Annotated in this window: 48 protein-coding genes, 7 pseudogenes and 2 riboswitches; of the genes and pseudogenes, 27 read left to right on the forward strand and 28 right to left on the reverse strand. The window is 64.2% G+C overall.

The window, feature by feature from the left end:
* Positions 1 to 78 precede the first annotated feature (78 nt).
* The 6 genes and pseudogenes from PV772_RS14860 to PV772_RS14885 form a co-directional block, all read right to left on the reverse strand.
* Positions 79 to 360, reverse strand: a pseudogene (locus PV772_RS14860) (four-helix bundle copper-binding protein); the annotation flags it as partial.
* Between the two features lie 113 nt (positions 361 to 473).
* A complete protein-coding gene (locus PV772_RS14865) occupies positions 474 to 956 on the reverse strand; it encodes a hypothetical protein (protein ID WP_109864157.1) in 483 nt (160 codons plus the stop codon).
* A 77-nt stretch (positions 957 to 1,033) separates the two neighbouring features.
* Positions 1,034 to 1,525, reverse strand: a complete 492-nt coding sequence (locus PV772_RS14870) for a hypothetical protein (RefSeq protein WP_240617872.1) — start codon at positions 1,523 to 1,525, stop codon at positions 1,034 to 1,036.
* A 55-nt stretch (positions 1,526 to 1,580) separates the two neighbouring features.
* Complete coding sequence (locus PV772_RS14875; RefSeq protein WP_141160731.1) at positions 1,581 to 2,213, reverse strand: DUF3105 domain-containing protein; 633 nt, start codon at positions 2,211 to 2,213, stop codon at positions 1,581 to 1,583.
* Positions 2,214 to 2,344: 131 nt separating this feature from the next.
* The gene (locus PV772_RS14880; RefSeq protein ID WP_347886650.1) at positions 2,345 to 2,536 is read right to left on the reverse strand and encodes a multicopper oxidase domain-containing protein; all 192 of its coding nucleotides are present in this window, start codon (positions 2,534 to 2,536) and stop codon (positions 2,345 to 2,347) included.
* 805 nt (positions 2,537 to 3,341) lie between these two features.
* A complete protein-coding gene (locus PV772_RS14885) occupies positions 3,342 to 3,755 on the reverse strand; it encodes a four-helix bundle copper-binding protein (protein ID WP_109864155.1) in 414 nt (137 codons plus the stop codon).
* Between the two features lie 895 nt (positions 3,756 to 4,650).
* Positions 4,651 to 4,854: riboswitch (cyclic di-AMP (ydaO/yuaA leader) on the forward strand.
* Positions 4,855 to 4,859: 5 nt separating this feature from the next.
* Between PV772_RS14885 and PV772_RS14890 the strand changes: the two genes are divergently transcribed.
* A complete protein-coding gene (locus PV772_RS14890) occupies positions 4,860 to 5,630 on the forward strand; it encodes a M23 family metallopeptidase (RefSeq protein ID WP_240617870.1) in 771 nt (256 codons plus the stop codon).
* 674 nt (positions 5,631 to 6,304) lie between these two features.
* Here PV772_RS14890 and PV772_RS14895 read toward each other — a convergent pair.
* The 3 genes and pseudogenes from PV772_RS14895 to PV772_RS14905 form a co-directional block, all read right to left on the reverse strand.
* A complete protein-coding gene (locus PV772_RS14895; protein ID WP_168225759.1) occupies positions 6,305 to 7,201 on the reverse strand; it encodes a prolipoprotein diacylglyceryl transferase family protein in 897 nt (298 codons plus the stop codon).
* Positions 7,202 to 7,652: 451 nt separating this feature from the next.
* Positions 7,653 to 8,783, reverse strand: coding sequence for a hypothetical protein (locus PV772_RS14900; RefSeq protein WP_109863962.1), 1,131 nt, complete (start codon positions 8,781 to 8,783; stop codon positions 7,653 to 7,655).
* Between the two features lie 358 nt (positions 8,784 to 9,141).
* Positions 9,142 to 9,792, reverse strand: a pseudogene (locus PV772_RS14905) (penicillin-binding transpeptidase domain-containing protein); the annotation flags it as partial.
* Positions 9,793 to 9,828: 36 nt separating this feature from the next.
* On the opposite strand from PV772_RS14905, the gene PV772_RS14910 reads away from it, so the two are divergent.
* The 3 genes from PV772_RS14910 (at position 9,829) to PV772_RS14920 (ending at position 12,683) form a co-directional block, all read left to right on the forward strand.
* Complete coding sequence (locus PV772_RS14910; protein ID WP_347886679.1) at positions 9,829 to 10,191, forward strand: hypothetical protein; 363 nt, start codon at positions 9,829 to 9,831, stop codon at positions 10,189 to 10,191.
* A 232-nt stretch (positions 10,192 to 10,423) separates the two neighbouring features.
* Positions 10,424 to 11,791 carry a YibE/F family protein gene (locus PV772_RS14915; RefSeq protein ID WP_109863960.1) on the forward strand — a complete coding sequence of 456 codons (1,368 nt, stop codon included), beginning with the start codon at positions 10,424 to 10,426 and terminating at the stop codon, positions 11,789 to 11,791.
* Positions 11,792 to 12,341: 550 nt separating this feature from the next.
* A complete protein-coding gene (locus PV772_RS14920) occupies positions 12,342 to 12,683 on the forward strand; it encodes a hypothetical protein (protein ID WP_347886651.1) in 342 nt (113 codons plus the stop codon).
* 436 nt (positions 12,684 to 13,119) lie between these two features.
* Here the strand turns inward: PV772_RS14920 and PV772_RS14925 are convergent, their stop codons facing one another.
* Positions 13,120 to 13,638, reverse strand: a complete 519-nt coding sequence (locus PV772_RS14925; RefSeq protein ID WP_133247107.1) for a hypothetical protein — start codon at positions 13,636 to 13,638, stop codon at positions 13,120 to 13,122.
* A 473-nt stretch (positions 13,639 to 14,111) separates the two neighbouring features.
* Here PV772_RS14925 and PV772_RS14930 point away from each other — a divergent pair, with 473 nt between their 5' ends.
* Positions 14,112 to 14,525: a four-helix bundle copper-binding protein gene (locus tag PV772_RS14930; protein ID WP_165838076.1), complete on the forward strand. Its 414-nt coding sequence runs from the start codon at positions 14,112 to 14,114 to the stop codon at positions 14,523 to 14,525.
* A 306-nt stretch (positions 14,526 to 14,831) separates the two neighbouring features.
* On the opposite strand, the gene PV772_RS14935 is transcribed toward PV772_RS14930, so the two are convergent.
* Both PV772_RS14935 and PV772_RS14940 read right to left on the reverse strand, forming a co-directional pair.
* Complete coding sequence (locus tag PV772_RS14935; RefSeq protein ID WP_347886652.1) at positions 14,832 to 17,537, reverse strand: AMP-binding protein; 2,706 nt, start codon at positions 17,535 to 17,537, stop codon at positions 14,832 to 14,834.
* Positions 17,538 to 18,613: 1,076 nt separating this feature from the next.
* Positions 18,614 to 18,913, reverse strand: coding sequence for a zf-HC2 domain-containing protein (locus PV772_RS14940; RefSeq protein ID WP_141160728.1), 300 nt, complete (start codon positions 18,911 to 18,913; stop codon positions 18,614 to 18,616).
* 203 nt (positions 18,914 to 19,116) lie between these two features.
* Here PV772_RS14940 and PV772_RS14945 point away from each other — a divergent pair.
* Positions 19,117 to 19,200: pseudogene (locus tag PV772_RS14945) on the forward strand (four-helix bundle copper-binding protein); the annotation flags it as partial.
* A 226-nt stretch (positions 19,201 to 19,426) separates the two neighbouring features.
* Here the strand turns inward: PV772_RS14945 and ccsB are convergent.
* The 10 genes from ccsB to PV772_RS14995 form a co-directional block, all read right to left on the reverse strand.
* The gene (ccsB, locus tag PV772_RS14950) at positions 19,427 to 20,485 is read right to left on the reverse strand and encodes a c-type cytochrome biogenesis protein CcsB (protein ID WP_347886653.1); all 1,059 of its coding nucleotides are present in this window, start codon (positions 20,483 to 20,485) and stop codon (positions 19,427 to 19,429) included.
* A complete protein-coding gene (locus PV772_RS14955) occupies positions 20,485 to 22,146 on the reverse strand; it encodes a cytochrome c biogenesis protein ResB (protein ID WP_347886654.1) in 1,662 nt (553 codons plus the stop codon). Before PV772_RS14955 ends, ccsB begins: the two co-directional genes overlap by 1 nt.
* Positions 22,147 to 22,214: 68 nt before the next feature.
* A complete protein-coding gene (locus tag PV772_RS14960) occupies positions 22,215 to 22,889 on the reverse strand; it encodes a TlpA disulfide reductase family protein (RefSeq protein ID WP_141160726.1) in 675 nt (224 codons plus the stop codon).
* 202 nt (positions 22,890 to 23,091) lie between these two features.
* A complete protein-coding gene (locus PV772_RS14965; protein ID WP_141160725.1) occupies positions 23,092 to 24,000 on the reverse strand; it encodes a cytochrome c oxidase assembly protein in 909 nt (302 codons plus the stop codon).
* Between the two features lie 2 nt (positions 24,001 to 24,002).
* Positions 24,003 to 24,257: a hypothetical protein gene (locus PV772_RS14970; RefSeq protein WP_109863953.1), complete on the reverse strand. Its 255-nt coding sequence runs from the start codon at positions 24,255 to 24,257 to the stop codon at positions 24,003 to 24,005.
* A gap of 48 nt (positions 24,258 to 24,305) precedes the next feature.
* Entirely contained in the window at positions 24,306 to 24,941 is a 636-nt protein-coding gene (locus PV772_RS14975) for a DUF3105 domain-containing protein (RefSeq protein WP_109863952.1), read from the reverse strand.
* Positions 24,938 to 25,846 carry a prolipoprotein diacylglyceryl transferase gene (gene lgt, locus PV772_RS14980; RefSeq protein WP_109863951.1) on the reverse strand — a complete coding sequence of 303 codons (909 nt, stop codon included), beginning with the start codon at positions 25,844 to 25,846 and terminating at the stop codon, positions 24,938 to 24,940. Before lgt ends, PV772_RS14975 begins: the two co-directional genes overlap by 4 nt.
* Before the next feature lie 8 nt (positions 25,847 to 25,854).
* Positions 25,855 to 27,411, reverse strand: coding sequence for a multicopper oxidase family protein (locus PV772_RS14985; RefSeq protein ID WP_141160723.1), 1,557 nt, complete (start codon positions 27,409 to 27,411; stop codon positions 25,855 to 25,857).
* 43 nt (positions 27,412 to 27,454) lie between these two features.
* A complete protein-coding gene (locus tag PV772_RS14990; protein WP_109863949.1) occupies positions 27,455 to 28,204 on the reverse strand; it encodes a cytochrome c biogenesis protein CcdA in 750 nt (249 codons plus the stop codon).
* Positions 28,201 to 28,578 carry a DUF305 domain-containing protein gene (locus tag PV772_RS14995; RefSeq protein WP_168225758.1) on the reverse strand — a complete coding sequence of 126 codons (378 nt, stop codon included), beginning with the start codon at positions 28,576 to 28,578 and terminating at the stop codon, positions 28,201 to 28,203. Before PV772_RS14995 ends, PV772_RS14990 begins: the two co-directional genes overlap by 4 nt.
* 1,081 nt (positions 28,579 to 29,659) lie before the next feature.
* Between PV772_RS14995 and PV772_RS15000 the strand changes: the two genes are divergently transcribed.
* Positions 29,660 to 30,973, forward strand: a complete 1,314-nt coding sequence (locus tag PV772_RS15000; RefSeq protein ID WP_240617851.1) for a type II restriction endonuclease — start codon at positions 29,660 to 29,662, stop codon at positions 30,971 to 30,973.
* Between the two features lie 642 nt (positions 30,974 to 31,615).
* On the opposite strand, the gene PV772_RS15005 is transcribed toward PV772_RS15000, so the two are convergent.
* A complete protein-coding gene (locus PV772_RS15005; protein WP_347886655.1) occupies positions 31,616 to 32,320 on the reverse strand; it encodes a DedA family protein in 705 nt (234 codons plus the stop codon).
* A gap of 303 nt (positions 32,321 to 32,623) precedes the next feature.
* Positions 32,624 to 32,797: a hypothetical protein gene (locus PV772_RS15010; RefSeq protein ID WP_165838072.1), complete on the reverse strand. Its 174-nt coding sequence runs from the start codon at positions 32,795 to 32,797 to the stop codon at positions 32,624 to 32,626.
* Between the two features lie 195 nt (positions 32,798 to 32,992).
* Here PV772_RS15010 and PV772_RS15015 point away from each other — a divergent pair, with 195 nt between their 5' ends.
* The 11 genes and pseudogenes from PV772_RS15015 (at position 32,993) to PV772_RS15065 (ending at position 43,435) form a co-directional block, all read left to right on the forward strand.
* Positions 32,993 to 33,445: a hypothetical protein gene (locus tag PV772_RS15015; RefSeq protein ID WP_109863945.1), complete on the forward strand. Its 453-nt coding sequence runs from the start codon at positions 32,993 to 32,995 to the stop codon at positions 33,443 to 33,445.
* 554 nt (positions 33,446 to 33,999) lie between these two features.
* Entirely contained in the window at positions 34,000 to 34,494 is a 495-nt protein-coding gene (locus PV772_RS15020) for a DUF3515 domain-containing protein (RefSeq protein WP_109863944.1), read from the forward strand.
* Between the two features lie 803 nt (positions 34,495 to 35,297).
* Positions 35,298 to 36,227, forward strand: a complete 930-nt coding sequence (locus PV772_RS15025) for a TIGR01906 family membrane protein (RefSeq protein ID WP_109863943.1) — start codon at positions 35,298 to 35,300, stop codon at positions 36,225 to 36,227.
* 286 nt (positions 36,228 to 36,513) lie between these two features.
* Positions 36,514 to 36,822: a hypothetical protein gene (locus PV772_RS15030; RefSeq protein ID WP_109863942.1), complete on the forward strand. Its 309-nt coding sequence runs from the start codon at positions 36,514 to 36,516 to the stop codon at positions 36,820 to 36,822.
* A gap of 489 nt (positions 36,823 to 37,311) precedes the next feature.
* Positions 37,312 to 38,409 (forward strand): hypothetical protein, encoded by a 1,098-nt coding sequence (locus tag PV772_RS15035; RefSeq protein WP_109863940.1) that lies wholly within the window; start codon positions 37,312 to 37,314, stop codon positions 38,407 to 38,409.
* Between the two features lie 144 nt (positions 38,410 to 38,553).
* A complete protein-coding gene (locus PV772_RS15040; RefSeq protein ID WP_165838071.1) occupies positions 38,554 to 39,009 on the forward strand; it encodes a hypothetical protein in 456 nt (151 codons plus the stop codon).
* A 201-nt stretch (positions 39,010 to 39,210) separates the two neighbouring features.
* Positions 39,211 to 39,381, forward strand: coding sequence for a hypothetical protein (locus PV772_RS15045; RefSeq protein WP_347886656.1), 171 nt, complete (start codon positions 39,211 to 39,213; stop codon positions 39,379 to 39,381).
* A gap of 148 nt (positions 39,382 to 39,529) precedes the next feature.
* Positions 39,530 to 40,167, forward strand: a pseudogene (locus PV772_RS15050) (hypothetical protein).
* 442 nt (positions 40,168 to 40,609) lie between these two features.
* A riboswitch (cyclic di-AMP (ydaO/yuaA leader) is annotated at positions 40,610 to 40,825 on the forward strand.
* 4 nt (positions 40,826 to 40,829) lie between these two features.
* Complete coding sequence (locus tag PV772_RS15055; protein ID WP_347886657.1) at positions 40,830 to 41,654, forward strand: peptidoglycan DD-metalloendopeptidase family protein; 825 nt, start codon at positions 40,830 to 40,832, stop codon at positions 41,652 to 41,654.
* A 985-nt stretch (positions 41,655 to 42,639) separates the two neighbouring features.
* Positions 42,640 to 43,263 (forward strand): isoprenylcysteine carboxylmethyltransferase family protein, encoded by a 624-nt coding sequence (locus PV772_RS15060; protein WP_347886658.1) that lies wholly within the window; start codon positions 42,640 to 42,642, stop codon positions 43,261 to 43,263.
* Positions 43,253 to 43,435, forward strand: coding sequence for a hypothetical protein (locus PV772_RS15065; protein ID WP_347886659.1), 183 nt, complete (start codon positions 43,253 to 43,255; stop codon positions 43,433 to 43,435). The genes PV772_RS15060 and PV772_RS15065 overlap by 11 nt, the downstream gene beginning before the upstream one ends.
* Before the next feature lie 277 nt (positions 43,436 to 43,712).
* On the opposite strand, the pseudogene PV772_RS15070 reads toward PV772_RS15065, so the two are convergent.
* Positions 43,713 to 43,913: pseudogene (locus tag PV772_RS15070) on the reverse strand (DDE-type integrase/transposase/recombinase); the annotation flags it as partial.
* A 227-nt stretch (positions 43,914 to 44,140) separates the two neighbouring features.
* Between PV772_RS15070 and PV772_RS15075 the strand changes: the two are divergent.
* Positions 44,141 to 44,539: a hypothetical protein gene (locus tag PV772_RS15075; protein WP_347886660.1), complete on the forward strand. Its 399-nt coding sequence runs from the start codon at positions 44,141 to 44,143 to the stop codon at positions 44,537 to 44,539.
* A 129-nt stretch (positions 44,540 to 44,668) separates the two neighbouring features.
* Here PV772_RS15075 and PV772_RS15080 read toward each other — a convergent pair whose 3' ends face one another.
* A complete protein-coding gene (locus tag PV772_RS15080) occupies positions 44,669 to 44,971 on the reverse strand; it encodes a DUF4193 domain-containing protein (protein WP_347886661.1) in 303 nt (100 codons plus the stop codon).
* 1,149 nt (positions 44,972 to 46,120) lie between these two features.
* Between PV772_RS15080 and PV772_RS15085 the strand changes: the two genes are divergently transcribed.
* The 6 genes from PV772_RS15085 (at position 46,121) to PV772_RS15110 (ending at position 49,825) form a co-directional block, all read left to right on the forward strand.
* Positions 46,121 to 46,351, forward strand: coding sequence for a hypothetical protein (locus tag PV772_RS15085; RefSeq protein WP_141160717.1), 231 nt, complete (start codon positions 46,121 to 46,123; stop codon positions 46,349 to 46,351).
* The gene (locus PV772_RS15090) at positions 46,348 to 46,539 is read left to right on the forward strand and encodes a hypothetical protein (RefSeq protein WP_347886662.1); all 192 of its coding nucleotides are present in this window, start codon (positions 46,348 to 46,350) and stop codon (positions 46,537 to 46,539) included. Before PV772_RS15085 ends, PV772_RS15090 begins: the two co-directional genes overlap by 4 nt.
* Positions 46,540 to 46,718: 179 nt before the next feature.
* A complete protein-coding gene (locus PV772_RS15095) occupies positions 46,719 to 47,642 on the forward strand; it encodes a sialidase family protein (RefSeq protein WP_347886663.1) in 924 nt (307 codons plus the stop codon).
* A 178-nt stretch (positions 47,643 to 47,820) separates the two neighbouring features.
* Positions 47,821 to 48,201 carry a BlaI/MecI/CopY family transcriptional regulator gene (locus PV772_RS15100; protein ID WP_347886664.1) on the forward strand — a complete coding sequence of 127 codons (381 nt, stop codon included), beginning with the start codon at positions 47,821 to 47,823 and terminating at the stop codon, positions 48,199 to 48,201.
* An 11-nt stretch (positions 48,202 to 48,212) separates the two neighbouring features.
* Positions 48,213 to 49,166 carry a M56 family metallopeptidase gene (locus PV772_RS15105; RefSeq protein WP_347886665.1) on the forward strand — a complete coding sequence of 318 codons (954 nt, stop codon included), beginning with the start codon at positions 48,213 to 48,215 and terminating at the stop codon, positions 49,164 to 49,166.
* A 395-nt stretch (positions 49,167 to 49,561) separates the two neighbouring features.
* Complete coding sequence (locus PV772_RS15110; protein WP_109863928.1) at positions 49,562 to 49,825, forward strand: hypothetical protein; 264 nt, start codon at positions 49,562 to 49,564, stop codon at positions 49,823 to 49,825.
* 574 nt (positions 49,826 to 50,399) lie between these two features.
* On the opposite strand, the pseudogene PV772_RS15115 reads toward PV772_RS15110, so the two are convergent.
* Positions 50,400 to 52,622: pseudogene (locus PV772_RS15115) on the reverse strand (transglycosylase domain-containing protein).
* A 1,157-nt stretch (positions 52,623 to 53,779) separates the two neighbouring features.
* Here PV772_RS15115 and PV772_RS15120 point away from each other — a divergent pair.
* Positions 53,780 to 54,272 (forward strand): annotated as a pseudogene (locus PV772_RS15120) (DUF3515 domain-containing protein).
* 1,262 nt (positions 54,273 to 55,534) lie between these two features.
* Here the strand turns inward: PV772_RS15120 and PV772_RS15125 are convergent.
* Positions 55,535 to 56,398 (reverse strand): SURF1 family protein, encoded by an 864-nt coding sequence (locus PV772_RS15125; RefSeq protein ID WP_109045795.1) that lies wholly within the window; start codon positions 56,396 to 56,398, stop codon positions 55,535 to 55,537.
* A 315-nt stretch (positions 56,399 to 56,713) separates the two neighbouring features.
* On the opposite strand from PV772_RS15125, the gene PV772_RS15130 reads away from it, so the two are divergent.
* Positions 56,714 to 57,091, forward strand: a complete 378-nt coding sequence (locus PV772_RS15130) for a hypothetical protein (RefSeq protein WP_347886666.1) — start codon at positions 56,714 to 56,716, stop codon at positions 57,089 to 57,091.
* Positions 57,092 to 57,268: the final 177 nt, after the last annotated feature.

Raw genomic sequence — 57,268 nt, forward strand, 5'->3', positions numbered from 1 at the left:
AACATCATCCCCGGACGTCCGACGGGTGGGTACCGTTCGGGCCGTCCTAGTGGGCTCCGATCACGTTGACACAATCACCCGGCAGGCTTCAAGCAACGCACTCGTAATGGCTGTATTGGTGGAGGTTTGGCGGGTCAGGATGTTGCCGGTAGCGGCGCAAATGTCGGAGCAGTCCAGATCCATGCGGATACAGGCTGCAAGGTCGGCGACCATCTTTTCGCCCAGGCAGGCGTCAGCGCAGGCCGTGCAGGCCTGCGCACATTCAAAGCAGGCTCCGATGCACTCGGCCAGCTTGTCCTGATCAAGAGTGCCGACCCCCTTAGGGTGGGCACCGAGCATCGCACTGATGTGATGAGTCATGATGCAGCTCCTGTCACTGCGGCCGGGCCATTGCCGGCCGTCACGCCCCACCCTAGACCCGCCGCGGTCACGCCGTCAGCCTCTCTCGCTGGCACCACCAGGCGACAGGCGTTCTAGCGAAGGATCAACTTGGCCAGCACGACGAAGAGTCCAGGCAGGAAGAGCACCAGGCGAAGGAACGATCCGACTGCTTCGGCGGCCCTGACCTGTTCCGGCTCTGCCGGCACCGCGGTGTCGTACAGTGCTGCTGCGATCCGAAGCTGGTAGCTCAGGACCTCCTGGCGGAAGATGAACCACACGACGGCGAGGACCATCATGGCAAAGCCGAGTTCCACGGTGATGCCGGACACCGCGGAGGGCGAGGTGCCGATTCCGTAGACCACGGCGATGTAAAGACCGGCCGCGGCCACGGCCACGCAGCTTGCAAGTCCCCAGCGGTGGCGCACCCCTTTAGCTGCTGTCTGGTCCTGCCGGTTCGCCCCGGCGCGCGGTCGGTCGGCCGCGGTCCGGATGCCGCCTCTGGTCAGGGCAATCCCCGCTGCGATGGCGGCCGCAACGATGGCCACACCGAACAGGAGCAGGAACGGGTCACGCATGGTCAGGCCCTCCTGTCCCGGCTGCCCTGGGGCCGGGCATCGGACGGCTTCCTGGGAGGCAGCTAGGATCTGCGCTTTCAGTGCCATGTGGTGCGCCCATGCTCGTAGACATCGCGGCTGCGCAGCGCTGCCTGGCGGGAGACTTCGGCGAGGCGGACGCGTCCCGCCGCCCGGTACAGGTCACTGGCCCATTCGAACTCGGCGGCGGCATCCCCGTACCGTGCCTCGTCGAAAAGGCGTCTGCCGATGTGGTGGCGGACCAGAGCCTCTCTGGTGCCCGTGGCCGCCAACCGCAGCGCTTCCTCCTGCAGTCGGGCGACGTCTCCCCACCGGTACCGGCGTTGGTGGGCATGGGCGAGGACCAGCAGCGGTTTAAAGCAGTCTTCAGAGCTCTCCAGCAGCTGGTGGCCCTCTTCCAGGGCCTCCTCGTGCCGGTCCAGCAGTGACAGAATCCACACACGCTCCAGCATGGGGCAGTCCCCGAGCCGGGCTTCCACAGCGTCCCGGTCCACGATGACATCGCGCAACGTGGCGGGATCTGTGCGCCAAATATCGCCGCCCGCCGTCACTCCACCATGCCTACGGTCCCGGGAGCGGCCGGACTCTGGGCTGTCCGGTGCCACATCATCCGTTGGCCCCTCCGGTGCAGGGAGCACCGGGTTCCGGTGCCTTGGGTGACTGGGCATAGGCGGCGATGAAGGCCGTAAGGCGGGAGTCGCTGGCTTCCTGCACCGCCAGTTGCGCGCCCCAGGCTGTCGCCGTGACGGGCGCTTTCTGTTCCTTGTCGGGGCTGAGCAGGACATAGGGCTTCCCTTGGGCCAGATCGGTGAGCTCGGTGACCTCGGCGGCCGGCAGGGCAGGGTTATAGGTCAGCCATACGGCGCCGTGTTCCAGGGAATGGACGGCGCGTTGTTCACTGATGGGTTCGGTGTAGACGCCGCAGTTCGTCCACGTGGCTGAGTGGTTCCCTCCCACGCCCGGCTGCTGGGGGTATGTGACGGCACCCTGGACATGATCGCTGGATAGCCCAGTGAAAGTCTGCAGACCTTCGATGGGTTTTTTGGCTGCCTCAGCGGCGGCCTTCCGTTCCCGAATGGAGCCGGTGACGGCAACGGCGACGACGACGATAGCAGCCAGCACCAAGCCGAAGCTGCCGTAAAGGAGGATGCTCCATCGGCGCTGTTTGGCTTTTTGCTTGGCCCGGACAGCGGCAACGATCGCCTGATGTTCTGCACGTCGTTCTCTGGCGTTGCTCATGCGGATGCTCCTTTGCGATGCTGGGCGGAATCCTCCGAATTATCGGCGTCCGCCTTGCCGACGGAAGAACGGGGACGTGACCTGAGGCGCTGGAAGAAATCTGTTGATGCCGAGGATTGCATGGGGATCCGTCATTTGATGTAGGAGAAGAGGGCCATCATGCCCCGTTCTGCGTGGTAGGCGTTGTGGCAGTGCGCGAGCCATTGGCCGGGGTTGTCGGCGTCAAAGATGACGGTGACGGTCTGCTTGGGCAGGACAATGACAGTGTCTTTACGGGCCCAGTCGAGGCCGACCTGGAAGGTATGCCCATGGAGGAGGTGCATGGGGTGCCATATGTCGCTGTCGTTAATGAATTTGACCTAAACTCCGTTCCCCCGTCCTGACGTTGAAGGGCTTGTCGAAGGGCTTTTTCATATCGAAGCGGTGCCCGTTGATATCTGCCTTCATGCCCTCGAAGCGGCCGCCGGTCTGACATCGCCGGAGGCCGTTCACCGGCTGGTCAAAGTGACCTTGGCCGGGCTCCGCCCGGTGCCCTGAGCAGGAAACGTTTCCTTGGGACCTGCGCCTGTCGGCAGCCCGGGACCGGCCGCCGCGGTCCACCCCGGGGCTGTCAGTCTGGGCTCCGATCAAAAGTGCCACAGGCGCACCGGTACATCAGCACGCCCCCAGATAGCTCAGGGGCGTGACTGACCAATGCCTCCGGGAAGAGAAGTGCAGGCATTTTGTCGGCTGGGACCAGACGCATAGGCTCACCGCAATGCATGTGGGTGATCAGCATTCGCCGCAGTTGCGGGTCGTCGACTGTGCTCCCGGACGGGGCAGCTATCCCGGCCAGGGTGCTGCCGGCGGGTGGGATGGACCCTTGACTCGGGGCTGAGGACTGCCTGGGTTTCATTTATTCCTTTCGACGGACGATGGCGCCACGGTCGAAGAGATCCGTGGCGCTGGTCGCGCCCATACGCGGATTAACGATTCGACTGGCATTTTCATCCCCTGGATGCTCCGGTGGCAGTGCTCAGGGACGCATTGGGGTTGCCTTAAGTCCGGGATGCTGCAGGGCAGGCCTTCCCGCGGGTGCCGGAAGGCGTTGGATCTCCGGTCACCGTTGGGTAGGGCCCTGGGGCAGGGTCAGCCGAGCGAGCTGAGAAGGTCGTTGCATGCCTTTTCGCAACGGCGGCATGCCTCGGCACAGAGCCGGCAGTGTTCATGCATGCCTGCGTGTTGTTCGCATTCCTCGGCGCAGGCTTTGCACGCTGTGGCACAGGCCTGGAGCACCGCGCGGGTGACGTTGGCATCAAAGGCGGTGTGGCGGGAGAGGACGTTTGCCGTGACCGCGCAGATGTCTGCACAGTCAAGATCGGTGCGGATGCATTTGGTCAACTCGGCGACCATGTCTTCGCCGAGGCAGGCATCAGCGCAGGCGGTACAGGCCTGTGAGCAGTCAAAGCACGCTGCAATGCATTCGGCGAGCATGTGCTGATCGATGCCGCCAAGATCCTTCGGGTAGGCATCGAGCATCTTGTGGGTGCTTCCGTGTGTCATTTCTTTCTCTCTTTCCAATACTGAACGGGAGGAACCTGGTGCGGAGACCGGCTGATGTTTCTGATGTGCCGGCTGTTTGGCTGATGTTCTCTCTCGGGCCTCCTTCTGATCGCTGAAGGCAGGACCCAAAGGGCGGCCGCACGCGGTGTTTACGCCAGCCTGGTCGAAGGGTGCCACTTGCAGGCCCTATGGCCTGGCGTTCGCGCGGCCGGACGTGGAGAACGTGCCCTTTTATGTCCGACTGACAGACAGTTGAGTTAGGGTTAGCGCCTGCCGGCTCAGCGGTGCTTGGGGCCTGTTAGCGATGTGGGATGCCGGGGGCCGGGCGCGCGGACCCGCGAAATCAGGGAGGAGCACTCCGGGCCTTGGCTGCGCCGCGTCGGTCACAGCAACGGGCCACGACCGTGGACTGACTGACCGGGTGTCTCCGGCCTCGTGGCACCCGCTGCGCGGGACCCCGCGGAGCACGTCGGAGGCGGATTGGGCTCCGACCGGCGTCACTCTGTCCGAACGTCCCCGAGGATTCTCCTGTCCCCCGGGGATCAAAGTCTGGCGCTGGCGCTGTGCGGCGGAGTAAGGGCTAGGGTCGGACACCCCCACCACGTGGGCCTGCCCATTACAGAAGGCAACTGGCCCGGCCACTAGGAGGACGATCACGAGGCAGGAAAGGACAGCCCGCAGCGCCGCAAGCCTGCGGACCAGCAGTGGAGGCGTCGAACGTTGAAGGGCCATCTGGTCTCTCCTGGGGGCAAGTCTCGCCCAGCGTATCCTTCCGGTGCCCCGCCAGTCACCATCCCTGCCCCCTTAAGCCCGGAGCGCCTTTGATAACGGATTTGTAACCTACGCCGACGCTTCGCTAGAGTCGCACCAACACATACCCCCAACGGGTATGGATGTGACCGCTTCGCCAAACCCCGCCGGCGGTCCGTGATCCTGATCTTTCTCAGGCGGGGGCGGAGGACCCACATACGGTGTGCCATGGTGCACCTTGGGGTGAAGCCGGCCCTGTGACCACGCGTCCCAATCGCGTCCTGCAGGGCAGCCGGACAGTCCACTCGTCCGAATCCGACAGCTAACTTCGCCGGCGCCGAGAGGACCGCTATCTTGTCTGCCCAGCCAAAACACGGCCGTCGCCGCGCACTTCCGGCCGCTGCCTCAGCACGCCGCCCGCCGTTCTTCCGTGAACCCACGTTCCGGCTCCGCAGCCAGCAGTTCGGCCTAACAGCAGCCGTCACGGGAATGATCGCCCTCACTGCCCTGTCCGCGGCGCAGGCAGACCCCGGCAGCCGCGCTGCGGCCCAGCCCCGGCCAGCCGCCGTGGCAGCCCCGGCCCCGGAAACGGCGGTCACGGCAGCAGCCGACACTGTCCTCACATTTGACCGCCCGGAGGTGACCTCCCAGCCAGCGCCTGCGCCCGCTGCGCCGGCGCAGCCCGCAGGGGCGGTCAAAGCACCCGAGGTCGCCCACGCCCCGGCATCCCCTTCCAAGGGGTTGCGTGCCCCGCTCGCGTCGATTAACGTCAGCTCCCCCTTCGGCTTCAGAACCAGCCCGATCACCGGGGCCGCCGCGGAGCTGCACACCGGAATCGATTTGACCGGTGCGTGCACGACGGCGGTCTTCGCCGCCGGTTCCGGCGCCGTCACCGAGGCCGGCTGGAGTCCGTACGGCAGCGGCAACCGGATCGTCGTCGATCACGGCAACGGACTGAAGACCACCTACAACCACCTGTCCACTATCGGTGTCTCGGTCGGGCAGTCCGTGGCTCAGGGCCAGCAGATTGCAGGGGTAGGCACAACCGGTGCCTCCACCGGCTGCCACCTTCACTTCGAGGTCATGGTCAACGGCCAGACCGTCGACCCGGCTGCCTTCATCTAAGAGGTAGATGGCTGCGCTGACTGCTGTGAAAAGCGGCAGCCGCGCAATGAAGCGGTACAGTAGCGGGTGCGTCCTGCACCCTGTTTCTCTGCGGTCCTGACGGACCGCGCTCAGCGGGCTCGGGCGGATTACGCACGAGGGCCATCTGCGGGCGCCCACACAACGAGCCGGACAAAGGACTATACAGTGCAAATCCCAATTGTTGCCGCGGGTCTTTACGCCTTGGCTACGACGCCGGCCCCGGCTCCAGGCAACGAGGGTCTGAGGCCAGGGCTGGACGCGGATCAGGTAACTCCCGGATTCCTGGGTTTCGCGATGACGGCGTTCATGGTCATCGGAGTTGTCCTGCTCATGGTTTCCATGACCAGACGAATCCGGCGTGTACGTTACCGAGCGCAGTTCGAGCAAGGAAGCGAACCCGTTTCGGAAGAAACGGATGATGCCCGCAGCCAGCCTGGGGTCAACGAAACCGAGGCGACCAACGGAAGCGGACCGGGCGGTGAGGGCCCCGGACGGGGATGAGCCCGCGGCTCCCGCGGCAGGCCGTGTCGCCCAGGTACCCGGTTGGGTGGTTCCTCGCTCAGCACATGGCCGTGAAGGCCATGGCGGGCGTAGCCCCGGCCGGGGGAACTGAGTGCCTGTTGGTGCTTGGCCTCACTTTGCCGTAGTGACGATCAGGACAAGACGGCCAGCATGATGTCTGCGCCCAGAATCAGGGTGCACACCACAATGGTCAGTGTTCGCCCCCGCCGTGTGCGGGACTCCACCCGCAACGGGAAGAGCAACTGCCGGCCCAGGGTGTAGACCATGATGGAGCCGACGAAGACCAGCCCGGGAATGCTCGGTGGCCCTGCCAGCGTCACGGCCAGCGTTCCGAGGCCGATCAGCAATGACAGAAACGCCTCATAGAGCTGGACAGGGTACCTAAGCCGTCCTACCCGACGGTCCGAGGACCATAGCCCCCATCGCGAGGCGGTGGGGCGCCCGTAACAGCACCCGCTAAAGAAACATCCGGTCCGACCCAGGGTCATGCCGAAGAAGAGTCCGACCGCCGTCGCGTCCAGGATCCGGCCCGTCGGCAATCCAACGACCAGCGACCCGACGATGATGGTGGCCAGCGCACCGGCCAGGAACCCCTGGATGCACGCACCGGTTTTGAAGAACCCGCTCAGCGGCTGGCGGTTCAGGGCAAGCGACCAGAGCCGGGCACACACCCCGCCAACCGCGTTGGCCAGTACGGTGAGCCACACAGGAACTGCCGGGTCAATGCCCTGCCTGGTCAGGAACAGGGCCTGAACGAGAATAGCCAGGACCGCGCCCAGACCCAGTAGTACAGGCCAGGACCAGGCGTGGACGCCGGGCCCCTGGGCGAGGGCGTGAAACCTGGTATGAACCGAGGCTCGCTGCGGCAGGCATCCACTAAGAGCTGCGGCGCGACGCCGAGGGTCACTGTCGTTACGGGGGACCGGCGTCGCGGTGACATTCCATACCCCGCCGGTGATTCCGGATATGCGGGAGGTGACGGCGATCCGCCCGGTTCCCGGCTTGATCGAGTCGACATCTTCATACACTTCGAATCGTTCCGGCGGCGCCCCGACGCCTCCATCGGCCCGGTTACCGAAAAACCGGACAGAGAGATCATTCGGCCCCTCCCATGCGGCGGTGTCGAGCCAATACGTGGCGACCAGCCCCTGCGGCTCAAGCGGGTCGAAGAGCTTGGTACTGCGGCCTGTTTCTTTGGTGAGTGAGTGCGCGGTCGGGGCTGGCTGCGCTGCGGCAGATGGGCGGCGCGGGCCGGGACGTGCCGGGGTATGCCTGGCCGGGGAGTGCCCGGGTCTTTTCGGGGCCGGCCTCCGCCGTTTCTTAGTCATCGTGAATATGTCCTTCTGTGATGCGACCGCAGGGGATCAGAAAAGCGGTGAGATACGGTCGGAACGATTGGACAGTTGTCCGGCGTCCACAGGGCTTTCCGTCCCTCCTGGGGACGTCGTGCCGCGGTGGGGTCGATTTGGAATGCAAGGCTCATTCGGCAGGGCTGGAGATTTCCTGTTCTGTGCTACCGGGCTCATTGACGGCACGGGAAGCGGGACCGAGCACGAAAACCGTGGCAAATGAGGCCAGGGCGGCGACAATCACAACTCCTGTCAGCATCTCCAGGGACCACAGGACGCTCCGTGCCATGTTTGTTGCCAGGAGCTGGCCCGGCCAAACCAGCAGGGGCAGCAACGAAGCCAGCACAAGCTCCTGTGGGCGAAGCGGGACGCTGAGCCGCCGCAATGCAAAAAGAACGACATCGAGGAGCGCTCCGGCCGCCAGGGCTGCGATCACCGTGCCCATGTTGCGAAAATCCCCAAGGACGGCAGCCAGCAGGGCTACCGAGGTCACCACGATCAGTGCCGTCCCCGGCCTCGCGAGCCGGAAACGAATCAAATACGCCAGGGGAACGACGAGGATCAGCGAGGTCAGCACGTAACTTGCCAGACCCGCCGACGCTAAACCTTCCGCAATGTTGTGCGCATCAGTACCCTCAGGTGCGTGCCCGACGGCGACGGTCGCTGAATCCGTGATGAATCCGGAGAGAAAGCTCAGAGCGAACGCCGCGATGCCGGCGATCCCCAACACACCCAGCGTCGGCGCCAAGCGCCCGCTCATCGACAAGGGGAGGGCCCGAAGACGGAACGCCCGGACCGGACCTGACAGCAGGAGGGCACCACCCATGAACAGCAAAAGATGCGTCGGACTCAGCAGCGCGTCGAGTCCGAATTCCACCCCGAAGATCTGATGCCAGACCATGTCCAAAACGCCGCTCACCGCGAACAGTGCGGCACCGACAGCGGCCAGTCCATAGCCGGCGGGGAGGCGGGCGGGGCGATCAAGCCTGTACCGTGTTGCGGTGCGTCTGCTGATGACAGCCAGCCACACGATGAGCAGCAGCAGCCCCCCGTACAGAAGTGCATGCCACGGGGTGAAAAAGGAGTCCGGAAGACCGAGAACGTGAGCGCGTCCATCCAGATAGACGGCCGTGACAACGGCGATGCCGAGAGCCGCCGCGATCAGGTCTTCGGCAGCGGTGCTGGCGGGCGTGTTCTTGTGCGGATCTGCTCCGGAGCGTTTCCCCGGCTGCAGAGGCTCAATTCGGGGGTTAGAAACCATACCGACCTCCGTGAGATGGATCCATGCGCTTCGCATGCGGTCGTTCCCGCCCCGACCCCGGTCGTTTGTGGAGTCTGGGCATTTGGGCTCTCGCGTCACGAAATGTGCGTTCAATAAATCAAAAATATACCCCCGGGGGGTATTTGTCAAGGGTGCAGCGGGTCTGCTCCGCGGCTGCCCGCATCCTCCGTTGTCATGGCCTTCGGAAGCCAGCCGCCACATCCGAGGCTCCGCGGCCTTCACGCCGCTTATTGCAGCCCCTGCCCTTGGTTCCGCGTCGGCCCGGCACCGTCGCTGAGGGGCTTGATTGAGGGGAACGTACTGGGTTATGGCCAGCAGGATGCCGCTGTCCTGGTCGTCCATTGGTGACGTTCTGGCCTGCCCGTTGCTGGCCTTCCAGTGCGTCCCCGAAGAACGAAGCGGTGGCCAGACCTGTGGTGTAGCCGACCACCCAGGTCGCGCCGTTGTTGTTCGATGTCCCGGTCTTCGCCGCCACGGGTATCTGGGATGGGATCTTCGGGTTGATATAGACTCCTGAGCCGCGTTTGAGCACGTCCTGGAGTACGTAGTTCATGCCCCTGGCAACGTCAGGTTTAACGGCTTCCCTGCAGGAGGCTTCCGGCACCGGAAGCTGGCTGCCGTCGGCCGCGGACACCGCCTGCAGCGCCCTCGGGGCGCAGTACTGACCGTTGTTTGCGAAGGTTGCAAACGCGCTGGCCATATTCAGCGGGGACACGCCAATGGCACCGAGCAGATTCCCGAGCTGGTGCATGTTGACGGGGGTGCCATCCAGACCGTTGCGGATTCCCACGGCGTCAACCACCTTCTGAATTCCGCAGAAGTCCAGCTGCGCCGCGGAGGCGAACGTGGCCGTATTGATCGAGTTGTAGAGGCCGTAGTTGACCGGCATCGAGCGGTAGTACCCGTCTTCAGCGTTCTGGAGGTCGTCGGTTGCGTCCAGTCCGGCGGCTTTTTGGGCCTTGCTGTATGCGCCCAGGACTTTACCGCAGGTGACGAAGTTTCCCTCACCACGCCTCCTGGAGTGGTGCCAGCTGGCAGCACGAGGATGCCGCTTCCGGCCCGACGGCTTGTCCTGATCGGCGCAGCCTGCATGCTCGTGGGGATTCTGGCAGGCCGGTTCATCTTTGGCGGCCTTGTCCTGGCTTCGGCAGGAACCGGGACCCTGGCCGTGGCGCTCTCCTACAGTGCCGGCCCCAGATGGTTCTCCCCATTGTCCTGGCTCGTCAGCAGCGCCGGTGCGATCTGGACAGCAGCAACGGCGGGGTACTGGTGGGTCATTACCGCGGCCGCTGACGCCTCTGCGGCCGCACCAGCCATCGCGCCGGCCTTGTTCTACATCGGCCTCGGGGCACTCATCACCATGGCGGCCGGCTGCTCGCAGCCATGATCCTGCGGACAGTCCGGAGCCGGGGAGCCAGTCCGGGCCTGGAGCTGACAGAGGAACCCGGGAAAGGACAAGGCTCCGCCGCTCAGCCGCAGCCTCACTAGGGCGAATGACAGTGGGCAGGACGTGCGACACGCTTGCTTAACGGGGCTGGGCACAACACAGCCCCGACAGCCGTCAGTGCGGGAAGGGATCCCTTGAGCCGTAGAGTTCACTGCGTGAGGTTGAACTACTGATGGGCCACGGACACACCCACTCTCTTACCGAGACGGATCCGTCATCGGAGGCGGTGGCCCTGAGGCGTCGGGCAAACCGGCTGCTTTTCGCCGTCCTGGTACCACTGGCTCTGCTGACGTTGGCCGCCATGATCCTGATGTGGCCCTCCGGGGGCAGAGAAGGCCTCACCCTTGCCAACCCGTACGCCGGTGCGCCCGGCGCTACCTTTGAGACCGGCAAGATCCAGCGCGTGGTTCAGGAAAGCTGTACCCAGGAAGCAGACCCGGATGCCGGCGGACAGGGTGCATCCGAATGTGTCTTTGCGTTTACCGAGCCGGATAAAGGTGGCAGCCCGGTCAAGGTGATTATTAACCCTGACGTCGCGAAGTCCCATGGGGTAAAGGCCGGAGACAACATCAGCTACGTGGATTTGACGGCATCCGTAGGTGCCGGCGCCGGGCAGCAGGCCACACCCCGGTTCATTTTTGTCGACTTCGTCCGTACCGTGCCGATTTTTCTGCTGGCCGTCCTGTATTCCGTCGTGGTCGTCGCCGTGGCTCGCTGGCGCGGGCTCCGGGCTCTGGTTGGACTGGTGGGCGCATTCGCCGTGCTGGCCGGGTTCATGCTCCCCGGCCTGGTGGAAGGCAAACCCCCGCTGCTGATCGCAGTCGTAGGGTCGACCGTGATCATGATCGGCATGCTGTATTTCGCGCACGGGTTCTCCGCGCGAACATCCACCGCACTTCTGGGCACCATGTTCGGGCTGGGCGTCACCGCGCTGCTGGCGGCCTGGACAACGGACGCGGCGAATCTGTCAGGTCGCGGAAGCTTCGAGGCCGCCACCTTGGCCAACATATCGGGCGACATCTCGATCTCCGGCATCGTTCTGTGCGGACTGATCATTTCCGGGCTTGGCGTGCTCAACGACGTCACCATCACCCAATCGTCCGCGGTATGGGAACTCTACGAACTGGCTCCGGAAACCTCCGCCCGCAAGCTCTTCAGCTCCGCAATGCGGATCGGACGCGATCACATTGCCTCCACCGTCTATACGATTGCGTTCGCCTACGCAGGCGCCGCCCTTCCCATCATGATCATAGTGATGCTCTACAGCCGCCCCCTGGGCGAGGCGCTGACCAGCACCGAGATGTCGGAGGAGGTGGTCAGAACCCTGGTCGGCTCCGTGGGGCTGGTGCTCGCCATCCCTGTCACGAGCTTCATCGCCGTCCTGGTTGTCAAAGCAACAGGGCCCCGGCGATCCTTCCCTTGGGCCCGTTCCGCAGGTGCGAACGCTTCCCGAATTACAGGTGTCGACACAATCCTTTCCAGGGGCAGGGACCAGCTGCCGACAAATGCACCGTTGAAGTCCAAACCGGATGCGAGATAGACGCAAGGGCACTTCCATTGAGAACAGATGTCGCGACGGTGCGGATAGGCTTCCCTGACGGCCCAGACCGCGGCGCTGCGAGACTAGTCTGCTGAACGCAGCAACAGCCGGGGATGTGGCTGCTGCCTAGCTTCCGCATTTTGTGTCGTATCCCTGTCCGTCTTGGCCGGGCCGGCTGCTGGCGGACCGGGATGCAGGTAATTCAGGTGAATTCGTAGCCTGGTTGGGAGCACCTGGTATGTACGCGTGATTGTCAATAGTGCGTGGGGAAGCGTTCGCGCCCAAGTGGCTGGGACCGCTTCATTTGGTGAGGGACAAGGGCCGGGTTGTCCTGGTGCTCACCCCTTGTGGGCCGGGCCTGGCAGTGTCCAGCCTGTCGTTGGCAACAGGCCGCGGCACGCAGAGACATGCGCGGGTTGGTCACCGCAGGACGATGTGTTCGACTGGAGATTACAGCCGACGTCGAGCCTGATGAGCAAAGAGGAAATGTATGAGGCCCTGCGCCATACACGCCCACTGCATCAGCGACGTTCAGTTTCCGGAGGACACGTTGGATCTGCTGCATACCAGCGGGGTGGCCGTGGCGGTCATCGGGCTGTGCCTCCTGATAGGGAGGCTCGGGGACCGGCTGGGCGCGGATCTGCTGCTGCCGCTTCGCGGCGCCGGGGCGATGACGCTGACCCTTTACACGGTGCACGTGGCCGTGGTGGCGTCGTTTCATCCCCAGCCGCTGCCGCCGGGATGGACCGAGGAAGGAATGTACTACACCCAGGCCACGCTGGTCGTGCTGATAGGAATGGTCTTTGCGCTCCTGAAGACCCGTGGTCCCCTCGAATGGCTGGGTCATGCAGCCAACCACGAGGGACGCAACGATCCGGACAGGCTCCGCTAGAAGACATGACCATGAGATTGGTTGCCGAAGGTTGCCAGTAACGTGGCAGGCTGCGCACTCCGCGGCCAGCTCCAGCGGCTGGCATTCAGCCGGGTAGCTGACCTGCACGTCCACTATCTGCCTACAGCGGCCTTAAGGAACCCGGGAAGCGATAGCCCGTTTCGGCCGAAGGCTGCACCCCATCGAGCAGCTTGCCTGCACCCTGACCTAAACGCCCACGAATGTCAGACAACTCGAACAACTGAACACTGCCTTCCTTGATACCCCACCCGACGAGGATCGCCGGGTGGGGTATCGTCGATCGATCAAAATAACGCAACTCAGGATGGGCCGATGTTGTCCTTCGCTGTCTATGGGTAGTGGAAACGTCGTCGAGCGTGCTGGCGCTCGGGGAAGGCCTTCCAGGCTTCGGCGCAGGAATCCGCTCCGGTCATCCCTAGCTGGGAGGGGAGGCCGCGGGTCGTCGGAATTCGGGGGGAAGGGCGGAATCGGCTTTGGCTGCGGACTCCGGGGCGCACCGCTCCAGGGCGTTCCTGGCCACCAGCAGCAGTCCCACGGGTCCTCCGGTTTCGTCGTCGATGGGGAAACGCGCGTCCGGGTAGCGGCGGGAGAACTCGACCATCATCTCGACGTCCTGGTCCAGCTTTTGCCGGGTCGTCTCGTCGATTCCGGCCTGGCACTGGGAGGCAAGTTCGTGCAGGGCGTCGTGGACCCGGTCTACTTCCGCAGATGGCACAGGGGAGCCGGTGGCGGGTTCGGTGATTCCGGGATTGGGGCCGGTGGAGGCCGGACGAGGCCCGGCCAGCAGCATGCCGGTCAGCAGCGCGCCGAGGATCAAGGCGGGCAGGCAGAGGACGATGATTCCGGCGAGAGCGACAGGGCGCCCTCCTGCCCGGCGAAATGAGCGGGTCCACGCCAGGAACCTGCTCATCAACGGCCCGGGATGAGTCGGCATCTGCTCAGGTCCACCTTCCACAAAAACGTCCCCCCACTTTACCCGCTCCACGGCTGCGCCGCTCACGGGAGAAACAGGAGAAGTCCGGCGATGACGTGGACGAGCGGTCCGCAGCCCCTGGATGACGTCGATGTCGAACAGCGCCTGGCGTGCAGGTCCCGCTTTCCTCCGGCGTGTTCAGTTCACGGGGTGCTCCGGGAGCCTAGCGGTCGCTGAAGGCCTTGGCTATGCTGGCCCGGAGGTGTTCGACCCGGAAGAGCCGGGATCCGGTGTATGGGCTGAGTCCCCGGTTCCGCCTGGCGGCCTCCGGGCGGTGGCGGCATCCCCCTTTGCCCGCCACTCGTTGCCGGTTCCGCGGACCCGGGTACCTTGGCCTGCAGCACGTCGCCCTTGTGGCGGACCGACGCAGCACTTGCCCCCAAAGGCCGGGGCTGCGGAGAACTCGAAGTCGAACTAATCGAAAGGCGGCAAAAGTGACCCACGCAAGCGTACACACCATGCTCGATACATACCCGAAGGACCTCGGCAACATCGACCAGCACAAGCTGGCCGAATGCATCGACACCTGCCTCGAATGCGCCCAGACCTGCACGGCCTGCGCGGACGCCTGTCTCAGCGAAGACATGGTCGCGGAACTGGCCAAATGTATCCGGACCAACCTTGACTGCGCCGACATCTGCCTCACGACCGGGAACATCCTCTTCCGCCATACCGGCTATGACGCGAACATCACCAGGGCCGTCCTGGAAGCCTGTCAGACCGTTTGCAGAGCGTGCGCGGACGAGTGCGAACGGCACGCCGGCATGCACGAGCATTGCCGGGTATGCGCCGAAGCGTGCCACCGCGGCGAGCAGGCGTGCGCGGAGCTCCTGGCCTCGCTCGGCTGAAGCATGCGGAACGGGTCCGGACTGCAGGGACAGGCGCCCTTGCCATCCGGATCCGGCGTCCGTCCCCCGGCCTTAGCAGTTCCGCAGGGTCCTGGCCCTCGCATTGTCCTCCGGGCAGTTGCTGACTCCGTGGTGCCCGTGGGGTTTGGCGGTGCTCCAACGCCGCCTCCCGTACCGCTTGTGGGGCCAGACCCGGGTCGTCGTCGATGGTGCCGGGGCTATAGCGGGATCGGGCAGGTCGGTGCTGCAACTCTGGGGGACGGTGGGCTGCCGTTGTACTCCGCGGCGTGCGGGTACTGTGGGCTTCTACGCCGGAAGTGCTTGCCGTCGGGCCTTCCAGCGCCTCCACAGCCGTGACTGGCCGCGCTCTGCGGCACCCATGATCCGCGCCGCGATGGCCCAATACGCGATGCCTGCGGCCACGGACAGCACCAGGGCCAGTTCCGGCTGGCCCTCCTTGAAGTCCGGGAACACCACCCAGTGGGTCACGTAGATGTACAGCGACGCGCTGGCAACCACTCCCACAGCACGGTGAAGAACCCTAGGCAACGGGATGGCCGGAATCCACGTGACCATTAGGATGCCCGCCAGGATGGTTGCTTCGCGCCAGGGGTCCCCGAAGTAGCCTGGCAGGGTCAGCGCCGCCAGGATGGAAAGCGCCAGGCGCTGCGGCCACGTCCGGGCCCGGGCAATCGCCCAGCCCAGGGCGAAGAGCCACAGCACGGGGCGCGTGTGCAGGATGTCCAACGGCACCAGGTTGTAGCGGAACACCAGCCCGAGGCCCACGAGTGCCAGGGGAAACGCCAGCGGGAAGCGTTTCTCCGCGCGGTGCGCCCAGGGGATGGACAACAGCGCGATCATGCCCACCAGGACGTACACCAGCACCTCGATGAACCAGAAGTGCCAGGCGTCAGTCCATCCCGCGGGCCCAATCATCGTGTTAAGCAGAAAAAGGTTGGCGATAGTGTAGTGGAACTTGTCGCCGGACAGCAGCATCACCGCGCCGATGAACGCCACCGTGGGCAGCACCACCCTGGCCAGGCTGCGGAGTTGGCGCCGGAACCGGGGAAGCCGCTCGCCGCCCAGTTGGAAGCGCGCGAAGTTGTATCCCGCCACCGCCACCAGGACATGGGCCGTGCCGGGCCAGCGGATCAGGTCGATGTGGGTGCTGATGATGGTCAGGATCGCGACCGCCCGCAGCACGATGCTGGTCTCGAGCGGCGCGATGATCCGCCTGAGCCTGCGTTTGGGCTGGCTTGGCCGGCGCGGCGTAAGGTCTTTGATGGGCGTCACGTGCCAGTTGGCCGGCAGATGGCCCAAAGCCCGCTCCAGCCGGAGCGACGCCGCCACGTAGGACAGCGAGTCGCCGCCCAGCGAGACGAACGTATCGTCGTCGCCGATGTCCTCACGCTCCAGGGCGTCGGCGAAAATCCGCTTCACGTCCCCGGGCGGGCCGCCCGCGGCAGGGTCCCTGCCGTCGCCGGCAGTTCCGCTCCCGTCCGCGACGGCGGTGCCAGCTGCCCCGGTGCCGCCCACACCGGTGCTTGACCCCGGAATGAGGGCTGCAGGCAACTTCGTGCTTCCGGGAGACGCAGCAGCGAGGGTAAGGACGGCGGGATAGTCGGTCTTGCCGGTCGCCAGGCGGGGCAGTTCGGCGACGGCGTGAACTGTGACAGCAGGGCGCGGCAGGCCCAGCTCCTGCGCGAGCATTTTGGCGAGCATCCGACCGTCGTGGGTTCCTTCGACGGCAGCCACGAGCTGGGAGTCCGTCCCGGTGCAGGCTGCACTGATGCCCAGGCCGGCGAGGACCTTTTCCACCTGGCCGAGGTCGATCCGCAGGCCCACGATTTTAACGAAGCGGCTGCGCCTGCCCACCACCTCGAACAATCCGTTGGAGTGCTGCCGGGCGAGGTCACCTGTGCGGAGCTCCCGGACGGTCCGACCCAGGGCCAGGTCCGCGGGCTCCTGGGCGTAGCCGAGCATCACGTTGGGCCCGCTGTAGACAAGCTCGCCGGGCCCTGGTCCGGGGTCAATCGGGCCTCCAAGGTCATCCGGGCCGGGGACAGGGTCGATCCGGAACTCTCCTCCGGGAACCGGGATGCCGATGGTTCCGGGGTTCTCCTCGGCCAGGTGCGGTGGCAGGTAGGCCATCCGGGCCGTGGCCTCGGTCTGTCCGTACATGATGAACAGGTCCCAGCCCTTGCTGCGGCCCAGCCGTGCGTAGCGGGTAACGGCCTCCGGCGCCAAGCGTCCGCCCGCTTGCGTGATGTAGCGCAGGGTGGGCAGGTCCCGGCTAGCGAAGCCCGCACGGTCGAGCAATTCGAAGGTGTAGGGCACGGCCGCAAAGGACGTGGCGCCGCGGTGCTGGAACAGCTGCCAGAAGCACTCATCCACCACGGACAGGCCGGTCAGCACCAACGCCGCGCCGCGAAGCAGATGGCTGTTGATGACCGAGAGCCCGTAGCAGTAGTACATGGGCAGCGTGGTCATGGCCCGGTCATCGGGGGTGATGCCCAGGTACTCGGCAATGGACTCGGCGTTGGACTGAAGGTTGCTGTGCGAGAGCCGCACCAGCTTGGGTGATCCCGTGGAGCCGGACGTGCTGATCAGCAAGGCCAGGTCCGGGTGCAGCTCGTGGATGGTCGCGGCCCGGATCTCCTCCAGCTGCAGCGCACCGGTCCCGTTCGCGCCGGGCGCAGGACGGATGACGACATCGGGATCGTAGGCGGCCACGAGCGAGGAGAGGGCGGCCGGGTTGTCCGCCGGGGCCAGGAGCAACGGATGACCGCTGGAGAGCGCGGCCAGGTAGGCCACCAGGGTGTCGATGCTGTTGTCGGCGGCGAGCACGACCAGCCGCCGGAAGGTGCCCAGACGGTGCGCGAAATCCTGCACCCGTCCGGCCAGTTCACTGTAGCTGACGGCCCGGGAACCTGTGAGGATGGCGGGTCGGTCACCATGGCGGGCAAGCCCCGCGGCAAAGGTAACCCCCGTGATTTCAAGGGGGAGAGTCACTGCGCCACCATAGAGGGAAGGCTTGCCTAACTTCAACTGGAATAATTAGGAAACGCTTGTGTGACGTATCATGTAGTTCCATCGGGGCCGCACTTCCGGTTCGCTCGAGGCACCACGGTCTGTGAACGATCGTTCAGCGAAGAACATCCCCCTGGCCGGGACGGCGGGGCGATCCTCACGGAGCGGTCCACTGCTGCGCGGTCGATGCGCTGGAGAGATACGACACCAGGACGGTGACGCCAAGAATCCACAGGTTGGGTCCGCCGCTTTGCCAGGGAACGGTCGCCAGCTATGAGGAGTCTCGCTGGGAACACAGTCAGTCACGTTACAGCGCGGCGCCGAAGGGACTGTTCGGGATTGCCGCCCGTGCTGTTCACCGTTAAGCGTGTTCTCCAACATTTCCAGGCTGTGGCCGAACGAAACCGGCGGCCCGATGCTGTACAGCGTTACACGCGTAGCTGGTTGCCGGCGGAAAACCGCGTGAGCAAGGGCGAAGAAATCTGGATCACGGATCGCGCGACGCTTCGCGACGTCGTCGGGGACCGGCAGGCTCCGAAGCAACGGCTGCGAGGACCGCGCAGCTCTGAAACGGGTCTGGGTCCTATCCCTCCTGGGGCACGAGGACGCCGCCCTCGCTGAGGGTCTCGCGCTGCTGGTCACCTCCAGTGAGAGGCTCCGGCCCTTGCTCCTACTCGCCCAGGCCTATCAGCGCCAGTACCAATGGCATGAAGCAGCCCGGCTGCAAGAGGACGCCCTTCGCCTAGCCAGGAGTGCGGCCCTGGAAGCACTAGTTCGCCACCAGATCGGCCGGCGCCTCTTTGATGAAGCCCGATATCGGGATGCAGCAACCGAATTTGAATGGGCCCACGACCTCTACCGTACGGCTGGCCGAGACCGCCTCGCAGGTGTTTCAGGGCCAGCAAGAGATCGGGCCCGGCAAGTCCTGACACAACAGCCACATCAGGGGAACGCCCATGAGGCAAACCAATAGCCGGGTTGAAATCGCGGCCACTGAATCCGGTTAAGAACACGCAGCCCCGGCCTGGCCTCTCCAGTTAAGGCGGCAACTTATGCCCTCATCGGAGGTGCCAGCGCCAGAGATCCCATAGGGCCGCGTACCAGCCCGTACTCTTGGCCGTCAGGACGACCTTCGGTTTTCCGGGAGCGTGGACTGCACCGAACTCGGTGAACATCTCTACTTCTTCCAGCGTGAGGAGAGCCAGCAGATCAGGCACCCCGGCCATCTCGGCTACCTCCAAAGTGCAGCGCGTGCACTGGGCCAAATGCAACTCATATGCAATCCGCTCCGATGGAGCCAGGGAGCCAAGAACATAAGCAGCGGCCCATCGGCCATAGTTGTCATTCTCGTTATTCATTTGTTCGGCGGCCTCCCCAAACGGAACGGAATCGGGCAGGTTTCCTGCAGGACAGGCGGCTCACCTGTTTATCTATAGACGTCAGCGCTACGGTTCTTGGTTCACATAACCTGCGTTTTCATGGGGTGTGGACCGGCACAACCTGGCCGAAATGCGCAGACACCTGCTTCGAATGCGGCGCAGACCTGCGCTGCCTGGGCCGCATGCACGAGCATTGCCGCATCTGCGCCGAAGCGTGCCGCCGCTGCGAGCAGGCGTGCGCGGAACTGCTGGCCTCGCCCGGTTAGAGCCCGTGGCAGGCCGGAATGCAGGCGTAGCCCGGCCCTCACGGACGCCCCTGCCGGGGTGCCGTGGGCCACGCAACAGAGCGCCGGGTTCGAAGCCACCTCCTTTGGAGAGCCCGAAACGTCTATTCCGGCTCGGGCGTCACCTGCCTGCGCGCTACTCTGTCCCGTGGCGGCAGTCCGGAAGAAGAACACTTCGCCTCATGCCTGAGCATCCTGCTTTTGACTTCTACAGCCCTGAATAGGAGTGAAGGCCGTTGAAGAACTGGTTGACGATGGTGAAATTGAAGACCACGCACAAGTAGCCCACGATCGACAGCCAGGCCGCGCGGGTCCCGGTCCAGCCGCGGGTGGCCCGGGCGTGCAGGTAGCCGGCGTAGACCACCCAGATCACGAACGTCCACACTTCCTTGGTATCCCAGCCCCAGAAACGGCCCCAGGCCTTCTCCGCCCAGATGGCGCCGAACATCAGCGTGAAAGTCCAGCCGATGAAGGCTATGGCGTTGATCCGGTAGGAGAGGTTTTCCAGACTCAGGGCTGACGGCACCAGGCGCATGAATCCCAGTTTGTCAGGGCCGCCGGCGGCGAGCGTCTTCTGCCGGTGCGACTGGACCAGCTGAAGCGCCGACATGGCAAAGGTGAGGGTGAACAGGGCCGAGGAGAGCACGGCGATGGAGACGTGGATGATCAGCCAGTAGCTCTGGAGCGCGGGGACCAGGTGCCCCACCGGAGTCCAGTAGGCCACGGAGGCAGCAACCAGCATGATGATGGCCAGGCCGAGCACGAAGGTGCCCAGGAAGCGCAGGTCGCGGCGGATGAGGGCCAGCAGGAACACGGCCGCCACCAGGAACGCGCCGGTTGTGAGGAATTCGTACATGTTGCCCCACGGCACACGCCCGGCACCCAGGGCCCGGGTCAGCACGCCGGCGGCGTGGATCGCGGCGCCCAGGACGGTCAGGGCGACGGCGACCCGGGCGGGTACCCGGCGTTCCGTTGCGTAGCGCATGTCCCCGGCGGCGGTGCCGTCCTCGACGGTGAAGCCTGACGTCGGGCGCTCCGCCCGCCCTTCCGGTCCGTCGGCGTCGTTCCCGCCCCGGAGCCCGGCAGCCACCGGAATCCTGACTTCGGCAGCGGCCGAATAATTCGCTTTCAGGTCCACGGCCTGCAGCATCTTGGAGCTGTTGGCGAGGTCCCAGGCGAAGGCGATGAACGCCACAGTGTAGGTGCCGGCGGCGAGCAGCATGAACAGTTCGCTGTACTGGCCCATAGTTTCGTTGAGGGGGAGCATTACTGATCCTTCCTGGTGGTTGAAGAGAGGAAGTCGGAGGTATCGGAGGCAAGCTGCCACTGGCGGGTGAGGAGTTCGTGGATCGCGGCGGCCTCGCCGGCCAGGCGGTGGTCCTCGCCGCGGGCCAGCAGCCCGTATTCGACCATGGTGCGCCCGTCTTCGTGGGTTCCCGTCCTGACCCACACGCGGCGGCGGTTCACGTAGAGCGAGGTGATGAGTCCGGCGACGGCCAGGAGCGAAAACACCAGGACCCCGGCCTGGCCGGGCGTGGACCGGACATCGAGCCCGATGTAGCGTTTGAGCCCGTCGAAGCTGATGCTGCCCTTCCCATCGGGAAGAGTGTAGGTGGCGCCGGGGGCGAGGGTGATGCCGCCCGCCGGCAGGTCCCGGCCGTTGAGTTGAGTCAGCTTTTTCACATCCAGGACGTAGACGTTCTGCGGGACGCCGGTATCCAGGCCGAGGTCCCCGTAGTAGGAGTTCAGGCTCAGCTGCGGGTTCAACGGGTCGGGGTCAAAGCTGTAGGAGACGCCCTGGTCGTTCTTGATCGCCGAGGGCAGGAAGAACCCGACGAAGCCCAGCTGGGACGGTGCGGCGTCGGGGACCTTGATCACCACCGAGGAGGTATAGACCCCGTCGCTCGGGACAGACACCACGGGGCCGCTGAAGGCGGTCTTACCGGTCCCGTCCTTGACGGTCACGACGGGGGCGTAGCCGTTGCCGACAAGGAACATCCCGGTTTCACCGAAGTAGAGCGGATCGTTGACCTTCAGGATCTGCTGGCGCGGCGGCGCGTCTGCTCCGTCCCTGGTGGTCAGGGCGGCGGTGAAGTCGATCGGCTGGCCGAACTGTTTTGTTGATTCCCTGTCGAAGCGGACCTCGAACTTATCCAGTGTGACGCCGAAGGGCTCCAGCCATGCGGGGTTGAAGTTTGTCCCGGGCGTGAAGGCGTCGTAGCTGACAAGGGTGTTGATGAAGCTGTCGCCTTCAACGATGATCTTTTGTCCGCGGTATCCGAACATGCCCCCGATCGCCACGCAGACCAGCACGCCGATCAGCGAGGTGTGAAAGAGCAGGTTGCCGGCCTCCTTCAGGAAACCGCGCTCGGCGCCCAGGGAAGGCCGGTCGCCGTCGGCGTCGCGGACCTCGACCCGGTAGCCTCGCTTCTTCAACACTCCGGCGGCATCGCTGATGGCGGCCGCCGCGGAGGTTCCCGCGTCCGCGGGGAGGACCAGGGTTCCGTACTCGGGGAGCCGGGACAGCCGCCGGGGCGTGCGTGGCGGGCTCGAGCGCAGGGCCTTGAAGTGCGCCCTGGCCCGGGGCAGTACGCAGCCGATCAGCGAGATAAAGAGCAACAGGTAGATGGCGGAGAACCAGACCGAGGTGTAGACATCGAAAAGCTGGAGGGCATCGACCATCGGCCCGACACCGGGGTTGTCCTTCAGGTAACGGGTGACCGCGGCTGCGTTCACCGGCCGCTGCGGGAACAGCGAGCCGGGCACCGCCGCCACGGCCAGCAGGAGCAGCAGGAACAGGGCCGTGCGCATGCTGGTCAGTTGTGTCCAGGCCCAGCGGAGCATGCCCTTGGCGCCAAGGGCCGGCAAGGTCACGGTTGCGGTTTGTTCCTGAGGTGGTTCGGTATTCGGTGGGGTAGTTGTAGTCATGGGTTGTCTTCTTGTCTTGACGGGCGGGTAGGTTGCGGACCAGTGGGGGGAGAATTCCCTAAGGTGCGTTAGTCCGCGTCCACGGCCTCGTTGACGGCGCCCTCGATGAGGGATTTCAGGATGCCCTGGTCGGCCAGGCCCAGGATCCGGGAAGCGACCCTGCCCTGTTTATCGATCACGAGCGTGGTGGGGACGGCCTGCGGTGGGACGTACTGCGTCATGGCCAGCAGGATGCCGCCATCCTTGTCCTGCAGAGTGGGGTAGGTGACGCCGAAGGTCCGCTCGAAGGCGGTGGCAGCAGGTTCTTCATCGCGGACGTTCACGCCGTAGAACTGGACTCCCTTGGACTTGAACTGTTCGGAGAGGGCTTGGAGCCGGGGTGTTTCAAGGCGGCAAGGGGCGCACGCCGCGTACCAGAAATTCAGCACGGTCACTTTGCCGGCCCAGCCGCGGGAATCGACCGCAGTACCGTCAAAGAGGGCGCCTTTCAGGACGATCGGCTGCTTGCGGTCCGCCGGAGCATACTCGGTAACGGACCCATCGCCGGCGATGTAGTTCTTGTTATCACCCGCTTTGGCCTGCTGCGACAGAGCATCGCCGCTGCTGCCGCACCCGGACAGCAAAAGAGCCCCAACCCCGGTCAGAAGGGTCGATGAGATGAGTCGTCGACGCGAGAGGAGGGCCGGATGCTGCTGCGCACCCGCACCCGTGGCTGATGGTGTTGTGGCTGGGGGATCAAACATGGCAATCCTTCGAAATTGTAACTTCCGGTTGGTCTTGGCTAAGGCCACGTGCACACGTCGCCGGGGCGGGAGCGCCAGGCCACTGGACCGGTTTCGATCTGCACTTTGAGGTCATGGTGCACGACGGGACCGTCAATCCGGCCTCGTTCATGCGGGAGGCCCCCCAGCGCGGGCTGGAGCCGTGCCGGATGGGGCGGGCAGTTCAGCGCTCATGAGTGCCCTCCCGCAGGCGGGGACCTTTGAGGTGTTCCCGGTTCAGGGCCTCCAGTTCCTCATCCGTGAGCTCATCGAAGGTCCGCGCTTCGCGCCGGTCGCTGCGGGCGAAGCGGACGAACATCAGGATGATCAAAGGCACATCCACGGCTTCGGCCAGGAACCACAGCAGGTCCCCGGCAAGCTGCTGGTCCCGCAACGGGTTCGGCAGCCAGACCGGGTGGCCGGCCACGACCTGGGTTGCCCCGTCCAGAACCTGGGGGCTGATCCGCAGCAACACTCCCGGCAGGGCATCTGCGACGAGTTCGATGAACACGAAGATGAACTCAACAATGATCAGGGACGTGGCGTCCTTTGTTGATCCTTCTTCGATGATCGGTACCACCATCAGCATGCCCGCCAGCGGGACGAGGACGGTCAATGCCGAGTCCCACACGGGGTCCGTCCGCATTGGGTAGAACGCCGGGGTCAGGAAGAGAGTGAACAGGGCCAAGCCCAGCAACGCCGCCACGACGGTGTTGCTTAACACCCTGATCACCCGATGCCCCAGAAACGCCTGCAACCGCTCTTGGCCGGTGTCCCCCAGCACTTCCCGGGCCAGGGTCAAGGGCTTGCCGGCGGCGACGAGCAGCGGGACGAGGAACAGGTATGAGGTGATCTTCAACGTGAAGGCCCAGCGCAAATCATGGCTGTAAGCGCCGGTGAACCCGAAACTCAGCACTGCGAAACTGCCAAGACCCGGACCGAAGAAGATCATGGTCCTCCACCACGGCCACCGCACGTTTCGGCGCCTGGCAGTCCGCAGGCCCAGCGCATACAGAGCACCGGCCGCTACCGTGATGGCCAGGGCCGGCCAGTTTAGCGTCCACGAGGACACGACCACGTCCCAGGGCGGCATGATCAGCTCTTCTTCTTCTTAGTCTCTGTCCGGCCGGCAAGGATAGCGCCGATCATGAACAGGGCCGCTCCGGTCGGATACCCGGCGTAGAGATCCAGGGTCAGGCTGGGTTGCTCGCCGGACGGTGCCAGGTGCAGAATCCAGTGCCAGATGGCGACCCCGGCACCCGCGGCCATGAGCACCTGGCCGAGGCGCACGAGCCGCCGGTGACGACGATGCGCGGCCTCATGGTCTGCGACTGCCTTGTTGTCTTTCATGGGTTCTCCCTTTCGATGATGTGACCGTGCTAGACGATGTGACCGTGCTCAGCCGTTGCTGCCGCCGGTGCAGGCAGCACCGGGTTCCGGAGAGTTCGGCGACTGGGCGTAGGCGCTGATGAAGGCGGGGATGCGGGTGTCTGCGGCGTCGTCCAGGGTGAGCTGGGTTCCCCATGCGGTGGCTGTGACGGGCGTGGTCTGGTCTTTGTCCGGGCTGAGCAGCACGTAGCGGTTGCCCTTGGCCAGTTCCGTGAGCCGGCTGACCGCTTCCGGTGGGAGGTCCGGTTTGTAGGTCAGCCACACGGCGCCGTGTTCCAGGGAATGGACCGCGCGTTGGTCATTGACCGGCTCGGTATAGCTGCCGCAGTTCGTCCAGACCCCTGCATGGTCTCCGCCGACCCCGGGCTCCTGGGGGTAGGAGACGGCGTCCTGAACGTGGTTGCGGGACAGGTCCGTGAAGGTTTGGACTCCCTCGATGGGCTTCTTCGCTGCCTCGGTGGCGGCGTTTCGTTCCTGGACGGCTCCGGTAACGACGATCGCGACGGCGGTAATGATGGCAGCCAGGACCAGGCCGAAGCTGCCGTAGACGAGGATGTTCCATTTGCGCTGCTTGGCCTTCTGTTTGGCCCGGAGCTCGGCCAGGATGGCCTGGTTCTCAGCGCGTCGCTTGCTGGCATTACTCATGCAGGGTCTCCTTTACTGGTGTGAGAAGAGGGCTGGGGTTCCTCCGGCCGCGTGCCGGGCACGAAGGACCGGGGACCGGATCTGAGGATCTGAAAGAGGGCCAGCCCGGCCAGGAAGAGCAGTCCGGAGACCCAGGTGTTCACGCGCAGGCCCAGGATGAGGTTGGCGGGGTCCGAACGCATCAGTTCGAAGGCGAAACGTCCCGTGGTGTAAAAGACGATGTAGAGCGCGAACACGGACCCGGCACCGAGGGAATACTTCCGGTCCAGGAACATCAGCAGTGACGCTGCGGCCAGGCACCACAGCGACTCATAAAGGAACGTGGGCTGAAAATATCCGAGGACTTCCGGTGTGCCGTCGGCTGAGAGGACGGCCTGCCCGGTGGCCTGGTCCATGTCATAGATCTGGAGTTTCCATGGCAGGTCGGTGGGTCCGCCGTAGAGTTCGTTGTTGAACCAGTTGCCCCACCTGCCCAGGCCTTGGGCGATCAGCAACCCGGGCGCTGCCGCGTCCACGAACGCCGTGAAGGGGACTCCTGCGCGACGGGCGCCGATGGCTGCCCCGACCAGGCCCAAGGCCACGGCGCCCCAGATGCCCAGTCCGCCTTCCCAGATCCGGAACGCGCCCCAAGGGTCCCTGCCGGGGCCGAAATACAGCTGGTTGTCGGTGATGACGTGGTAGAGCCTGCCCCCGAGAATGCCGAACGGCACGGCCCAGACCACGATGTCCAGGGTCTGGGATGTCGTGCCGCCGCGGATACGGAGCCGGCGGGCCGTGAGCCAGGTGCCGATCACGATGCCGGCCAGGATGGCGAGTGCGTAGAAGCGGATGGTTAGCGGCCCCAGCTCGAAGGCGCTGATGGTCGGGGACGGTATGAAGAAGTCCGTGGTTGCTAAGGGTCGCATGATACCTGTCACTTGATGTAGGAGAAGAGGGCCATCATGCCCTTTTCTGCGTGGTAGGCGTTGTGGCAGTGGGCGAGCCACTGGCCCGGGTTGTCCGCGTCAAAAATCACGCTGACGGTCTGTTTGGGCCTTACGATGACGGTGTCTTTGCGGGCACCGCCGTCACCGACCTGGAAGGTGTGGCCGTGGAGGTGCATGGGGTGCCACATGTCGGTGTCGTTGATGAACTTCACTTCCACGCGTTCACCGGCCTTGAGCTCGAAGGCGTTCTCGAACGGTTTGGCCATGTCGAAGCGGACGCCGTTGATGCCCCAGTCGTATTTCTCCATTCCGCCGGTGAGTTTGAGCTCGTGGGTGCGGTCCGCGGTCCTGGCTTTGAGGGTGACCGAGGGGTCGGCCTTGAGCTGCCCGCCGTCGACCGCGGTTCCGTCCAGTTCGTTCGGCAGCACCGCCGGCAACGGCTGCTTTCCCGTGCCCGTGCTGATGAACCCAAGGGCCTGCCCGATTTTTCCTTCGGGCAGCGCCAGCACCGGGGTGTACCCTTCCCGGACCGTCAGCAGCGCGTCGACGCGTTCGCCCATGCCCAGCACCACGGCGTCGACCTCCTGGTGTTTGACCGGGAATCCGTCCGTGTGGGTGAGGGCGAGTTTCTGCCCAGGGATTCCGACACGGTAGGCAGTGTCCCCGGCGGCGTTGATGATCCTCAACCGGATCACGTCCCCGGCCCTGGCGGCCTGGATCTCGGCCTGCTCCGGGGTTTTTCCGTTGAACAGGTGGAACGGGTAGCCCACGTCCCCGGCATCCCCGCCAAGGAAATCGCTGCGCGAGCCCATCAGCATGTGCTTCATCTGCGGAACTGCTGATTCCGTTGGCCCCGGGAAGGAGCCGCCGGAACCTGACCCCATGGAGCTGTGGTCCATGCCGCCCATGGACATTCCCTGGGAGAGTTCGGCCAGGACCTCGTCCGGGGTCCCCGTGATGCCGTCCATCCAGTCATCGAGGACTATGACCCAGTCCTTGTCGTATTTCAGTGGTTCCGCCGGGTCCTCGATAATCATCGCCCCATACAGTGCGCGTTCGCGCTGCATGTCCATATGGGAGTGGTACCAGTACGTGCCCGGGTGCGGGAGCCGGAAGTCATAGGCAAATCCGGCTCCGGCGGCGATCGGATCCTGCGTGACATGCTGGACGCCGTCCTGGTCGTTCCTCAGTGCCAGCCCATGCCAATGGATGGCCGTCTCCTCGTCCAGTCCGTTCTCCAGGTTTACCGTGAGCCGGTCGCCGGCCTTCGCCCGGATCGTGGGGGCGACAAGATTCCCGTTATAGCCCCAGGTCGTAACCGATTTCCCGGCCACTATTGCTGTAATGGTGCCGGCGTTCAGGTCCTGGCTCACGGTCGCTCCGGTGAAGGGCCGGTCTGCTTCGAGGTCCGCGATGGCGGGGTCGGTTGGCAGTACCCGGACGGCATTTGAGACCGGCGTATTCGAGCAGGCTGCCAGGGCGGCAGCCGCCGCGCCGGCCACCGACAGGCCCAAAAAGAAGCGGCGGTTCAGATTAATGTTCATGAATAGTCCTTGGTGCGGCGGGAGGTATCGTTCCGCGCGGTTGTCAGATGGGGGTAAGGAAAGTCCCGGAGAGGTTTTGCAGCTGGTAGATCCACTGCACCCAAACACCGGTGACCATGAGCACACCGAGGATCATGAGCATGGCGGCGCCGGCGATGTTGACGATCCGGACGTGCCGGCGCACGAAGGCCAGGGCTGAACTGACCCAGCCCAGTCCCATGGCCGTCAGGGTGAAGGGAATGCCCAGGCCCAGGCAGTAGGCGAACGCGAGCAGGGCCCCGCGGCTGGCGCTTCCGGTGGTGACACTCAACGACAGCACGGCACTCAGTGTCGGGCCCATGCACGGTGTCCAGCCGAGACCGAACACAATGCCGAGCAACGGGGCACCGGCCAGCCCGGTCCTGCGGCTAAATGATATTTTCCGGGTCTGCTGCAGCCAGGGCACGAACCCGAGCAGCGCCAGTCCCATCAGGAGCACCACGGCGCCAAGGACGCGCATCAAAGTGTCCTGCCACTGCAGGAGCCAGGCCCCGATGGCCCCGAACGCGGCCCCGTAGAGGGTGAATACGGCAGCGAACCCCAGCACGAAGAGTCCGACCCCGGCCAGGACCCGGCGGCGGTTGCGCGGCTGGGTGGGGTCGGTCAGTCCTGACACGTACCCGAGATAGCCGGGAACCAGCGGCAGGATGCAAGGCGACAGGAAAGACACCAGGCCGGCAACCATGGCCAGCGGTATGGCAATGACCAAGGCACCGGAGGTGACCGTGGACGCGAAAAACCCGCCGATGTTCATGGCATCAGGAGGCATCGGCGAGCCGCAACGAGTACGCCCGTGGTCACAGCTGACCGGGGGACGTTCGGGCCGGGAGCCGGGGGCTGGCGTCGGAATTCTTCCGTCCCGACCATCATCACCGCCCCCTTATGGGAGGCGATGATAAGGGCGGGCTTGGACGGGTCAGCACCCTGCGCGGTGTCGAGCTTTTGCATGTCCTCCGTCCCCATGCCAATCATGCTGTAGGCCGGGGACCTCGTTGCCGGCTCGTTCCGGTTCTGCCGCCACACGGTCATTTTGTCGATCTCGGGTGCCTGCGCCGTGTTTTTGGTAGCCAGGGCGGTGACGGCGTCCGGATTGCCCTGTTTTTTGACCACCGTGTCTTTCATCTCCACGGCCTGACAGTGTGCACGATGGTCCGGTGCTCCCGCCGGGGCTGGCTGTAGGGCCGGGGCACTAGCCGCGGGGATCGCGGCAGCCGGAGGAGGATATAGGTACTTCTTATCCATGGAAAGGTTTGTCCTTCAAAATTCAGCAGACCGCCTCATGCGGGGTTGTCAACGCGCCCCGGTAAGGGGCGGGGGAAGATCCGCCAGGCGGGATACATGTTTCGGGCTTGGAGCTCAAATGCTGCGCCGGGCAAATGCCGACGCCGCCGGGCCCTTTACGTCCTGCTGATGGAAAGGTCGCCTGGAGAAGGACTTCCGGCGACGTAAAGGCTTTCGGCCGCGGGAACGATCGCGACCGGGCCGTATAGCACCGCCAAAGAGAGACCGGGCGGAGGAACTGCCAAAGACGCGGCGTCATGTGAAGGGACGCAGACTGCATCCATCCCGGCCATCGTGGCGCAGCTCTTGAAGTCGAAGCATGGGCTGGGCTCAAGGGGGCTGCTGCACGATGCCGGGGGCGCTGGCTCCGCGGCCCGGGAAACTGCCCGGCCAGTCTGTGTAGATGCCTGTCCCGGGAGCGTCTGTAGTGCTGCTGGTCCGGGTTCTGTGACGGCTCCGGACACGCTAGGGGTGCCGGTTAAAAGGTGCATTCCGACGATTCCGGCGATGAGTGCCAGCAGCAACACCATCAGACCCGCACGGTGCAAGGACGCCGGGGTCAGGGACCGGCTCGCTGCAGGTGCGGACATGGCGTTCCTCCCTTCCGGACAGGCGTGATTTCGTTTAAGGATACCGTGTCGCGTCAGACACGCAGGCCGTTCACCCTGGTCCGCGAATACCCGGCCGCGGCTGGTTTCATCCGGCCCCGCAGCTGCGCTTTCAGCGGACGCCCTAATCGGGCACGGAAAACAGGCATGCCACGGGGGACTGGCGGGTGAAAAACCGCAGCGATGCGTCGTGCCCTGGATGCGTCGCGAACTGCCGCAGGTCCGACATTCGACTCAACAGGTCATACGCTCTGCCTCGACCGCTCAGGACCTGCGCGTCATTCCAAGCAAGGGCGGGGCCATTCACCCATACTTTGAATGTGACCCCGGATCCCTTCCCTGTGCCCTCCCTGTCTCCCTTTGACGAGTCCGCCCTTCGGGAGCTGGTTTTACGCTGGCGGGAGGATCCTGCCGGCACCTACAGGACATGGTTCCTCTGGCCTGAGCGCGTCAAGAATTTCCGCTCCCTTCGCCGTGGGATTGAGCTGGTGAGTGCGGAGATCGAGGCCGGCACGTTCGGTACCGCTTTCCGGGGTTCTTCACTTGAGACGGTGGTGCATGGGGTCGCCGAGCAACGGCAGATCTTCAAGGGTGCAGATCACGCGTTTCTTTGGAAACCCAAGCTGCGGATCCCCGACATCTATGAGGACCGCGAGAACCAATTGGCGTTCGGCCGGATGTTGGAGACGTGCCGGTGCTGCAATACGGAGGCGCAATTGCTGGCGGCAGTGAGGTCGTTCACCCGGCGGAAAGTCAAGGGGCTGGGCCCGGCCGCCGCTAATCTGCTGTATTTCCTGCACCCCACGCTGATGCCGCCGTTCAACACCGCGATCGTCAAGGGCTATAACGCGTTGACCGGAAGCAAGGTGAAGCTCGGAAGCTGGGACGAATACCTGAGCATGCGCGAGGGCGTGATGTCCATCAACACTGCATTCCGGGATTTGCTCTCGAACGACCTCGGCGCGATCGCCGGCTTGCTCTTCGACATCGGGAGCGGCCGTTTCCCTGCCCCACCGCTGCCGGGTCCCGAGACAGCCGCAGCGAGGGCAGCGTGGCATGCCGACCTTGCCCGGGTCCGTGAGGAAGCAAGGCTGGACAAGGCGCAGGCCGTCGCGGAGCGCGATGACCTCACTCACACCGAAGTGCAGGGGTGGCTGCGTGACCTCGGACTCTCGCTCGGGTTCGATGTGTGGATCGCCAGCAACGATCGCGGCAGAGCCTACGCGGGAGGCCGCCTGGCCGACGGCTGCCTGACGGAGCTGCCGGCAGGGCTGGTGAACGGCACCGCCGCCAGCGCCATCAGGCTCATTGACGTCCTGTGGCTGGAACCGGGCGGAAGCGTGACCGCCGCCTTCGAAGTTGAGCACAGCACATCGATATACTCAGGAATCGTCCGCATGCTTGATCTGGCTCTCTCGGGTGAAACCGGGGCAGTAGAGGCACTGTATCTCGTGGCTCCGGATGCCCGTGAGGAGGAAGTTCGGACCCAGCTCCGGCGACCGGCCTTCAGCCGGATCACTGATCTGCACGTCCGATACCTGCCCTATGGGGAGCTCGAGACGAACCGGCACGCGATAGCCCGTTTCGGGCGTGGCCTGCATCCTGTCGAGCAGCTTGCCCGCGACCTGGGCTGAACATCTCGGCCACGACGGCGCATCTGCAGGATGAGGACTATCCTGCCGAGGGACCGAAGCCGAGACAAGACTCACGGGGTCGGTACGGCGACCTTCTGGTCGTCCGGATCCGTCCGCCGGGCAACCCAGAAATTGGCAGCACCGAATCAACAAGAACCATCGCCAGTGCGCTTCCTGTCCAATTATTCGTGCGCCACCAGAACAGGGCCAGAAGAACGTAGGCAAGGAACAGCGCACCGCGGACCGGACCCAAACCTGAATTCCGCAGCCTGTCCCGTCAAATACTTCACCATCATTGCCGGAATGAGCACCAGCCATGAACAGTTTCAGCCGCGGCCAGCACCCGGGATCACGCAGAAATCCTTTGGAAGGCCGTAGGAGCCTCAGGCGCTGAAGGAATGCCGGACAAACGCATCATCGGCCATGCATAGGGTCTGCCTCCGGCTCGGCCTCTTCGTGCCCGTTAGGGGAGTTGTGGCCGCGGTCGGCACGGCACGAAGGCGGCCCTGAAATCGTGCCTGTTCATAGTGGACCTTGCCCGGCCAGCTAGTGCAAGAGGTGGCAGAACCTTGTCCGGGTCACGGCGCTGCAACGTCCATTTTCCGTCCGTTCGGCCGCCGGGATTCGTCTGCTGGGCTGTTTCTAGCTTCGGGGCTTGACGGCCGGGGCGTCCAACGATGCGGGCACCGCGTCCGCCGGCTCACCGCTTGCCGCCGGTTCCGAAGCGGGCCTGGCGTCATGGCGGCCGAGGCGTTTGTGCCACCAGCGCAGGAGGTGGTCGATGACGATGCCCACAACGACTGCGAACGCCACGGCTATGCCGGCGCTGAGCAAAGGGTTGCTGTGCAGCCAGGGGAAGGAACCGGCCAGCATGCCGAGTCCGACCGAATACACCACCCAGGTGATGCACGCGAAAGCATCCAGGAAGAAGAACCGGCGGCGCGGAAAGGCGGTGGTGCCCGCAACATAATTCACGGCCACGCGCCCCCACGGGATGTAACGCGCCGTGAAGATCAGCACGGCGCCGCGCTTCTCCAGCTCATATTGTGCCCAGCCAAACACCTTCCGGACCTTCGGTTTACGCATCCACCCCCACCGCTCCAGGCCGATTTTCCGGCCGAGCAGGTAGGCCGTATTGTCCCCCGCGATGGCTCCGAGCAGGGCGGTGACGCCAAGAATCCACAGTCTGGGTTCGCCGCTTTGCCGAGAGAAGGACGCCAGCGCGACGATGAGGGTCTCGCTGGGGACGACCATCGCGAAGCCGTCAACAAAGAAGAAGACGAGCAGAAGCGGGTAGATCCACCATTGTCCGGCCGCATCGAGCACGGTTTGACTAATAATCTCCATGCGGGCATCTCCCAGACAAAATAGAGGCGATGGAAATCGCTCTTCAGTGTCTCATGGCCCGGCGTCGGCTGTGACCCAGGCACGGTCCGATCCGAAGCGCCCGGGTTTGACGCCGCGGTGAAATCCGCCAATGAGCCCCACATCTCCTGCCACGCTCTGGGCGATGTTGGCTGGGGTTATCCTGCCCGGAAAGCGTGCAGCCCGGAATCAGAGAGTTCTCATCAACGCGGCGACCCACACGTGGCCCACTAATCCTTGGGGCCGGGCCAGGTTCTGCGGTAGCTGACCAACCGCGACAGGGCGTTATGTTTGAAGGCGCCTGCGTCCGTACCGCGTCACGGCGTAGTGCTTGTAGATGAAGGGCAGTGTGGCTTTCAGCAGCCCCATCGGGCCGGCCCCGGCGACATCCTTGAGCTCGGGTCCACCCTTGCTCAGAGTGCCGGTCTTGTCGAACAACTCGACGTCGATGGTCCGCATGCTCCTGGTCTTGCTCAACACCCCGGCCGCGGCTGCCGCTCGGCGCGTTGTCGGGGGTGCCCGGATTCACCAGGGTGGCAGGCGAGTCTGTACTGTTTGAGTGCTGGATTCACCAAGAAGATGGTGTCAGGCGCATCGGGGCGGTCGTTCGGTGGCCACGCCCGAAACCACGATACTAAGGAATAGAGAAACCCGATGAGTGATAAGGAAGAGATGCCCCGCATGTCAGAAGCGGTCCCGGTCACGGGTGCAGGCGGGCCCCAGATGCCGCTCGGTGCCCGGCGCCTTTTCATCATTGGATCCCTGGGCGTTCTCGCTGGAATAGTGGCAGGCCGTTTTTACTTCAGTGGCCTAGTCCTGGCCGTCGCAGGCATAGCGCTGCTGGGCGTGGCGCTTTCGTATCGGGACAAGAAACCATGGATGTCGCCGATCTCGTGGGTTGTCTGTGTCGCGGGCGGGCTGTGGACGGCTATCACTGCAGCTTATGGCTGGTCGATCAGCACGGAGGCGGATGCAGCGTCCTCGCATTCTGAGTTCGCCGGATGGTTGTTCACATCCGGATACGTCATGTTCGTTGTCATGGCAATTGGCGTCGCATCGGCGGTCGTAGTCAGGATCATTCGGCGGCGCCCCAAAGCCCATCCTTGAGCAACCATGACCGCCCCGTGTCCATGGACCTCATGGGCTGCGCCCCGCCGCTACTTGGTGGCCGACGACGGTCAAAGCCGGCCGCTTTGTCTTTGAATCAATGCGCCCACACGTTGCCGGCACGGTCAGGACGCCTGCAACGTGACTGCGGCTCCTTCGGGTTGCGCGCGCAGATAACCGGGGGAGCGGGGCGCCCCTGAGTGCTGCTGACCGGCCGCAGGGGGTGGATAGGTCTTTCCCCTGGGGCTAGGCACCCTCGCCGGAAGAGGGAGAAGTAACGACCGAGGCACGAATTTCGGGATGGTCCGGAGTCAGCTGGTTGAAATGAACCGACCCGCGCTTGCCTGGGCATGCGGACCACCGAGCAGGGCATCGAAACCGGCGCTTGTACCCTCGAACATGGCAGGAATCCCCAGATTTTGGATGTGCCTTTACGTGTTCGGGATGCCCACGTTTCGCTTTGAAACGGCAGTTTCAGCCTCAAAAGCCGGCTGCCATATATCCTTCCGGGCCCAGCGCGGGGGGCCATCCCACGCACCGGATAGGGTGGACAAATGCGCCCGCTCCACAAAATTACCACCGTCAGTGGTCCCATCCGATGGTTCGGTCTTCCAGCAGCAGCGGCAATCCTGGTTGTGATCACAGCCTGCTCCCCAGTCGTGGACGTAACACCCGCGAAGGATGCGGCAAACCCCGCTTGTGCACCGATGATGGTGGCTCTTCCCGACGCTATCGGGGATGCCACCCTACGCAAGACCAACAGCCAGGCCACGTCCGCCTGGGGAGATCCATCCCGCGTGATCCTCCGCTGCGGTGTCAACGTACCTGGCCCCACAACTGACAGGTGCGTCAGCGTCAACGGCATCGACTGGGTTATCAAGGAAGGGGACCCGGTGTGGACACTGACCACCTTCGGCCGCGAGCCTGCTACGGAAATCCTGATGGATCCGGACAAGATCAGTTCGGCAACAGTCCTGGCCGATCTTGCCGATGCGGTTGGAAAGATCCCGGCAACAAGGAGGTGCCTCGGGCAGGAAGACACCAGATGAGGTAGGAAAGAGCCGCCACAGTGCGTCCCACAGACCTCGCCAAGCATGCAGATCCGGCCAAACGCACCCCTCCCTCGCGGTGACTCCGGTCAATGACCGTGAAGGGCCGGACCGTAGCGGCTTCGGTCCTGGGTTCCCAGTTGGCTGTGCAGCATGCGGCTACGGCTGGCGAATTCTACGCGCGCTGCGCTGGACCCGGCGCCAAGAAACTTCAGGGTGCTGAAGTTTCGGGTTCACCGGTGTGCCACAGCGTGAACTGCGTTTATGCCGAAGTCGTCGGGGCGGAGCAGGGCCAGGACGATCAATCAACTGGCACTCAGGGGCTACCTGGTCACGCTCGACTTCGCAGGCCGAGCCAAGGACTCACGACGAAGATTAATTTCGCGGTCAAGACCGGCAGTTTTTCCTGTACGGATTCGGTTGTGTTGCCGAATAAGAGAACGGCCCGGACCCAGGGTTCGGAAGGTCGCATCTGGTGTGGCTCGAGAAGTCCGCGCTGATGCCCATCGAAAACCGTGATCCCTTGGCGGTCCGAATTCTTGGGTGGGCGGATCCCGGTTCTCAATTGTGATGCTGGACTTCCTCGACCGGTCAACGGTGACCATCCATGGCGTCGAGGCGGCTGGTTCCCGCCGTTCCGTAAAAGGAGTTGGCACGGCAGGCGGGAACGGTGGACCCTTCCGTGCGGCGGCCGGCTCTTGCGGAATCGAAAGCGCGGCGGCTATGGAGACCTGTAGCCTTGTTGGAAGAAGAAGTCGCACTGATGTGCGTGGTGTGACGGCGCACAGTCAAGGAGAATCCATATGGCCGGATCTGAAAACCCCCGCAGGACCATGGAATCCCCGCGAGACGCTCCCGGGATTCCGCCACAACCGCTGGCGGGAGGCCAGGAAACCGCCGGCGACATCACCGGCCGCCCCGGGGATCCGGTCCGCCCAGCGACAGCCGGGCCGGGCATCGGGGGATCAACCAGCGACTTGCCCACCAGCGCCGACAGCGCACCTTCGAGGGGGCACGCGGCCGTCCCAGGATCCCTGTTCCGACGATTCCTTCAGGTCCTTGTGGCGGTGTTCTTCCCGGTGATTGTGGTCGCCGGTGCCGTCCGGGCTGTGACTTCGCCGTTGTTCCTCTGGGTCGAATACCAGCGCCCCGGATTTCCGGCTGACAGCTTCGGCTTTTCCACCGAAGAACGCCTGATCTACGGCTCTTACACACTCGATTATGTTCTGAACCTCGCCCCGGCCGGATACCTCGGCAGACTCGTGAACGCAGAGGGCGGAAGGTTGTTCCTTGAAAGCGAAGTGGGACACATGGCGGACGTCAAGGGTGTCCTCTCGGTCTCCTTCCTCGTGGCGTTCGTGATGCTTCTGGCCGCTGTAGCCTCGTGCGTGTACCTCGCCCGCAAGTATCACGGAGCGGTCCGAAGGGCCCTGTTCTCCGGGGCGGCGCTGACGCTGGCCCTGATCGTGGCGCTGACGGTTTTTGCGGTCCTGGCCTGGGAAGCTTTCTTTACTCAGATCCATGCGTTGTTCTTCGCCGCCGGTACCTGGACGTTCCGGGTAGATGACACGCTGATCAGGCTGTTTCCCGAACAGTTCTGGACCGACGCGGCGATGACGATCGCCGCCCTCGTGTTCCTCGTCACCACGCTCACTGTTGCCTTCGGCTGGCCCGTCCGGCGGCCACGACTTCCCGAGGACGGCAACAGAGGCATGACAGCGCATGCCCGGTGAACTTGTCCGGCCGGCATCCTGTTCAGACTGGGTGAACTGGCACGGATATACCTCTGAATCGCAACGTCAACGGACAAGGCCTCGAAAGACACGAGCCCAGCCAAACTTTCCACCACCCATCAGACCCGATGCCGGCCGATTGCTGCCATCGCTCCGGCCTCTTTATGAACCCTCTGCTGCCAGCCGATACCCGTACACCGGTCAGGATTTTAGAAACCCTGCACTCAGCTGGCGTGCGCTTTGACGATGGCGCCCAGCGTCTGTTGATGTCTTGAAGGAAATTTTCATGAACAAGAAGTACATGACCATCCCGGCCGCTGCGATCGCCGCAGCCATCGCGCTGGCTGGCTGCTCAGATGGCTCCGGCGGCAGCATGCCCGGCATGAACCATGGCGGCTCCGCCATGTCATCCGGTTCCGCATCTGCGGCCACCTCCCCGCCGGCCACGGCGCCGGCAGCTGCCGTCCCGGATCAGGTCAGAGGACCCAATGATGAGAACGCGCCCCTGGTCGCGGGGATCGCGGCCGCGCTGCTGGCACTGGGCGGGGGCATCTTCTACGTGGCGCAGCGCCGGGCCAGAAACTCAGGTGCCTGAGGCCGGCCGTCGGCGGTCGAAAACGGATCATTCCTGATTCTTTCCGGGAAAGCGGACCGGGTTAGCCGTCGAGGCAAGGACCGCCCCCAGATCGAAGAGCGGCGAGGAGTAGTCCAAGCGGCAGCGGGTTCGCCGGTGCAGCGTACGTCTGCACCTTCGCTGGCTGGTCCGACGCGGCGTTCATCATCAATATATCGGGGTTGAACTCAACAGCGCCGGGCAGATTGTCAGCAAATTCGCCCAGGTCCACGCAGGCACCCGCGTCCCCAAGTGCGGGGACGCCTTTGTCCAAACCCCTGACGACCCTCAAGCGCGGCCTTCCCGTACCAGACCGGATCTCGATGCATCGGCTAAACCCACGAACGTACTGTTTCCAGCACGGCCCCAAAAGCCCGTTGACCGATACGCCGCCCAGCGGTATACCTTGGCGGTGTTGGCAGAGCCAGGCGAAGACCCGTCCCTTCCGGAAGCCAACAGAGGAGGTCCTTCATGAAGGTGCGGTCCAGCAGCGAGTCCTCGTCGTCCGCTCAGCACAGCGGCGCCGTGCCAGGGCGGGCGGTGCCCACACTGGTGGCCGAGGATCTGGTCACATCGGTTCTTGGTCTTCTGATTGTGACCGCCGTATACCTGGATGGGCGTGCCCATGTTCTTGGCCTGCCTGATTCCTTCTTCACTCCATGGCATGCCTTCCTGTATGGGGGCCTGTTGATGCTCGTGGGATGGCTGGCCGTGCTTGGCAGGCGCGCGGCCGCTCGCCAGCGAGTGGCCCGCCTGGCCGTTGTTCCCGCCGGCTATGGGCACGCCGTTGCGGGCGCCGCCGTCTTTGGCGTGGGAGGCATCTCCGACATGGTCTGGCACCAGCTTTTCGGTGTGGAGTTCGGAATCGACGCCCTGCTCAGTCCCACGCATCTGGTCTTGTTCGCCGGGGGCGCCTTGTTGTTCTCCGGACCCATCAGGGCTTCCCGGCTGCGGGCCGGTTCATCCTCACGGCTGACGGGAGTTCCTGTCCTGCTCGCCGTAACGGCGATAACCGCCGTCGCCGCTTTCGCCCTCAGCTACCTGTCCGGGTTTCTGGCGGACCAGGCGACCATGGCCATATCACATGCCCCCGAAGGAACAGCTGAACACATAACGGGAGAGGCGATCGCGTCCGCCGGTCTTGCCAGCTACCTCGTGACGTCGCTGGTCATCGTGGTTCCCCTGGCGCTCCTGATTCGTTTCGGACTGGCCGTCCCGGGAACAGTGACCTTCCTCGTCACATCACTTGCCCTCTTGGCCTCCGTCCTGGCGGACTTCCCCAACCCCGGCGTCATCATGGCCGCCGCGGCCGCGGGCGCGGGCGCTGACCTCGCGCTTGCAGGTTTGGGTGGGCTTGGTGCCTCTGTGCGGGTTCGGGAACTCGTAATGGCACCCCTGCTGCCTCTGCTGCTCTGGCCGGGACAGCTTGTTGCGGTGGCCGCCGCAGAACCCGTTCTGTGGTCTCCGGAGATGGTTACAGGAGTAGTGATCGTCTCAGCGGGGGTGTCCTTCGCCGCCGTCTTCGTCCTTGGAATGACATCGTCGAATGTGGCCAGGTCACCGGAGTAAGCAGTTCTGGCAAGGAGCCAGCGGCACCGAATATCCGGGGCGCTGTTGAAGGACAGTCCGTAAAGATCCGGTCTCGATGGCGGTTCCGCATACCTGGATGCGGTGGGGGTGCCCGGGATCGGCGCACCGTATCTACGCTGAAGCATGCGCAGGATTTGGCTGGCCACAGCTTTGCTGGCCGCGGCATGCGTGTCACCGGTCACGTCATGCCCTGCGATTGCCCAGGCCCCTGTGGTGACGGTGACTGTCCTGCAAAGCTATGTCCCGGCGGTGCGCATTGTCCACCTGAAGGCATGCCAGTCCGGGGTGTGCAAGGAGGGTGACCTGGCGCTGGCTGCCGGCACCAAGCCCGTGAACGAAGGCTGCGAGGGCCCTGATGCCGTGTGCCCTCCGACCGCGTCTCCCGACGGGACACTCTATGGCCACCTTTGGCTGGATCTGATCACGGAGGATCCTATTGACGCCACGGTGTCGGGTGTCGGCGCCGATGGGTCACCGTTGCCCGTCCGCACGATTACCTTCACGCCCAAGCTCACGCAGTGCCCAAAGTTCATCACCGCAAACCTTCTCCTGGACGCCGACGGCGTGCGTCAGGCCTGAGCCGCACCCACTGAGCATCCGACCACGTTGAGAACGATTCCGGCACCGATCAGGACCATGGCACCAAGACCAGGCCTTGCGGGAGGGGGTTCCGGTGGCCCAAAACTCATTCAACAAAACCGCAGCATACCGCTGGCCCGGTATCCGGAGAGGGCTACACAGTGTGCGCAGCCCTGGACCAGGACTGCCGTCATTGTCAGGTTGGGCGCATTCCTCCTCGGCCTCGGCGCCGGGGCCGTCGGCCAGGTCGCCGTCAAGCTCCTGCCAATGCTCAAGGACCCCGAAGGAAAGACCTTCACGCCGCTGACCGCCGGGGGAATCGTGGCAGGCCTGGCCGTCATGTTCGGCACCGGCCTGCTCGTCGTGGCCTGAAACCGGCCAAACCCGTGCCGGCGGAGGCCCGTGCCATGCCACCTGGCCATGGCAGCCGTTGAGACAGTAGGGATCCATCCGGCCGGTCCCGACCTGTTCGATCAGGTTGTTGTCCTGATGGATCAAGCTGGCGCGGGATAATGAGGCCATGGCCAAGACTCCCGCCCAGCGCATCAAAAAACACGGCAGCAAAGCCACGGTCCCCGCCCACCAACTGCCTCCTGTGATCAACTCCACAACCAGCCGGTCGCCGCAAATGGCGCAAGGTAACAGCAACCTGATCGTTGTTGCCGGCGTCGTAGCCAGCCTTTTCCTGTTCTGGTACCTGCACTTGCTCACGCTGAACCAGATGACGCAGTTGTCCGGCGGTCTCGCGATGCCGGATTCCCTTGTGGGCGGCTTTTCCACCGAGTATGTTGGGCAGCTGCGCGCTGCCATGGACGATGACGCCCGCGGGCAGCTCGGCTACGTCCACAAAACCGCGGGGACGCTGTTTCCTCTCATTTTCGGCTTCAGTTGGCTCCTGCTGATCGGCACGAACGTGGCCGTCAAGACCGTGCGTTGGGCGTTGTGGATGGCGCCGATACTCTTCGTCATCATCCGACTGTGGGCCAACGCTGCCGTTGACGCCGCCCTGGCTCCTGCCACGCCCGATGCCAGCGCGGTGGCCGCGGCGTCAGCCCTCACGGTCGGGGCTGGGTGCTTCTCATCCTGAGCCTGACGGCGGGAGGGGCGGCGGTGTTCCTGGGACGCCGGGACGCCCGGCGGAAGCCCAGGCTGCCCTGACGATCCGCGGTTCCCACCGGAGAATGTGAAGGTTTCCACACGAACGAACCGCGGGTGAAGTCAGTATTGCCGGTCTCATGTGGTTCGGACGGGCCCTCTGGGACCAACGAAAGAATCAAGTCCGACGTCAGAGCTTCCGCAGCCGCCGCCGTATGGGTCAAAGGCGGCAGACGGCATCAAAGGCGACGGGCCGATAGCGGTCAAGTCAGAATGATGGCGTTCCGAATCCTCAACCAACTTTAAGCGACGATGAGCAGCCGGGGCGCACATGATGAGCGAGACCCCGACTCCTCCAGTTGCGCTGACCCGGCGCACGTAATGCCGTGACGCCCCTTCCGCAAAGATAACGGAACGATTACGGTCCGGTTAGTCAGCTATAGTTGAGCCTGAAGCATCGATACCAAAGCGTTACCGGATCCGGAGCCAAGCTCTGCCAGCGGATCAGGTGCACGAGTCACCAACTGGCAGAGGCGGAGGAACCATAACCGGCAGTCGCAGGACTGCCTTGGGGTGAAGTCCGTCAGCAGCAAGCCCTCATCCAGCTAAAAATCCTTCCGGGGACCTCTCTGCGCAGAGTGCTTGTTACGGCGGACCGGGTCTTTGAACTCTCTGACCCGAATCCGACAGCTAACTTCGCAGGCTTACCCGGAGAGGAAAAAATCTTGGCCAGGCAATACTCCAGGGGCCGCCGACGCGCGACAGGCCCCGCTTCGGCGCGCCGGGCGACCGAGGTGTTTACCGCGGACAGGCCCCGCGATCCGCAGCGCGAAGCACGCCGTCGCCGGGGACCCTTCCGCCAGATCACTGATTTCGCCGCCTCCAGCGGTATCGGCCAGAAGGCCGGCATCGCGTTGGCAGCAACGGGCCTGGCACTCACCGTGACTGTTCCGGTGACCGGCCCTGTGATGGCCGCCCAGGAACCCGTTCAGGCCGCGTCCGCCGTTTCCACCGCCCCACAGCCTGAAATTTCCGCGGCGCCGGGAGCTCGAATCGACTTCAGCCGCTCCCCGGTAGCCACGAAGGCGGACCCGGACGGCAAGCTGAAACAACTGCTCAGTGCACAGTCGGCCGGTGCCATCACCCGCGCAGCCTCCGCTGGAACTCTTGGCGCTCCGCTCGCTGCGATGACCACAGTTTCGCCGTTCGGGCTCCGGGTCAGTCCCATCACAGGCGGTTCAGGAGATTTCCATCGGGGACAGGACCTCGTCGCCCAGTGCGGCACTTCCGTCCTGGCCGCTGCCGCAGGTACCGTCACCTTCGCAAGTTGGGACCAGTATGGCGGAGGGAACCGCGTGGTCGTGGATCACGGCAACGGCCTGAAAACCACATACAACCACCTGTCTTCCTTCAACGTGACCAAGGGGCAGGCAGTATCCCGGGGAGACGTGGTGGCCTTCAGTGGGACCACGGGCGCCTCCACCGGCTGCCACCTCCACTTCGAGGTTGAAGTCAACGGGAAAGTTGTCGACCCCACCGGCTGGCTCTAAATTCAACTGATAGCGGGCTCCGCGCAAGCTTGCTCGCAGCGGCGGCCGGCTTCCATGCAGATACGCCAATGCTCGTGCATGCGATTCGCACTCGTCCGGGAGTCCGTGCAGACGGTCTGACAGGCTTTCAGGACGGCCCTGGTGATGTCCGATTTCGTAGCCGGTGTGCCGGGACAAGATATTCCCGGTAATGCCGCAGATGTAGGCGCTGCATATGGCCCAGTGCACTCGCTGCACGTCAGAGGTAGCCGGGATGGCCGTGCGCCTGAGCTGCCGGCACTCCTGACGCTGGAAGAAGTGGAAATGATCACTGAGTTCGGCGCAGTCCACGTTCCCGGAAAACCCGGGTCGTCCTGACGGCCACAGTCCGGGCTGGTGCGCGGCTCTACCGTGGAGCGTCGGGATCTGATGCGATCTCTGGCGCTGGCTCCTGGCGATGAGGGCAAAAGTTGCCGCTGATGCGAACGGAGAGATGCCCTGCAGCCGGACGGACTCCGGGCCGGGATCACCGAAGCTGGGGCGCTTTCGCACAGGACCTAGCGGTCCAACGCCGAGCCCGTGCCGAGCATCTTTCCGCCACGCCGATGACATGCTGGGCGGGGTCGGCCCGCTACCCGCCGCCTCCAGGCCTCGGGCCGAATTTCGTCACACGCCAATCATGTCCCCTGGAAGCTTCGCGTTTATCCCGGCGATCGGTAGCGCAAGCGAGGGGATCCAGGCCGGCGCAGAAGTGAAAGATGTACGCCGCCATCTCTGATCTCCGAAGTACGGTCGAGGCCCGGTCCGGGGCGCGTCTGGTCACTCACCAAAGGTCATCGAAGCCGGGCTGGGCAGAACAGCTTACGCAGTGTCAGCAATCTGGAAATTGCCGGAGGCGGATGCGTCCGGGCCGCTGGATCGCCAAAAAGTTATGGTATAAAGCCTAGGCGGCAGGAAGCGATTCGATAATGTTGATGAACCGGGTAGTGACGAGGGGTGATGGGTGATGGCTGTCGCTGCTCTCATCCTCACCGGAGTTTTTGCCCTGCTCGACGTCGCGCGCCACGTGATCCAGCGTCACCGCACGGGCGACGCCGGGATCCGGCAGTTCTCGGTGGGGCCTGGATCCCTGCAATGGTGGGCGCACTGGGGCATGGAATTCGGCACCCTGATCACGGGCGTGGCCGCGCCTATCGCAGACCTGACCGGACTCGCGCCGCTCGAGGTTCTGGACCACCCGGTGGCTCGCGGTGTCGGCACGGCACTTGCCGTGCTCGGCATCCTGGCTACCTTCGCCGCCCAACTTGCGATGGGAGCATCCTGGCGTATCGGTGTGGACGAAACCGAGCGAACCGTCCTGGTCACTTGGGGCCCGTTCCGGCTCGTCCGCAACCCGATCTTCAGTGCCGTGTTCCTGGCGTTCCTGGGCCTGACGCTGATGGTGCCCAACGTGGTCGCGGTCGCCGGGTTCGCCGCCATCCTTGTCGGCACCCAGATGCAGGTGCGCCGGGTGGAAGAGCCATACCTGCGCCGTACGCATGGCACCGCATATACCGACTACGCCTCACGCGTGGGCCGATTCCTGCCCGGCATCGGACGGCTACGGTCTGACCCGCGGAATGGGCATTGATGTCCGGCAAGTGACGGCAGGCTGCATGGCCAACGACACCCGCCATCAAAGCCGCCAAGTGCAGGAACAAAAAGACAAAGACCTTGAAATCACCAAGCTCGCCGCCAACCTGCACAGGGCCAGCGTCGGAAATGATACTGCCGCGGCCCGGCCCGAACATAGTGGATCTTAGGAGGCGCACCGGGCGGCTTCGGAGCACCAGCTGGCCTTTATCGGCACGGACTGAAGGATTCCCGGGAGTCTGAGAGGACCGCTGCGAAGGAGGCCGGAATCGTTCGTTTTCGTGCACGGACACACTGCCAGTTCCTGCGAGCTCCTGCGGTCGTCAAGTTTTTGAGACAGTTCTCGTTGTTGTTGGTTAGGCGGCCAGGGGTTCCTGGACGGTGGTTTGGTAGGTGGTGTGGGCGGTTGCTGGTGGTGTGCCGGCCGGCTCGGCGGTTGGGCTGGCGGCGGTTGTACCAGCCCTCGATGTAATCCATCACGGCGGTCCGGGCGGCGAGCCTGGAGGCGAAGCGGTGGTTCCGGGCCATCCTCAGGGCCGCAGTGCATAGGCTCGCGCGCATGTGTTCGGCCATGGCCCAGCCGATGACCATGCCGGAGAACAGGTCGATGACGATGGCCAGGTAGAGCCAGCCCTGGCCCGTGCGCAGGTGTCAGGAGTACCGGCAACACCCCGACCAGCAAGTGTCTGGTCCCCGGCAAAGCATGCAGTGCTCGTAGAGCTGGCATGCGCGCTGCGGTTGCCAAGGCCTGAGCGCAGGGAACCCTTTTGTCGTTGCGCTCTTAAGCCATGCGAATATAAGGAAATTAGGAGACGGTTGAGGCCGTCCGGGGCAACAGCTGGTTCCATGACAAGTTCTGCGGAGGGCACGTAACGGTGAACGACACTTCAGGGTTCTGGCGTACTGACCCTGCCACGCTCCGTGACGTGGTAATCGACCCCGAAGGCTTGGAGGCCGCCTTCGCCAATGGCTGTCCGCCTCTGGAGCGTGTCCGGTTTCTGGCGCTGCTCAACCGCGAGGGTGAGGCTCTTCATGAAGGCCTCCAGCTGCTGTCTGACGTCCCCGACCGGGGCGAACTGTTGCTGGTACTCGCCCAAGTCGTCCAACGCCACTACCGCTGGCATGAAGCCGCGCAGCTGCAGGAGGAGGCACTGCAGCTGGCCTCCACCCGTTTGGAAGAAGCAGTAAGGCATCAAATCGCGCGGCGGCTCTTCGACGAAGCCCGCTACAGTGACGCTGCTGCGGAGTTTTCAGTGGGAGCATCTGACCTCTAGGGCCAGCACCAGCTCGCAGAGAAATCCCGACAAGCCATGCAACGTTCCCATCAAGTGCACGCCAACGCATAACGCCTCCAGATCTGGCGCAAAGGCATCGCCGATCTTCCGGTACATCATGACGTGAGGTCAGCCCTCACAGTCAGTGCAGTATGCGTGTCCGTCTTTCTCAAACGCGATCTGGGAACGGTGCCGGACCAGGAAGCAGGAATAGCAGGTGAACTCGTCATCTGCCTGAGGGATGACTTGGACAATCAGTTCTTCGGCGACAAACTCTCCTCCCGGAATGCCAAAGGTGTCCATGTCTTCTGCTTCGTCAAGCTCTCGCACAACGCTTCGGGCGTCCGGGGCGTTCGCCGACTTTAGCGCCTCCAGCGAATCATTCTGCGATTCCTTGACGTCTGTGCGGAGCTCGTCGTAATCAGTTGCCACTAGGTACTACTCTTTCTTGCTAACGGATATGTCGGACATGCAACGTACACCGTGGCGCCGTTGTTCCTTGGCAACGCATGCCGTCGGATCGCTGCCCTGCACGTCCGCTGCCTGTACTACGGCGAGCTAACGAAAACCGGCGAGAGAATAGGACGTTTCGCCCGAAGGGCCGCATCGCATCGTGCCGAGCAGCCTGTCAACAGTACCCTGAGCCGAATACGTTTCCCGGCTGAGGCCTGTCGGGGACCGACTTGCCTGGCGGACTACGGGACGGGTACGGGGACCCTTCGGGCGCCCAAATCCGTTCGTCGGGCAACCCAAAAGCCGCCCGTCGGCAGTACGGAATCTACAAGAACAATGGCCAGTACCCGGCCGGTCCACTGATTTTTCCGCCACAGGAACAGGGCCAGAAGTACGTAGGCGACGAACAGCGCACCGTGCACAGGGCCCAAGAGTTGAACTCCGCCCGCCTGCCCTATCCCGTACTTCACGATCGTTGCCAGGATAAGCAGCAGCCATGACGCAGCTTCAGCCACGGCCAACACTCGGAATACACGCAGAAAGTCCATGGGACCAAAAGTTAGCAGCATTGGCTGGGAGAATGCCGGGGAGCGTTCTGATCCGATCCGCCAGCATGACCCGTACCACTGCCGCGTCAAAGTCCGGGACTACCTGCCCGCGGGCTCCGGCGGAAGTATGGCCTACCGTGACCATCGGGCGGCCGCTTCGCGTTACGGCGCCGGGGCGGTTCGCTGTAACGGGTAATACAAGTCGGTGCACGAAGCCATCACCTGAGCTGTGATGGCGCCCTTGCCGCAAGCTGACGCCTGGCGCTTCGCCGCACCCAGGTTAGGCGCCTCGTCGCTGGGTCGCCAGGGGTGGCTTTCAGCGGCTGTTGGCCGGCGCACGGTTTGCGTATTACTATGAGCCTTAGTAGATGAGGAAGACGGCGGCGCCAATGCGCTCCTGGACAAGGATATCTACCGTCGGCGACGACGCTTCGTTGCTTTCGGTCGTAGCTTCAACAGGCACCGCGCTTGCTGTCGGCACGGGGCGGATGCACGAGCAGATGACGTACGGCATGCCGGACATGGCCGGCGGCCGACCGGAAGCCCTCAGACACGTACCTGAGAATTATGGAGGCTTACTATGAGTGAAGTGCTTCTTCCCTTGGCTCTGCTGGCATGCCCGCTGACCATGGGGCTGATGATGTGGTTCATGATGCGTGGTGGTAAAGACAGCTTGGAGCCGTCCCCGCCAGCTGACAACGACGCCGAACTGGCAGAACTCCGTGCCCAAGTTGACCAACTGCGCGCGGCCCAGCGGGAAGCCGCAGACACCACCGTGGAGCCGCCTGCCACAGCTGACGGATTCCGATGAGCGGGCTTGTGCTCGCCGCGGCGGTCCTTGTGGCATCGCTGGCCCTGACGTACTTCTTCTGTCTGCGTCCGATGCGCCGGGGCCGGTGCGCCATGGCGCCCAAGGCCCAGGCCGACGGACATTTCGCCGCTCCGGTGGATCGCGAGGCTGAAATCGCCCGCCTGCGCGACGAGATCGCGGCGCTGTAGGCGGCAACCCCGACCCGCGAATCCCGCTGACCGCCATAGTGGCCTGACGGCGGAAGACCGAAGCCCGGCAACGGCTGACTTATCTGGTGCTGCCGCCGCGGTCTGCCTCTGCCCGCACACCATTCGACCCGGACAGGCCATCCATCCGGCATCTGCCCCCAAACTGCAAGGATCAATACGTGCCTACTGCATCCAAACCCACTGCCATCAAAAAACCCCAGCCGAAAACTTCCAAATCCGGGCGTAGGATCAGCCGACGCTGGGTGGCCATCGCCACCGCCGCGGTGATCGCTCTCGGCGCCGGGATAGGTTTCTTTCTGGCCACGAGCGGTGGGTCCAGGGATGGGGCGACGGCCGCGGTAAAGCCGTATGTGGGCGGGGACCTGCACGTGCTGACAGCCCTCGGGGACCGGCTTTATGTCGGCGGGCACGACGGCGGGGCTGTCTCCAGCGACAACGGCAGGACCTGGACGCAGCTGGCCTCGTTGAAGGGTGCGGATCCGATGGGTGCGGCAGCCAGCGGGGACTCGACGCTTATCGGGGGGCACCCCGGCCTGTTCCGGTCCACGGACGGGACCACCTTCAGCAAGGTCACGGGCCAGGGCGGGCTTGGGGATGTCCACGCCCTTGGCGGTGCCGGAGGCACCGTCTACGCCGGAACCGCGGCGCGGGGGTTGCTGGCCAGCAACGACGGCGGGGCGAGCTGGGAGGCCCGTAACGCGGAGGCCGGCAGGATGTTCATGGGGGTGATCCTGGTCGATCCCGCCGACCCGCAGCGGCTGATTGCCCCTGATATGTCGGCCGGCCTTGTGGCCAGCGCCGACGGCGGCGTTACCTGGAAGCCGCTGGGCGGTCCGGGCGGGGCGATGGCGGCAGCATGGGACCCGACCAACACCGGGCGGCTGCTTGCCGTCGGCATGGCCGAAAGCGCCATGAGCAACGACGGCGGTAAGACCTGGACCCCCTTGACGATGCCCCAGGGCGCAGCCGCAGCGACGTTCTCCCCGGACGGCACAACAATCTATGCCGCGGCGCCCGCAGGCACGACCGCTGCCGTCTTCGCCAGTACCGACCAGGGACAGACCTGGAAGGCTCTTAACTGAGTCCCGACCGCCAACGTGCGGACGCTGCTTTAGAGCTGCTGGTTGTGGATGCAGGATCAGGTCTGTAGTCCGCTTCAGCTGTCCTATCCGCCGAGTCCTCAGCGTTAGAGGCCTGGGGGATTACTATGGAACATAGTTGTGTTCGGCCGCTCCGGCCGGACACGGAGAGGCGCAGGTTGTGGCACGTCAGCTAGGGGAACTGGAACAGCTGGTGATGGACCGGATCTGGTCCCGGGACCATCCCGTTGCCGTGCGCGAGGTCCTCGAAGACTTGCAGCGCGAACGGGTCCTGGCCTACACGACAGTGATGACCGTGATGGACAACCTGCGCCGCAAGGGCGTGCTGACGCGGAAAAAGGCCGGACGGGCCTTCCTTTACCGCCCTGCGCAGACCCGCGAACAGCACGCGGCCGCCTTCATGGGCGAGGTCCTGGCCGGCAGCCGTGACCGGCAAGTGACGCTGCTGCACTTCCTGGAGCAGATACCCCCGCATGAGGCGGCCCGACTGCGCGAGGCGCTGGACGCGCGCCGTCCGGAAGGGGACGAGGCCGGCCGATGATTGCTCCGGTGATGCTGATTCTTCTTGGGCTGATGCTGGCGCTGCTGGGCCCTGTCGTGCTGCGGCGGAGCAGCTGGCTGGAGCGTTGCCCGCGGATAGGCATTGCCGCCTGGCAGGCTCTGAGCTTCTCGCTGGTGTCAACAGTCATACTCGCCGGTGCGGCACTGGCAGTTCCGGTCGTGCCGTGGACCACGGATCTGGCGGAACTCGTCCGGGCCTGCGCGATGGCACTGGTTGAGCAGTATTCCACTCCGGGCGGCGCCGTCGTGAGTACTACCGGCATCGTAGCCGTTCTCGCCCTGCTTGCCAGGGTCGGATACAGCGCGGCCAGGGGCCTGAGAGCCGCAGCCAGTACCAGAAGCCGGCAGCTGCAGTCCCTGGCGTTGATCGCCCGTCCCCACCGTGACGTGGACGCGCTTGTGGTCGAACACCAGGCCGCGGCCGCGTACTGCCTTCCCGGCCGGGGCGGCAGGATTGTTTTGACCAGCGCCGCCCTGGCGGCCCTGGACCGCGGTCAGCTCGACGCCGTGATGGCCCACGAACGGGCACACCTGCGTGGACGCCACCACCTCATTCTTGCAGTGGCCGATGCCCTGCGTCATGCCTTCCCGGGCGTGGCGGCCTTCCGCGAGGCCCGGAGCGCCCTGGGGCGGCTGGTGGAGATGCTGGCCGACGACAACGCCGCCCGGTGCGCCGACCGCCTGACAGTGGCCACGGCCCTGGTTCGGATGGCGGAGCACGGCGCGACCCCCGCGGCAGCGCTCGGAGCCGGGGACGAATCCGCGCTGAGCCGCGTCCGGCGTCTCGTCGCACCTGCCCGGCCACTGGGGGCAGGGCAGACCGTTGTCGCAACGCTGGCAACCGGGGCATTGCTGGCCCTGCCGATGTTCTTCGCGGTCGTCCCCGCGTCCGCGGCCGGCGCGATGCCGCCCTGCCCTGCCGATGGCATCGCAAGAGCGACTTGACCTGGACCGGTTATGCTTTCCCCGCGTTTAGGCGGGGCCCGGCAATCCCGAAGCGCGTGCCGACCTACGCGACTGGCACGCCTCGGCGCGGGCACCAAGAGATGCAGCACATAGAAGAGACGGTGTGCTCAACCACATCGACTACGAAATCGTCCTCGCAACCGGGTTCGGGCTCAACACGCTGAAGCCGGTCGACGGGATCCTCCGCGGCTACTTCGGGCGGCTAACCTCCCAAACGTCCGCCTCCGGCGTGCTGGTCGACGCCATCACCCTGCTGCGCCTCGTGCGGGCGACGTTGCCGCGAGGCGGGACCACCATCACATCGAATGAAGCGGAAGCATGGACCGAGGACTTGGAGAGGGTGGTTGAAGCCGAGCTGCGTGCAAGCGCCCGGGATGAATGCGAAGGCGGGCCTGCTGGCAGCCGGCGCGATCCTCGCTCTCGGTCCCTGGGGCTTCACGCCGGAGGAGCTCCACGAAGTCTCCGGCCCTGGTCCGTTGATCTCGGAGATCCACCAAAAACTGAGCGCCGCCAAGCGGGAAGGACGCGGGCTCCCGGCTGTGCCGTCCGACGCGGAGCTGCGCGACCTCGAAGCAGGCATGAGGCATTTGGTCGACCTCGTGGAGTCTCCCGGCGGCTCCGATGGTACCCCTGGATGACCTATGTCGATCTTCGATTTCACAGCGCCTGCCCTAATCGACCACCCTGACTATCTCAAGGTGCGCCAAGCGCTGGACTATGTAACGATCGAGCGCTCGGGGCGGGCTTCGGCAGAAGATCGGGCACAAAGTGGCACCGTGGCCCTCCAAGGAGACCGGGCCTTGGACGCGACGCGCCTCGTGAGATTCATTCCGCGATCCGTGTCGTCGTCTGTGGCTTGTGCCGGGCCGCTATCGATGGCGAAACGCTCCGTGGCTGCGGTGCCGGGTCGTGCGCAAGGGCGGGCGGTTCCATCAGTGGCCCTCCTTCGGATGGTGTTTGGGGTGCGGGCGAGCGGGACGACGAGGACAGACCGGTGCTGGCGGTGGGTGAGATGGACCGCGACGGACTCGACCAGCGACTCCTCTGCGACGGTGTCTCTGCCAAGCTGGTTGACGACTGTGGCGGGATCGACGGGAGTGGTCCGCAGGCGCTCTGAGCCGGTCGCCGACATTCAGGCGGCAGCGAAATTGCTGCGTCGCGGGTGGGTTCCCGTGAGCGCAGCCACCTCGCCACCGCCCTCTCCGATCAGGGTTAGCGGGACGGCGAGGCTGAAGGTGCCGGCCTCGCTGCCGTAGTTGGTGGGCTTGAGGGCTGATTCCTGATCATCGTCTCGGGCGGTTCGGGAAACGCTTCCGTGGAGTACAGGCCGGCGACCTGAGACATGTAATTTGCCCACTGTGGGCCAGCGATCATGTACCCGTCGATGCCTTTGTAGAACTTGCCGTTGATGCTTACGTTTTGTCCTGCGCGTTGTTGTCCCTCCAGCGCGTCCCCGAAGAAGGAGGCTGTAGCAAGTCCTCGAGTGTAACCCACCACCCAGGTGGCGCCGTTGTTGTTTGAAGTACCCGTTTTAGCGGCGGCCGGTGTTCCGGCGGGGATCTTAGGTGTGATGTATACCCCCGAGCCTCGTTTGAGGACATCTTGAAGCACGTAGTTCACGCCCTTGGCGACGTCCGGTTTGAGGGCCTCGCGGCAGGTGGTTCCCGGGACGGGGAGTTCGCTTCCGTCGGCCTGCGTGATGCGAACCAGGGCTCGGGGTTCACAGTATTGCCCGTCGTTGGCGAATGTAGCGTAGGCGTTGGCCATGTTTAGAGGCGATACGCCGGTGCCTCCCAGGAGATTGCCGAGTTGATGAATGTTCACGGGCGTGCTGTCCAGGCCGTTGCGCACCCCCAGAGCGTCGACTACTTTCTGGATTCCGCAGAAGTCCAGTTGGGCTGCCGAGGCGAATGTGGCGGTGTTGATGGAGTTGTACAGCCCGTAATTTACTGGCATGGGCCGGTAGAACCCTTCCTCGGCGTTCTGGAGGTCGTCCGCGGCATCCAGACGGGCAGCTTTCTGGACCGTGCTGTAGGCGCCGGAAACCTTCCCGCACGTCGATTTCCATGGGAAGCCGACCGGGTAGACGCGTTTGGACGCATCCACTGTCGCGGTGATGCTTTTGCCCTCGTTTAACCATTGGGCGAATATGAACGGTTTCATGGTGGATCCAGGTTGAAAGCCACCGGCCCCGTTAAGGTCGTTCCCGGCGGCGTCTTTGGCATCGACATTAAAGTTCAGCTGCGTGTCGAATTTCCCGTCCTGCGGCAGGTACACGGTGTTTTGGGCCATGGCCAGGATCTTCCCGGTTCCTGGCTGCACGGTGATAAGGGATGCGCCCCACTTGCCAAGGTTTGGCCCGGCAGTGGCATCGACTTGCTGTTGCGCCGCGTTCTGCAGCCTGCTGTCCAGAGTGGTATTGATCGTCAGGCCGCCACGGTATAGCCTCCTTTCCCGTTCCGACACGTTGGAGCCGTAGGCCGGGTCGTTGAGCACCAACCGCGCAACGTAGTTGCAGAAGTACGGTGCCATTTGGGCGCCGGCGCAGCCTTGCCGGGAGGGTGTGAGCTGCAGGTCAGGTCCGGTCGCGACCGCGGCGTCGTACTCTGCCTGTTGTATTTTCCCTTGCGCGAGCATGTTGCCCAGGACCTGGTTCCGGCGGGCGATGGATTTGTCCGGGTTTACGGCTGGATCGTAGAAACTCGGGCTGTTCACCAACCCGGCAAGGAGGGCGGCCTGCGGCAGGGTTAATTCCTTCGCGGTCGTGTTGAAGTAATACCGGGCCGCAGCTTCGGCGCCGTAGGCGTCCCGGTTGAAGAACACAATGTTCAGGTACCCCTCAAGGATCTGTTCCTTGGAGAACTTTTTCTCCAGGGCGATGGCCAGCTTCATCTCCCGCAGTTTGTCGCCAATTTCCTTTTGCCCGTTGAGGACTATTTCGGATTCGCGGCCCGAAGAAGCAAGGGATTCGTTGATGACGTTGGTGACATACTGCTAAGTCAGCGTGGAGGCGCCCTGCCGGGCGCCGGTGGTCAGGTTGCGTGCCAGGGCACGCAGGATACCCTGCCCGTCGACTCCGCCGTGCTCGAAAAACCGGCTGTCTTCAATCGCCACGATGGCGTCCTTGAGGTACGGAGACATCTCATCCAGCGGAACGCTGGAGCGGTTCTCCGCGTAAAAAGTGGCGATGATCTGTCCGTCCGAGGCCAGGACCTTGGTGGATTGTGAAGGAGGTTCGACCGCCAGTTCGGCCGGCAGACTAGCGAACAGCGCATTGGAGCCGCTCAGAGCCGCCCCTGCCACCGCTGCCCCGGGCACCAACAAACCAGCAACCAGGACGCCCGCCAGAACGCTGGCCGCCACAAAACCCAGCAGCTTCCCCGGCCCAGTTGCACGCGTGCCGGACCACCGCCCAGCCGGTGGAATATCGCTCATAACATTTCCCTTCTACAGTTCTGATGCTTGCTGAAATCAACCCGGTCTTCGGCGCCCGGTACTGTCACGCGCACGGCTTGTGCCCGGCTACCTGATCTGGTCCGCCGGCAGGGCACTGTAGGCCGGGACGGAACCCGAATGTCGGGTATGTGGCGGATGGGGTCCTGAAGACGCGGAGCCTCCGGTGCCGCGCCAAGAGGGTCTCCTCCCTGCCCGCGAGCCTGAAAGCCACACTCCAGCGCAACCAAGCGCCTTGGGAACTGCTCCCGATGTGGAGTGGGCCTGGTTGTTGTAAGGAGAGTTGTGTCCCGGATTCAGACTGTCAGCAGTGGGGACGTTGGCGTGAATTTGCCGCAACGGTCCCGGGGCTGCGCCGGGAGAGCCTTTTTTATCTCCGGCTAATTGTTTATGTCCGGCTGATACAGAAGTCACCGGGCGACGGCGCAGCACCTAGATACACATAGTGGGGGCGCTCGTCATCAGTCCTGGGCGCGGCCTGGGTGTCAAACGCTGCAGAAGGTGGCTGCGCCGACAATGAAGTCTTGGCTGCTGAGAGGACGCAGCTCGAGCCAGTGTGTGACATGTTGGGGCAATCAGCGGCAGTGATGCAGGAAGACCGGCCGCCGGCTTTGCCCTCACCACCAGCCGAAACGGGGGAGTGAGCACTCTCGGCGGCGGCGGCGATGTTTGGGCCCCCCGACACCGAGGTATTGGCCGCCGTGGCATGAGCGCCGGCCAATATGTGCAGAGCCAACATAGCGGCAGCACGGACAGAAGAACGGTCACCAAGCCCGCCCGCCGGAGAGACGACGCGACGGGGCCGATTCGGGCCACAGTCATAGGGTCCTCCTTCCGCAAAAGCACTGGCACGTATAAGAGTAGCGGCAGGCGCCGAAAGTGCCGTGCACTTCGGGCACCTGCCGGTACAACTAGGTGGCTCAATGGGCTGCTCCGCGGTGTCGGAGGTTGGGAAGGGCCGGGTTCCGGGAACCCTTTCGCGCCGAGGTCTGCTTCATCTTTTGCCGTTGGCCGGGTCCTGTGCACCTTCCGGCAGCCCGGCCTGCCACTGTTCGGTTGCGGCCAGACCAGTGCCTCGGCCTCTGAGACCCATCCTGACCTGAAACGCGCCTGTCCCGGGCGTCCTCTAGAGTGTAGAGATGCGCCTGCTGCACAGAATTACCTCCCAGGCCGGGCGCTTCGGCTGGTTCGGCATCTCGGCGGCGGCTGCAGGTGTTTTCCTTACGGCGTGCTCCCAGGTAGTGGACGTAAAACTCTGCGAAGGACGCGGCAAACCCGGCATGCGCGCCGATGATGGTGGCTCTGCCCAATTCTGTCGGGGACGCGACGTCGGGCAAGACCAACAGCCAAGCCACAGCCGCATGGGGAGATCCCTCCCGGTTGATCCTCCGTTGCGGCGTCAACGTCCCTGGCCCCACCACGGACAGGTGCGTTAGCGTCAACGGGATCGATTGGCTGATCAAGGAAGGGGATACGGTGTGGACACTGACGACCTTTGGCCGTGATGCTGCCACCGAAATTCTGATGAATCCAGACCAGATCCCTTCGGCAACGGCCTTGGCGGATCGTTCCGCTCCGGTAGCCAAGATCCCGGCAACAAGAAAGTGCCTGGGGCAGGAAGACAGCAGGTGAACCAGGAAGGTGTCCACGTGTGAACCTATCCCTCACCGAGTCCACACGTTATTACCGGAAACAGCCGCTCCGGCCGGGAAACTCATCAATGGAGCGTCCTGTATCTGGAGCTGCCCCAAGGAAACGGCATTGCCGGACGACAACAAGCCCGCCTGGCTTAGGCTGCCCCACGGAGGCCATCATGTTATGGCTGAACGGGGTGTAAGCCACCGCTGCAGCAGTGGGCAAACCGAGGCTTCACCGGAGCACGCACGGGCAGGACACGATCTCAGTCAAACGTTCCACCGCACCCCGAGACCTCCCCGTCCCGCTGGCGCTGTGGGGAGATCTGGCGGACTCCCTGCTGCGAACCAGGAACAGGGCCGGCTCGGCTTTTGCATCCCATTTCAGCTACATGCCTAAATGGCGCGGCTCCCGCGTCGTTGATGTGTCAGGACAACACCCATGAGCAAGAAGTACATGACCATCTCGTCGGTTGCCGTTGCCGCCGCTATCGCCGTGACCGGTTGCTCAGCTGACTCCGGCAGCAGCATGCCCGGGATGAACCACGGCGGTGACGGTCCCGTGCCGTCATCAACTTCCCCGGCGGCTGCCAGCTCCCCGACCGCAACGGACCCGGCCGATGTCGCGGGGACCGGTTCAGACCGCCGAATAATGAGAATGCCCCCCTGACGGTGGGCATCGCCGGGGCGTTGCCCACTGTGGCCGGAGGAATCTTTTACTTGGCGCAGCGTCGGTCCCGGAACTCGGGCCACCAAGGCCGTTCCAGACGAGGGTGACAGGTGCAGCAGGTGCCCCGCCTTGCGTAGATCCTACTGGCTTCCCCAGCAACAGACGGGCTCCGGTTGACGCCCAGGAGCTCCATTAGCTTCATCCACCACCACCTCGACGGATCCGACACTGGCTCGAAGCTGCGCTCCATACATTGTCAGCTACGCCCAGACCGGGTGATCCCGGATTGGAACCAGCTGGTGGAAAACACCTTCAATACTGCCGGCATCCCTGTGGGAGACACGGGCCCGATGTTCAGAATTACGCCACCCCGATTTCCAGCCAGTCTGGCCAGCTCGGGACCTATATCGGCAACAGCCAGGTCCTCGGCTCCGGTCTGAAGGGAATAACGAAACCGCGGTTCACCCGCTACCTGAATGACCGCCAAGGGCGCCGTCACTATCGTCCGCGCCGGAAAATGACAGCCCTTGGCAGCCCGCCTAAGGCTCGCGATGGAGACGGTCGCGTCCCGGGAATCCCCGCGGTGTCCTTTATAGTCCCAGCCTGTCGAGGAGGGCGTCCTCTTCGTCATCGGAAGTGTTGCGTTTGCGGGCTTTGTCCTCCCGGCGGACCTGTAAAGCCGGGTCGTGGGAGCCGCTCTGCCTCTGGTCCTCGTGTTCCTCCTTGGCAATACGGGCCTGTTGGCGGGCCGCGTGCCCGAACCCAACGAAGGCAAGTATTCCAAAGGTGAGCCATTGCATCGCGTACGAAAGGTTCGATCCTTCCTGAACAGCCGGCATGGAGAGCTGTTGCGGCGAAACGTCGGGCGCAGGCGACTCGGAGGCCATCAGCCCGTAACTGCCGGTCAACAGTGGGTACTCCAACTGCTTGGCATAGACAGGCAGGGCGATACTCGGCAATTGACCCTCAGGCGCCGTCCTACCCTCAAGCGCCTGCTCGGACGGTTTGATCCGGATTATAACCTCAACATTTCCCGCTGGTGGAGATGGGACAACATCGGGGTACCCAGACCTTAAGTTGCCGATGGGTAACCAGCCCCTGTCCACTATCACCGTGTCGCCCGTGCCGAGTCGGAAGGGAACAAGAATCTCATAACCGGGCGCGGAATTGTTTGGCCGGTTCCTGACAATCCGCTGATCCTGGGGCAGATATCGACCACTAAGCGTCACCGTTGTCCATTTAATTTCCGGATCAGACACCGAAAAATACTGTTCCACCTGCTCGAACGGCACAGGAGGTTTTACGTAGTTTTGCTGGACGCGCCGGATTTCAGCAACCGCCTGGTTGCGCCGATCCATCTGCCATTTGCTCAACCCTGCGCAGGCCGCCGCGACAACAACGGCAAGGACCAGGAAGCTCAGCCAGCGCCTTGTCAGCAGGAACCGGTAGTTCAAGGCGACCTCCTCTGGAGACGTGGGGGCTCAATCAATCCCTGGGTGGCGGGTTGTTTGAGGAACCGCATACGCGGTATCAGGCGTGGCAGGTTTGGGGTAAGGCGCAGGAATGCCGAGAACACCCATCCAGCGTAACCGTGCTGAAGGAAATCCTTTGCCTGCTCTCAGACGGGACGGCGCTCCCCAATTGACGTGACCAGAGGCCCCCGCTTGAAGATTGAGACTTCGGGAAGCACGCCCGCGCAACTTCGGATGACGTTGCGGCAGGCATAAGCGGCCGTCGAATGCGACAGTTCCTGGCCGCCATGCTCCTCGATGAGCCTGGCAAGTATGGCTGTAACAGGTTTGGATGGCCTCGGTATGACTAATCAATATCCGGCTGTGTCCTTGATCAGGGAGCCGGCAGAGACCGTTTCCGCAGGGTATCTGTCGGAGGACGAACGGATCACGATTGCGGACCGCTACCGCGGCGGGCACAGTCTTTGCTTAAACGTGCAGGAGCTGGGCAGGGCGCCGTCGACGTTGAGCCGGGAACCGCCGAAACCGGCACCAATGCGGCAGTTACCGCCACACCATGCGCAGAAGCTGGCCCGCACCCGCCGTCAACGCCCCGGGCAGGGCAAGATCGCCGGGAGACCCGAACTGCGGGAATTCATCCAGAAGCACTTGAACAAGTGGTGGAGTCCGGCTTGATCTGCCGCAGGATCAAGGCCCTTTTCCCTGACCGGCCTGAGCTGCATCTGGTGCACGAGACCACCTAGGAGGCCCTGTATCGAGCGGGCGCACCGGCGGTGGGTTCGGTCAACCGATGGACGAGCAAGCCCTATCTGTCCCGCGGGTATGCGCCTGCACCGGTCAACAACGCACTGA

Origin of the sequence: Pseudarthrobacter sp. CC12 (genome assembly GCF_039907755.1) — a bacterium.
Taxonomy (GTDB): domain Bacteria; phylum Actinomycetota; class Actinomycetes; order Actinomycetales; family Micrococcaceae; genus Arthrobacter; species Arthrobacter niigatensis.

What these genes read in the sequence shown, in the direction of transcription:
- PV772_RS14865 (WP_109864157.1), bottom strand. Translation starts at nt 956, where the DNA reads ATGCGTGACCCGTTCCTGCTCCTGTTCGGTGTGGCCATCGTTGCGGCC.
- PV772_RS14875 (WP_141160731.1), bottom strand. Translation starts at nt 2,213, where the DNA reads ATGAGCAACGCCAGAGAACGACGTGCAGAACATCAGGCGATCGTTGCC.
- PV772_RS14880 (WP_347886650.1), bottom strand. Translation starts at nt 2,536, where the DNA reads ATGCACCTCCTCCATGGGCATACCTTCCAGGTCGGCCTCGACTGGGCC.
- PV772_RS14885 (WP_109864155.1), bottom strand. Translation starts at nt 3,755, where the DNA reads ATGACACACGGAAGCACCCACAAGATGCTCGATGCCTACCCGAAGGAT.
- PV772_RS14900 (WP_109863962.1), bottom strand. Translation starts at nt 8,783, where the DNA reads ATGGTTTCTAACCCCCGAATTGAGCCTCTGCAGCCGGGGAAACGCTCC.
- PV772_RS14915 (WP_109863960.1), top strand. Translation starts at nt 10,424, where the DNA reads ATGGGCCACGGACACACCCACTCTCTTACCGAGACGGATCCGTCATCG.
- PV772_RS14925 (WP_133247107.1), bottom strand. Translation starts at nt 13,638, where the DNA reads ATGCCGACTCATCCCGGGCCGTTGATGAGCAGGTTCCTGGCGTGGACC.
- PV772_RS14940 (WP_141160728.1), bottom strand. Translation starts at nt 18,913, where the DNA reads ATGAATAACGAGAATGACAACTATGGCCGATGGGCCGCTGCTTATGTT.
- ccsB (WP_347886653.1), bottom strand. Translation starts at nt 20,485, where the DNA reads ATGCTCCCCCTCAACGAAACTATGGGCCAGTACAGCGAACTGTTCATG.
- PV772_RS14955 (WP_347886654.1), bottom strand. Translation starts at nt 22,146, where the DNA reads ATGACTACAACTACCCCACCGAATACCGAACCACCTCAGGAACAAACC.
- PV772_RS14960 (WP_141160726.1), bottom strand. Translation starts at nt 22,889, where the DNA reads ATGTTTGATCCCCCAGCCACAACACCATCAGCCACGGGTGCGGGTGCG.
- PV772_RS14965 (WP_141160725.1), bottom strand. Translation starts at nt 24,000, where the DNA reads ATGCCGCCCTGGGACGTGGTCGTGTCCTCGTGGACGCTAAACTGGCCG.
- PV772_RS14970 (WP_109863953.1), bottom strand. Translation starts at nt 24,257, where the DNA reads ATGAAAGACAACAAGGCAGTCGCAGACCATGAGGCCGCGCATCGTCGT.
- PV772_RS14975 (WP_109863952.1), bottom strand. Translation starts at nt 24,941, where the DNA reads ATGAGTAATGCCAGCAAGCGACGCGCTGAGAACCAGGCCATCCTGGCC.
- lgt (WP_109863951.1), bottom strand. Translation starts at nt 25,846, where the DNA reads ATGCGACCCTTAGCAACCACGGACTTCTTCATACCGTCCCCGACCATC.
- PV772_RS14985 (WP_141160723.1), bottom strand. Translation starts at nt 27,411, where the DNA reads ATGAACATTAATCTGAACCGCCGCTTCTTTTTGGGCCTGTCGGTGGCC.
- PV772_RS14990 (WP_109863949.1), bottom strand. Translation starts at nt 28,204, where the DNA reads ATGAACATCGGCGGGTTTTTCGCGTCCACGGTCACCTCCGGTGCCTTG.
- PV772_RS15005 (WP_347886655.1), bottom strand. Translation starts at nt 32,320, where the DNA reads ATGGAGATTATTAGTCAAACCGTGCTCGATGCGGCCGGACAATGGTGG.
- PV772_RS15010 (WP_165838072.1), bottom strand. Translation starts at nt 32,797, where the DNA reads ATGCGGACCATCGACGTCGAGTTGTTCGACAAGACCGGCACTCTGAGC.
- PV772_RS15015 (WP_109863945.1), top strand. Translation starts at nt 32,993, where the DNA reads ATGAGTGATAAGGAAGAGATGCCCCGCATGTCAGAAGCGGTCCCGGTC.
- PV772_RS15020 (WP_109863944.1), top strand. Translation starts at nt 34,000, where the DNA reads ATGCGCCCGCTCCACAAAATTACCACCGTCAGTGGTCCCATCCGATGG.
- PV772_RS15025 (WP_109863943.1), top strand. Translation starts at nt 35,298, where the DNA reads ATGGCCGGATCTGAAAACCCCCGCAGGACCATGGAATCCCCGCGAGAC.
- PV772_RS15030 (WP_109863942.1), top strand. Translation starts at nt 36,514, where the DNA reads ATGAACAAGAAGTACATGACCATCCCGGCCGCTGCGATCGCCGCAGCC.
- PV772_RS15035 (WP_109863940.1), top strand. Translation starts at nt 37,312, where the DNA reads ATGAAGGTGCGGTCCAGCAGCGAGTCCTCGTCGTCCGCTCAGCACAGC.
- PV772_RS15040 (WP_165838071.1), top strand. Translation starts at nt 38,554, where the DNA reads ATGCGCAGGATTTGGCTGGCCACAGCTTTGCTGGCCGCGGCATGCGTG.
- PV772_RS15060 (WP_347886658.1), top strand. Translation starts at nt 42,640, where the DNA reads ATGGCTGTCGCTGCTCTCATCCTCACCGGAGTTTTTGCCCTGCTCGAC.
- PV772_RS15065 (WP_347886659.1), top strand. Translation starts at nt 43,253, where the DNA reads ATGGGCATTGATGTCCGGCAAGTGACGGCAGGCTGCATGGCCAACGAC.
- PV772_RS15085 (WP_141160717.1), top strand. Translation starts at nt 46,121, where the DNA reads ATGAGTGAAGTGCTTCTTCCCTTGGCTCTGCTGGCATGCCCGCTGACC.
- PV772_RS15090 (WP_347886662.1), top strand. Translation starts at nt 46,348, where the DNA reads ATGAGCGGGCTTGTGCTCGCCGCGGCGGTCCTTGTGGCATCGCTGGCC.
- PV772_RS15105 (WP_347886665.1), top strand. Translation starts at nt 48,213, where the DNA reads ATGCTGATTCTTCTTGGGCTGATGCTGGCGCTGCTGGGCCCTGTCGTG.
- PV772_RS15110 (WP_109863928.1), top strand. Translation starts at nt 49,562, where the DNA reads ATGAATGCGAAGGCGGGCCTGCTGGCAGCCGGCGCGATCCTCGCTCTC.
- PV772_RS15130 (WP_347886666.1), top strand. Translation starts at nt 56,714, where the DNA reads ATGAGCCTGGCAAGTATGGCTGTAACAGGTTTGGATGGCCTCGGTATG.